Annotated in this window: 48 protein-coding genes (1 of these 48 running past the window's edge); 45 read left to right on the top strand and 3 right to left on the bottom strand. The window is 67.7% G+C overall.

Going from position 1 to position 57,671, the window contains the following annotated elements; genetic code table 11:
- From rplU to fdhD, 24 genes are all read left to right on the top strand, one after another.
- Positions 1-151 carry the 3' end of a 50S ribosomal protein L21 gene (gene rplU / locus Q5064_RS06875; RefSeq protein ID WP_016309052.1) on the top strand. The gene continues 170 nt to the left of window position 1, outside the view, so the window shows 151 of its 321 coding nt (coding positions 171-321); the start codon falls outside the window, past its left edge; its stop codon occupies positions 149-151.
- A gap of 21 nt (positions 152-172) precedes the next feature.
- Positions 173-433: a 50S ribosomal protein L27 gene (gene rpmA, locus Q5064_RS06870; RefSeq protein ID WP_016309051.1), complete on the top strand. Its 261-nt coding sequence runs from the start codon at positions 173-175 to the stop codon at positions 431-433.
- Positions 434-544: 111 nt separating this feature from the next.
- Entirely contained in the window at positions 545-1,942 is a 1,398-nt protein-coding gene (gene obgE / locus Q5064_RS06865) for a GTPase ObgE (protein ID WP_302963275.1), read from the top strand.
- Complete coding sequence (gene proB / locus Q5064_RS06860) at positions 1,942-3,075, top strand: glutamate 5-kinase (RefSeq protein WP_302963283.1); 1,134 nt, start codon at positions 1,942-1,944, stop codon at positions 3,073-3,075. Before obgE ends, proB begins: the two co-directional genes overlap by 1 nt.
- 126 nt (positions 3,076-3,201) lie before the next feature.
- Positions 3,202-4,551: a glutamate-5-semialdehyde dehydrogenase gene (locus Q5064_RS06855; RefSeq protein WP_368389100.1), complete on the top strand. Its 1,350-nt coding sequence runs from the start codon at positions 3,202-3,204 to the stop codon at positions 4,549-4,551.
- A gap of 5 nt (positions 4,552-4,556) precedes the next feature.
- Complete coding sequence (gene nadD / locus Q5064_RS06850; protein ID WP_302963271.1) at positions 4,557-5,888, top strand: nicotinate-nucleotide adenylyltransferase; 1,332 nt, start codon at positions 4,557-4,559, stop codon at positions 5,886-5,888.
- Between the two features lie 81 nt (positions 5,889-5,969).
- The gene (gene rsfS / locus Q5064_RS06845) at positions 5,970-6,410 is read left to right on the top strand and encodes a ribosome silencing factor (protein WP_302963269.1); all 441 of its coding nucleotides are present in this window, start codon (positions 5,970-5,972) and stop codon (positions 6,408-6,410) included.
- A gap of 531 nt (positions 6,411-6,941) precedes the next feature.
- Positions 6,942-9,560, top strand: coding sequence for a bacterial transcriptional activator domain-containing protein (locus tag Q5064_RS06840; protein WP_302963267.1), 2,619 nt, complete (start codon positions 6,942-6,944; stop codon positions 9,558-9,560).
- Positions 9,561-9,837: 277 nt separating this feature from the next.
- On the top strand, positions 9,838-11,367 hold the full coding sequence (locus Q5064_RS06835; RefSeq protein ID WP_302963265.1) for a cytochrome ubiquinol oxidase subunit I: 1,530 nt from the start codon (positions 9,838-9,840) through the stop codon (positions 11,365-11,367).
- A gap of 2 nt (positions 11,368-11,369) precedes the next feature.
- A complete protein-coding gene (gene cydB / locus Q5064_RS06830; protein WP_302963263.1) occupies positions 11,370-12,404 on the top strand; it encodes a cytochrome d ubiquinol oxidase subunit II in 1,035 nt (344 codons plus the stop codon).
- A gap of 445 nt (positions 12,405-12,849) precedes the next feature.
- Positions 12,850-15,681: a preprotein translocase subunit SecA gene (gene secA / locus Q5064_RS06825; RefSeq protein ID WP_302963262.1), complete on the top strand. Its 2,832-nt coding sequence runs from the start codon at positions 12,850-12,852 to the stop codon at positions 15,679-15,681.
- The gene (gene prfB / locus Q5064_RS06820; protein ID WP_302963260.1) at positions 15,682-16,782 is read left to right on the top strand and encodes a peptide chain release factor 2; all 1,101 of its coding nucleotides are present in this window, start codon (positions 15,682-15,684) and stop codon (positions 16,780-16,782) included.
- Between the two features lie 17 nt (positions 16,783-16,799).
- Positions 16,800-17,633, top strand: coding sequence for a transketolase (locus Q5064_RS06815; protein WP_302963258.1), 834 nt, complete (start codon positions 16,800-16,802; stop codon positions 17,631-17,633).
- Between the two features lie 13 nt (positions 17,634-17,646).
- Positions 17,647-18,624 (top strand): transketolase family protein, encoded by a 978-nt coding sequence (locus tag Q5064_RS06810; RefSeq protein WP_302963257.1) that lies wholly within the window; start codon positions 17,647-17,649, stop codon positions 18,622-18,624.
- A gap of 226 nt (positions 18,625-18,850) precedes the next feature.
- Positions 18,851-19,555 (top strand): cell division ATP-binding protein FtsE, encoded by a 705-nt coding sequence (gene ftsE / locus Q5064_RS06805; RefSeq protein WP_368389099.1) that lies wholly within the window; start codon positions 18,851-18,853, stop codon positions 19,553-19,555.
- Positions 19,548-20,462, top strand: a complete 915-nt coding sequence (ftsX, locus tag Q5064_RS06800) for a permease-like cell division protein FtsX (RefSeq protein ID WP_302963256.1) — start codon at positions 19,548-19,550, stop codon at positions 20,460-20,462. Before ftsE ends, ftsX begins: the two co-directional genes overlap by 8 nt.
- A 102-nt stretch (positions 20,463-20,564) precedes the next feature.
- Entirely contained in the window at positions 20,565-21,875 is a 1,311-nt protein-coding gene (locus Q5064_RS06795) for a S41 family peptidase (protein ID WP_302963254.1), read from the top strand.
- Positions 21,876-21,878: 3 nt separating this feature from the next.
- Complete coding sequence (locus tag Q5064_RS06790; protein ID WP_302963252.1) at positions 21,879-23,888, top strand: ribonuclease R family protein; 2,010 nt, start codon at positions 21,879-21,881, stop codon at positions 23,886-23,888.
- 25 nt (positions 23,889-23,913) lie between these two features.
- Positions 23,914-24,864, top strand: a complete 951-nt coding sequence (gene nrfD / locus Q5064_RS06785; protein ID WP_302963250.1) for an NrfD/PsrC family molybdoenzyme membrane anchor subunit — start codon at positions 23,914-23,916, stop codon at positions 24,862-24,864.
- 100 nt (positions 24,865-24,964) lie between these two features.
- On the top strand, positions 24,965-25,414 hold the full coding sequence (locus Q5064_RS06780; RefSeq protein ID WP_302963248.1) for a GntR family transcriptional regulator: 450 nt from the start codon (positions 24,965-24,967) through the stop codon (positions 25,412-25,414).
- 25 nt (positions 25,415-25,439) lie between these two features.
- Positions 25,440-26,372, top strand: a complete 933-nt coding sequence (locus Q5064_RS06775) for a slipin family protein (RefSeq protein ID WP_302963246.1) — start codon at positions 25,440-25,442, stop codon at positions 26,370-26,372.
- Positions 26,373-26,520: 148 nt separating this feature from the next.
- Positions 26,521-29,253, top strand: coding sequence for a molybdopterin-dependent oxidoreductase (locus Q5064_RS06770; protein WP_302963244.1), 2,733 nt, complete (start codon positions 26,521-26,523; stop codon positions 29,251-29,253).
- A 13-nt stretch (positions 29,254-29,266) separates the two neighbouring features.
- Positions 29,267-29,875: a 4Fe-4S dicluster domain-containing protein gene (locus Q5064_RS06765; RefSeq protein WP_302963243.1), complete on the top strand. Its 609-nt coding sequence runs from the start codon at positions 29,267-29,269 to the stop codon at positions 29,873-29,875.
- A gap of 149 nt (positions 29,876-30,024) precedes the next feature.
- On the top strand, positions 30,025-30,801 hold the full coding sequence (gene fdhD / locus Q5064_RS06760; RefSeq protein ID WP_302963241.1) for a formate dehydrogenase accessory sulfurtransferase FdhD: 777 nt from the start codon (positions 30,025-30,027) through the stop codon (positions 30,799-30,801).
- 95 nt (positions 30,802-30,896) lie between these two features.
- Here the strand turns inward: fdhD and Q5064_RS06755 are convergent, their stop codons facing one another.
- Positions 30,897-32,279: a sodium-dependent transporter gene (locus Q5064_RS06755; RefSeq protein ID WP_302963239.1), complete on the bottom strand. Its 1,383-nt coding sequence runs from the start codon at positions 32,277-32,279 to the stop codon at positions 30,897-30,899.
- A gap of 220 nt (positions 32,280-32,499) precedes the next feature.
- Positions 32,500-32,778 (bottom strand): hypothetical protein, encoded by a 279-nt coding sequence (locus tag Q5064_RS06750; protein ID WP_302963238.1) that lies wholly within the window; start codon positions 32,776-32,778, stop codon positions 32,500-32,502.
- A 497-nt stretch (positions 32,779-33,275) separates the two neighbouring features.
- On the opposite strand from Q5064_RS06750, the gene ftsY reads away from it, so the two are divergent.
- The 3 genes from ftsY (at position 33,276) to ffh (ending at position 36,944) form a co-directional block, all read left to right on the top strand.
- On the top strand, positions 33,276-34,784 hold the full coding sequence (ftsY, locus tag Q5064_RS06745) for a signal recognition particle-docking protein FtsY (RefSeq protein ID WP_302963236.1): 1,509 nt from the start codon (positions 33,276-33,278) through the stop codon (positions 34,782-34,784).
- A 67-nt stretch (positions 34,785-34,851) separates the two neighbouring features.
- The gene (locus Q5064_RS06740) at positions 34,852-35,502 is read left to right on the top strand and encodes a hypothetical protein (RefSeq protein WP_302963235.1); all 651 of its coding nucleotides are present in this window, start codon (positions 34,852-34,854) and stop codon (positions 35,500-35,502) included.
- A 23-nt stretch (positions 35,503-35,525) separates the two neighbouring features.
- Positions 35,526-36,944: a signal recognition particle protein gene (gene ffh, locus Q5064_RS06735; RefSeq protein WP_302963233.1), complete on the top strand. Its 1,419-nt coding sequence runs from the start codon at positions 35,526-35,528 to the stop codon at positions 36,942-36,944.
- A gap of 183 nt (positions 36,945-37,127) precedes the next feature.
- Here the strand turns inward: ffh and Q5064_RS06730 are convergent, their stop codons facing one another.
- Positions 37,128-37,253: a hypothetical protein gene (locus Q5064_RS06730; RefSeq protein ID WP_302963232.1), complete on the bottom strand. Its 126-nt coding sequence runs from the start codon at positions 37,251-37,253 to the stop codon at positions 37,128-37,130.
- Positions 37,254-37,506: 253 nt separating this feature from the next.
- On the opposite strand from Q5064_RS06730, the gene Q5064_RS06725 reads away from it, so the two are divergent.
- The 18 genes from Q5064_RS06725 (at position 37,507) to Q5064_RS06640 (ending at position 57,217) form a co-directional block, all read left to right on the top strand.
- Positions 37,507-39,186, top strand: coding sequence for an ABC transporter substrate-binding protein (locus Q5064_RS06725; RefSeq protein ID WP_302963231.1), 1,680 nt, complete (start codon positions 37,507-37,509; stop codon positions 39,184-39,186).
- An 11-nt stretch (positions 39,187-39,197) separates the two neighbouring features.
- Positions 39,198-40,235 (top strand): ABC transporter permease, encoded by a 1,038-nt coding sequence (locus Q5064_RS06720; RefSeq protein ID WP_302963229.1) that lies wholly within the window; start codon positions 39,198-39,200, stop codon positions 40,233-40,235.
- Complete coding sequence (locus Q5064_RS06715) at positions 40,232-41,122, top strand: ABC transporter permease (RefSeq protein ID WP_302963227.1); 891 nt, start codon at positions 40,232-40,234, stop codon at positions 41,120-41,122. Before Q5064_RS06720 ends, Q5064_RS06715 begins: the two co-directional genes overlap by 4 nt.
- Positions 41,123-41,131: 9 nt before the next feature.
- Positions 41,132-42,268, top strand: a complete 1,137-nt coding sequence (locus tag Q5064_RS06710; protein ID WP_302963224.1) for an ATP-binding cassette domain-containing protein — start codon at positions 41,132-41,134, stop codon at positions 42,266-42,268.
- The gene (locus Q5064_RS06705; protein ID WP_302963223.1) at positions 42,262-42,918 is read left to right on the top strand and encodes an ABC transporter ATP-binding protein; all 657 of its coding nucleotides are present in this window, start codon (positions 42,262-42,264) and stop codon (positions 42,916-42,918) included. Before Q5064_RS06710 ends, Q5064_RS06705 begins: the two co-directional genes overlap by 7 nt.
- Before the next feature lie 90 nt (positions 42,919-43,008).
- The gene (gene rpsP, locus Q5064_RS06700; protein ID WP_028027253.1) at positions 43,009-43,254 is read left to right on the top strand and encodes a 30S ribosomal protein S16; all 246 of its coding nucleotides are present in this window, start codon (positions 43,009-43,011) and stop codon (positions 43,252-43,254) included.
- 4 nt (positions 43,255-43,258) lie between these two features.
- Positions 43,259-43,513, top strand: coding sequence for a KH domain-containing protein (locus Q5064_RS06695; RefSeq protein ID WP_302963220.1), 255 nt, complete (start codon positions 43,259-43,261; stop codon positions 43,511-43,513).
- Complete coding sequence (locus Q5064_RS06690; protein WP_302963218.1) at positions 43,514-44,038, top strand: ribosome maturation factor RimM; 525 nt, start codon at positions 43,514-43,516, stop codon at positions 44,036-44,038. It abuts the gene before it with no gap.
- Between the two features lie 77 nt (positions 44,039-44,115).
- On the top strand, positions 44,116-44,877 hold the full coding sequence (gene trmD, locus Q5064_RS06685; protein ID WP_302963217.1) for a tRNA (guanosine(37)-N1)-methyltransferase TrmD: 762 nt from the start codon (positions 44,116-44,118) through the stop codon (positions 44,875-44,877).
- Between the two features lie 44 nt (positions 44,878-44,921).
- On the top strand, positions 44,922-45,512 hold the full coding sequence (gene lepB, locus Q5064_RS06680) for a signal peptidase I (RefSeq protein ID WP_302963215.1): 591 nt from the start codon (positions 44,922-44,924) through the stop codon (positions 45,510-45,512).
- Positions 45,513-45,575: 63 nt separating this feature from the next.
- Positions 45,576-46,520, top strand: a complete 945-nt coding sequence (locus tag Q5064_RS06675; RefSeq protein ID WP_302963213.1) for a glycine--tRNA ligase subunit alpha — start codon at positions 45,576-45,578, stop codon at positions 46,518-46,520.
- A 1-nt stretch (position 46,521) separates the two neighbouring features.
- Positions 46,522-48,609 carry a glycine--tRNA ligase subunit beta gene (gene glyS / locus Q5064_RS06670; protein ID WP_302963212.1) on the top strand — a complete coding sequence of 696 codons (2,088 nt, stop codon included), beginning with the start codon at positions 46,522-46,524 and terminating at the stop codon, positions 48,607-48,609.
- A 1-nt stretch (position 48,610) separates the two neighbouring features.
- Positions 48,611-49,522 (top strand): pyruvate, water dikinase regulatory protein, encoded by a 912-nt coding sequence (locus tag Q5064_RS06665; RefSeq protein ID WP_302963210.1) that lies wholly within the window; start codon positions 48,611-48,613, stop codon positions 49,520-49,522.
- Between the two features lie 473 nt (positions 49,523-49,995).
- Positions 49,996-52,713 carry a pyruvate, phosphate dikinase gene (gene ppdK / locus Q5064_RS06660; RefSeq protein WP_302963208.1) on the top strand — a complete coding sequence of 906 codons (2,718 nt, stop codon included), beginning with the start codon at positions 49,996-49,998 and terminating at the stop codon, positions 52,711-52,713.
- Between the two features lie 229 nt (positions 52,714-52,942).
- On the top strand, positions 52,943-54,490 hold the full coding sequence (gene mtnA, locus Q5064_RS06655; RefSeq protein ID WP_302963207.1) for an S-methyl-5-thioribose-1-phosphate isomerase: 1,548 nt from the start codon (positions 52,943-52,945) through the stop codon (positions 54,488-54,490).
- A 151-nt stretch (positions 54,491-54,641) separates the two neighbouring features.
- A complete protein-coding gene (locus Q5064_RS06650) occupies positions 54,642-55,403 on the top strand; it encodes a ParA family protein (RefSeq protein ID WP_302963206.1) in 762 nt (253 codons plus the stop codon).
- A complete protein-coding gene (locus Q5064_RS06645; RefSeq protein ID WP_302963205.1) occupies positions 55,396-56,127 on the top strand; it encodes a hypothetical protein in 732 nt (243 codons plus the stop codon). Before Q5064_RS06650 ends, Q5064_RS06645 begins: the two co-directional genes overlap by 8 nt.
- Positions 56,128-56,329: 202 nt before the next feature.
- Positions 56,330-57,217, top strand: coding sequence for an Rpn family recombination-promoting nuclease/putative transposase (locus Q5064_RS06640; RefSeq protein ID WP_302963203.1), 888 nt, complete (start codon positions 56,330-56,332; stop codon positions 57,215-57,217).
- Positions 57,218-57,671: the final 454 nt, after the last annotated feature.

The raw sequence follows: 57,671 nt of genomic DNA, 5'->3' as shown, positions 1-57,671 counted from the left end.
GGTCGTGGCTACCGTCCTGGAGCAGTTCAAGGGCGACAAGCAGTTGGTCTTCAAGTTCAAGAAGCGCAAGAACTACAAGAAGCTGCGCGGTCATCGTCAGAACCTGACTCGCGTGAAGATCGAATCCGTCGGTACGGCCAAGGCCGAGTAAACGGGTTAGGAGGAACATCTCATGGCACACAAGAAAGGCTTGGGCTCTACCCGTAACGGTCGTGATTCCCACGCACAGCGACTCGGCGTGAAGAAGTTCGCCGGCGAGCGCGTCCGCACTGGCAACATCATCGTGCGTCAGCGCGGCACGAAGTTCCATCCCGGCGAGAACGTGGGCCGCGGCAAGGACGACACCCTGTTCGCCCTGTGCGACGGCACCCTGAAGTTCACGCGCGGCGTCAAGCGCAAGATCCACGTGATCCCCGCGGAGCAGACCGCCTAAACGCTCTAGTTTCAACGACTGCGTAACATCAAGCGCTCACCCGATGCCCCCTGAGATTTCAGGGGGCATTGTTGTATAGTTTGCACAGCTTATCTCTAACGGAAGGTTCCTATGTTTGTCGATAAGGTTCGTATCAACGTGAAGGGCGGCAACGGCGGTGCCGGCTGCATGTCCTTCCGCCGCGAGGCCCATGTGCCCAAGGGCGGCCCCGACGGCGGCGACGGCGGCCATGGCGGCAATGTGGTCGTGCAGGCCGATGCCGGCGTGTCGTCGCTCATCGAGTACCGCTTCAAGCACCACTTCAAAGCCGAGCGCGGCACCCACGGCAAGGGCAGCCGCATGCACGGCGCCACCGGCGAGGACCTCGTGCTGAAGGTGCCTGTGGGCACCGTGGTCCACGAGTACTTCGAGGACGAGCGCGAAGTAGGGGAGATGATCGCCGATCTGACCCACGACGGCGAGAGCGTGGTGGTGGCCCGTGGGGGTATGGGCGGTCGCGGCAATATCCACTTCGTCACGAGCACCCGGCGCGCCCCGGCCTTCGCCGAGCTCGGCGAGCCGGCCGAGGAGCGCTGGATCGAGCTGGAGATGAAGCTCATGGCCGACGCCGCGCTCGTGGGCATGCCGAGCGCGGGGAAGAGCTCGCTCATCGCGAAGATGAGCGCCGCCCGCCCGAAGATCGCCGACTATCCCTTCACCACCTTGGTGCCGAATCTGGGCGTGGCCACCTCGGGCGATCTGTCCTTCGTCGTGGCCGACATCCCCGGGCTCATCGAGGGGGCCTCGGAGGGCCGCGGGCTCGGGCACGAGTTTCTGCGCCACATCGAGCGCACGGCCCTCATCGTGCAGATCGTGGACCTCACCGGCGACTGGGAGGGGCGCGATCCTCTGGAGGACTACGAGATCATCAAGCGCGAGCTGGCCGAGTACGCGAGCGACTTGGCGGCCCGGCCGCGCATCGTGGTGGCCAACAAGATAGACGTGCCGGGCACCGAGGAGGTCTGCGAGAAGCTGGCCGAGCGGGTGCGCGCCGATTCCATCGCGGCGGCCGGGGGCAACGAGTTCGTGGAAAGCCCCATCGACCCGAAGCTCTACCGCATCAGCGCGCTGACGGGCGCGGGCGTGGACTCGCTGAAGGCGGCCATCGCCACGAAGGTGCACGATTTGCGCGAGGCGGCCCGCGAGGCCGCGGCGGCCGACGTGCAGTACGACCACGTGTGGGAGCTGCGCCGCGAGGCCCGCGAGAAGCGCTTCGACATCACGCCCGAGGGCGAGGGTGCCTGGCGCGTGCGCGGCGTGCAGGTGGAGCGCATGGTGGTGCAGACCGACTGGGAGAACGAGGAGGCCATCGCGTTCTTCCAGCACCGCTTCAAGCGCATGGGCGTGGACACGGCCCTCGAGAAGGCCGGCGCCCGCGACGGCGACGAGGTGCGCATCCTCGGATTCTCCTTCGCCTTCGAATCGCCCACGGCCGCCTCGGTGGACGTCTACCAGGAACTGGATCTGTGATGGGCGGCGGCTGCGGGGCGCGCCGGCGCCTGGTGGTGAAGATCGGCTCGGCCACGCTGACCACCTCGGAGAGCTCCATCGACTACGGGTTTCTGACCGACCTGGCCGACCAGATCGCGCGAGTGCGCGCGGCCGGCTGGGATGTGGTCATCGTCACCTCGGCGGCCATCGCCTGCGGCCTGGAGGCGCTCGGCATCGCCAAGCGGCCGACTGACATGCCGAGCTTGCAGGCGGCGGCCTCGGTGGGGCAGAGCGCCCTTTCCACGGCCTACGCCGAGGCCTTCGGCGCGCGGGACATGCTGACGAGCGTGGTGCTGCTCACCCGGCGCGACACGGCCGACCGCTCGGCCTACCTGCACGCCCGCGACACCCTGAACCGCCTGCTGGAGCTTGCGGTGGTGCCCATCGTGAACGAGAACGACACGGTGAGCGTGGAGCAGATCCGCTTCGGCGACAACGACACTCTGGCCGCGCTCGTGGCCTGCCTCATCGACGCCGACCTCATGGTCATCCTGTCCGACATCGACGGGCTGTACACGGCCAACCCCCTCATCGATCCCACCGCGCAGCTCATCCCCGTGGTGGACCGCGTGACCCGCGACATTCTGGCGGCGGCCGGAGGGGCGGTGTCGGGCGTGGGCTCGGGCGGCATGATCACGAAGATCCGCGCTGCCCGCGTGCTCATGGCTGCGGGCATCCCCTTGGTTATCTGCCAGGGGCGCCAGGCGGACTGCATCGTGGACGCGGCGGCCGGCGCGGGCGTGGGCACGCTGTTCAAGGCCCCGGCGCGCCCCCACGAGATCACGCCGAAGAAGCTGTGGATCGCTCTCGGGGATGCCGTGCACGGCACGCTCGTGGTGGACGAGGGCGCCCGCGCGGCGCTGGTGGAGCGCGGCAAATCGCTGCTCTCGGTGGGCATCGCCGAGGTTGAGGGTCGCTTCGACGCCGATGGCATCGTGGACGTGGCCGATGGCACCGGGCACGTGTTCGCGCGTGGCCGGGTGACCGCCGGCAGCGATCTGTTGGCGCTCGCCTGCGGCAAGAGCCGCGACGAGTTGGCCGCCAACGCCATTCTGTCGCCGCTCGTGGACCGGTCGGTCATCCACCGCGACGATCTGGTGCTGTTCGAGTAGATCGGCAACGTTAGCCGCGCGAGGTACCCCGCCGGAGGCCCCTCGCGCGCAGATTCCGCAGTCTCGTATCTGAAGGTGTAGAATTTCCATACCTTCAGATACGAAAGCGAGGACTTGCTTGAGCACGTGGGGCCTCCGGCGGGGCACCCCGGCGAAGTCAGAAAGAAGGCACGAATGACGCTGCGCGACGAGATAACGCTGCTGGCGACGGAGGCGAAGGCGGCCAGCGCGAAGCTGGCGGTGACGACGGCCGAGGAGCGCAACGGAGCGCTCGCGGCCATGGCCGACGCGCTGCGGGCCCATGCGGCCGACATCGTGGCGGCCAACGAGGGCGACATGGAGGCGGCCCGCGCGGCCGGCACCACCGAGGCGCTGCTCGACCGGCTCATGCTGGACGAGGGGCGCGTGAGCGCCATGGCCGACGCCCTGGACGACTTGCGCGCGCTGCCCGACCCGCTCGGGCAGGTGAGCCTGGAATCCGAGCTTTACAACGGCATTGAGCTGCGGCGCGTGAGCGTGCCTCTGGGCGTGGTGGCCATGGTGTACGAGGCGCGCCCGAACGTGACGGCCGATGCGGCCGGCGTGTGCGTGAAGTCGGGCAACGCCTGCATCCTGCGCGGCGGCTCCCTCGCCGCCCGCTCCAACGAGGCCATTGCCGACATCCTGGCGGCCGCCGCGGTGGGCGCGGGGCTTCCCGAGGGTTCCATCTGCGCCATCACCACCACTGACCGGGCGGCCACCGACGTGCTCATGGAGCTGCACGGGCTTGTGGACGTGCTCATCCCGCGCGGGGGCGCGGGGCTCATCCGCCACTGCGTGGAGCACGCGAAGGTGCCGGTGATCGAGACGGGCACGGGCAACTGCCATGTGTACGTGCACGCCTCGGCCGACCCGACGTGGGCCCACGACATTGTCATGAACGCGAAATGCCGCCGCCTGGGCGTGTGCAACGCCGCCGAGACGCTGCTGGTGGACGAGGCGGCCGCTGCGGAAGTGCTGCCGCCCATTCTGCGTGATTTGCTGGCGGCGGGCATCACGGTGCACGGGGATGCGGCCGTGCTCGCGTTGGCGCGCCGCGAGGGACTGCCCGTGGTCGAGATCGCCGACGAGGCGGCCCCTGCGGTGGTGCCCGCCACCGAGGAGGACTGGGCCACCGAGTATCTGGGGCCGCATCTGGCCGTGCACGTGGTGGGCGGCGTTCAGGAGGCCATCGATCACGTGAACCGCTACGGCACGAAGCACTCCGAGGCCATCGTGGCCGCCGACGAGGACGCCATCGACGCCTTCCTCGCTCAGGTGGATGCCGCCGCCGTGTACGCGAACGCCTCGACGGCCTTCACCGACGGCGGGCAGTTCGGGCTGGGCGCCGAGATCGGCATCTCCACCCAGAAGATCCACGCGCGCGGGCCCTTCGCCGCCGATGCGCTCACGTCCTACAAGTACGTGCTGCGCGGCGCGGGCCAGGTAAGGGCCTAGGCGCCATGGGACACGTCCGCTCCAACGAATGGGTGCCCGAGAAGGAGGAGGGCCGCCGCGTCGGCATCCTCGGGGGCACCTTTGACCCCGTGCATGTGGGGCACCTCGTCTGCGCCGAGGCGGTCGGCGCCGCGCTCGGGCTTTCCCGGGTGGTGCTCATGCCCGCGGGCGATCCCTCCTTCAAGCGGGGTGCTACGGGGGCGAGCGGGGAGGATCGCCTGTCCATGGTCGATTTGGCCGTGGCGGGCAACCCGCGCCTGGCCTACAGCGGCCTGGAGGTGGAGCGTCCCGGGGTGACCTACACCGCCGACACCCTGCGCGAGCTGCGTCGGAGGCTGCCCGCGGGCTGCGAGGTCGTCTTCATCCTGGGCGCCGACAGCTTCCTCACGCTTGACCGGTGGCACGAGGCGGCCGAGCTGGGCGCGCTTGCCACCTTCGCCGTGGCCACCCGGCCCGGCGCGACGGTGGACGAGGCGGCGCTGGCCCGCGTCCGGGCGGCGTGCGGCATTGAGCCGGTCCTCGTGCCGATTCCGCCGCTGGATGTCGCCTCGCGCGTGCTGCGGGCGCGCATGGCGGCCGGCGAGCCGATTCGCTACCTGGTGCCCGACGAGGTGGTGCGCTTTATCGACAAGCGCGGGCTCTACGGAGCGCGCGGGGAAGGGGCCGATGCCATGGGCGCCAAGCACGGGGGCGGTTTCGAGGCCGCCTGCAACGACGATCCGTTCTTCGCCGCGCGGCGCGAGGAGCTGCAGGGCCGGGTGGGCCCGCGTCGCTTCCGCCACAGCCTGGGGGTGTCCGACACCGCCGGCGAGCTCGCGCGCGCCTACGGGGTCGATGAGGACGAGGCGCGCCTGGCCGGTCTTCTGCACGACTGGGACAAGGGCCTCGACGACCCGGGCATCCTCGCCCGCGCCGACGAGCTGGGCCTGGACTTGCCCGACGAGCTGCGCTCCATGCCGCGGGTGCTCCACGGGATCACCGCCGCGCGCGCCCTGGGCCGCGACTTTCCCGAGCTCTCCCCAGCGCTGCTGCAGGCCATCGAGCGCCACACCCTGGGCGCGCCGGACATGGGCGATTTGGATATGGTGCTTTACATCGCCGACGCGCTGGAGCCGGGGCGCGAGGGCAAGCGGGTGGAGAAGCTGCGCCGCCAAATCGGCGAGGTGGACCTGCGCGAGCTGTTCGTGGAGGTGTACGCCTACTGGGTGGAGCTCATGATGGAGCGCAAAAGCCACATCTACTCGAAAACGGTGGACATCTGGAACGCGTACATGCCCGCCCGCCGTCCGTTCATCGCCACCGGCCCCGACGATCCGATGCCCTACGGCCGCGCCTGAGCCGGCGCAGCGGGTCTTCACAACCTTGTGCTAAGCTGTGCAATTCGAAACGAGACGTTCCTTGGGAATGGGAGGATAGCTATGACCGATGCCGTTGCCGAGCAGGCGGCTTTCTCGCGGAAGTGCGCCATCATTGCCGCGCAGGCCGCCGACGAGAAGAAGGCCACCGATATCATGGTGCAGGAGGTGCGCGAGCTCATCGGGGTGACCGACTACTTCGTCATCGTCACGGCCGCCAACTCGCGCCAGGTAGACGCCATCATCGACGAGATCGAGGATGCGCTGCGCGAGAAGGCCGGCATCAAGCCGAGCCACCGCGAGGTGTCGCCGGACGGCAGCTGGTCGCTGCTCGACTACGGCAACATCGTGGTGCACGTGTTCATGCCCGAGACCCGCGAGTACTACCGCCTGGAGGCGCTGTGGAACGACGCGCCCACGGTGGATCTGGCCGCCGAGGCGGGCCTGACCGACCTGGCGTACTCCGAGCGCATCGCGAAGATGCTCGGGAAGACGCCGGCCTAGCCCGTCGCGCCCGCATCGTCCGCACCGCTCTCTGCAGCGGCGCCCGCCCGCGGCATCCGCGCCGCAACCCCCACAGGGACCCTTCGGGGTCCTTTTTTTCGTCTTGGGAGGGGCGCGGCGTGGAGAACCTGTGACGGCATCTTCGCATCGACCGCCCCGCCGCGGGACATTTCGCCGCTGGCTCCTGCTCGCGTCCTGCTGTGCGTCCTGATGTCGGGCGGGGTGCGGGAGTGTTTTCAGGAGGCGCCTTCCAGGCAAGTGCCGCGGGGATCCTGTTGCTTTTCGCCTGTCGGGCGGAGGAAGGCGCAGGCGGGTGGGAGAGAGGCCTGGGCGAGGTTGGAGGCGGGCTGTCCTCGAAGCGGAGAGGGGGCGTTTCGTCTGCGGGGAAGCCCGCCGACTTCCTGCAGGCGACCTGGAGGCGCCCTCGCGCCGTTCCGGATTGGCGCAAACGGGGCGGGTGTCAGTTGCGCGGCTGCCGCGGCTGGTCTAGGGTGGCGCCCCGTCAGTTTCCCGTCCCGAAAGGAACATCCCATGACCCGATTCATTCAGCAGTCCGCCTGCCGCGGAAGCCGCCCGTCCGGCATCGCCCCCGCTCGGCAGGCGAGCCGCCCACGCCTCGTCTCCCGGCTTCTGCGCGATCGCCGCGTCGCCCGCTGCCTCGTCGCGCCGGCCGGCTACGGCAAGGCGGCGGTGGCCTGCGAGTACGCCGAGGTGGTTTTCGGCTTCCAGCACGTGTTCTGGATAAACGGGGCATCCCCCTGCTTCCTGAGGGACTTGGATGCGGGGGTGCTGGCGGCAGGGGTGCTCGAGGCCGACGATGAGGCGGCCCTCGCGGTGCTCGCCGGTCTTCCCGTTCTCGACGACGGGCGCGCCGAGGCCCTCTCGGCCGCTCTCGACGAGCTGCTGGCGGCGGGCTGCGAGGTGGTGCTCACCTCCGTCCCCGCAGCCGACTGCCTGGGATCGCTCCAGCGCGACCGCATGGTGGTCGACGCGGCCGATCTGCTGGTGGACGAGGACGAGGCCTGCGACGACGGCCTGGCGCCCTCCCTCCCCGGCGCCGCGCTGTCCCTCGATGCGCGGGTTCCCTGCCTGCGATGGGGCGATGAGGGGCAGGCGGAGCTGGCGCGCGGCATCGTGCGGGAGGAGCTCGTCGCCGATATGCGCCTGGCCCTCTGGACCGTGCTGGTCATGGGCCGCGGCGATCTCGACGACGTGGCGGCGGTTATCGGCGATAGCCGGGCGCGGGAGGCGTGGCAGTTTCTGGCGGCCCACTACCCGCATACTGGCATCGATCGGGGCGCCGGCTCCTTCCGCGCCGTGGGGATGGACCCCTCCGTGCTGCGGGCCGCGACTGCGTCCTCGCTGGACGAGGCGGCCCGCGTCCGGGGGCTCGAGGGGCTCGACGCGCTGGCGGTCCTCGTGGCGGACCGCATGATGGCCCGCGGCCTCGCCCGGCGCGCCGCGCAGGTGATGGGGGCGTTCTCGGGACGCCCGACGGTCTCGGGGTGGCTCGGGCGCGCGGGCTGGGAGCTGGTGTGGGGCGGCGCCGGCGCCGAGATGGGCGAGCTGTACCGGAGCGTGTGCCATATCCGCGTGGAGGACAGGGCGGAAGTGAACGCCATGATGGCCTGGGCGAGCGCGTTCGACGGCGACGGCCGTGCGGCCATCGAGTTCGCCCGGAAGGTGATCGGATCGCCCCGCGCGTCGGGCGCCCTCCGGGCCGCGGCCGCTTTGGCGGCCTACGGGCGCGGCAACGCCGCGACGCGCCGCGCCATGGCCGAGCCGGTGGAGCGCTGGCTCGGCCAGGACGGCGAGGCGCAGGGCTCCCGCGCCGTCCTGCGTCTGCTGGCCTCGGTGGCCCTGGCCCACGAGCGCGCGGAGGACCCCCTCGTTCAGTGGCGCCTCGCCATGGAGCGCGTCGCCCTCGCCGGCCCGGTGGCGAACGTCGACGAGCGGGGCTGCCTTCTGGGCGCGGCCTGGGCCCTGGATGCTGCCGCCGCCCGGGGCGTCTTCGAGCCGGGGCGGGAGGACATGGCGGCGGTGGAGGGCGCGGCCATGGCCGCCCTCACCTCGTTCGCCGCGGAGCGCATCGACCGCGCCGCGGAGTCCGGCAGCCTCGGCGCCGGCGCCCGCGAGGCCGCCGCGGCCCTGGAGCGCGTCGACGGGGCGCTGTCGCTGGCCGGGCTTCCGGGTCTGACCGAGCGAGGCCGGCGCGCCCTGGACGCCGATCGCATCCGGAGGAGCCGCGCGAGCCTCGGGCCCGGCCGATTCCCCTCGTCCCGCCCGGGCCGCGCCGCCGTCCCGTCGCCGGCCTCTCCGGCGCGGGTTGCGGCGGGCTCTCGCGGCGACGCTCCCGTGCTGGACCTTGCGCCGTCCCCCTCGGTTCCCGTGCTGCGGGTGCGCCTTTTCGGGGCCATGACGGTGCGGGTGGGCGACGCCGATGTGACCGGTGCCCTCAAGTCCCGTCGGAAGGCCCGTCTTCTGCTGGCCCTCCTCGTTCTGCACCGGGGGCGCGAGCTGACGCGGGAGCGCATCGCGGCCATGCTGTGGCCGGCGGCCGACAGCCGGCTGGGGGCCAAGAGCTTCTACCGGGTGTGGGGCGAGCTGGCGCAGATACTCTCGGTGGGGGGACGCTGTCCCTACCTGGTCCGCGACCGGTACGGGTGCCGCGTCGATGCGGCGCTGTGCACGAGCGACATCGCGGAGTTCGACTCGCTGAGCCGCCAGCTGCTCTTCGGCCCCGCCTCGGGGGCGCTCGCCTGGGAGCACGTGCTCTTCCAGATCCAGGAGGCCTTCGGCTCCCCGCTCCTTCCCGCCGAGGGGGACTGCGAGGCGGTGGACGCCTTCCGCGAGCGCTTCGCCACCGAGATGGTGGACGGCCTCGTGGCGGCCTCGAGCCGGCTGCGCCGCAGCGGCGAGCCCCAAGGCGCGCTCTGGTTCGCGCGGGAGGCCCTGCGCCGCGACAGGACGCGGGAGGACGTGTACGCGGCCCTCATGCGCGCCCAGATGGCCTCCGACCAGCGATCGGCGGCCGTGGACACCTTCTTCACCTGCCGTGACTTCCTCTCCGACAGCCTCGGGCTCGACCCGTCGCCGTCCCTGCAGGGTCTCTACCAGTCCCTCCTCGAGGGCGACCCGGCTCTGGCCTAGACGGGACGCGGAGGGGCGCCGCGCGCGACGGGAGCGGGGGGCGGCGGGCGCGACGGGAGCGGGCGGTGCCGGCTCCCGGCGCGGGAGAGCGGGGAAGGCGGCGGGGCGCGACGGGCGACGCAGGCATCCGGCGCGGGCCCTAAGTGTCACGAGGTTGATATATGCGGCGCACCCAAAGAAGTGTAGTATGTTCCCTGACCGTTTCCGTCAGGGAGCGGCAGATACTGGAGGGTGCCCGCCGCAGCCCGCGCCGGGCCGACATGAAAGGGGGTGTGCTATGGAGGCTTTCGCTGATGTGGCCCTGCTGTCGCGCATTCAGTTCGCGCTGACGGTGGCCTACCACTTCCTGTTCGTGCCCCTCTCCATCGGGCTCGGACTCATACTGGCCATCAACGAGACCCGCTATTACCGCACACGCAAACCCGAGGACGCTGCGGCGACGAAGTTCTGGGTGAAGGTGTTCACCGCGACCTTCGCCATCGGAGTGGCCACGGGTATCACCATGGAGTTCTCCTTCGGCACGAACTGGGCGAACTACTCGCGGTTCGTGGGCGACATCTTCGGGGCGCCCCTGGCGGCCGAGGCGCTGTTCGCCTTCTTCCTGGAGTCGGTCTTTTTGGGAGTGCTCCTGTTCGGGCGCAAGCGCGTCTCGCCGAAGTTCTACATGGTGTCGGCCTGGCTCGTATGGGCCGGATCGTGCCTGTCGGCCCTGTGGATCCTCATCGCCAACTCGTGGATGCAGACCCCGGCTGGCGGCGAGCTGAACGCCGAGGGCACTGAGGCGGTCATCACCGACTTCTTCGCGGCGGCCTTCAACCCGTCCATCTTCGCGCGCTACACCCATACCGTGGACGCCCTGCTCATCATGGGCGCGTTCGTGGCCATGGCCGTGGCCGGCTGGTACATGCTGAAGGGGCGCCATAAGGACTTCGCCATGAAGACCATGCGCATCGCCGCGGTGGTGGGCATCGTGACGTCCTGCGCCATGATCGTGTTCGCCCACGCCTCGGCCGTGGTGGTGTGGGAGGAGCAGCCCACCAAGCTCGCCATGATGGAGGGCATGTACGACTCCGAAGTGCCCCCGCTCTACGCCGTGGGCATCGTGGACGAGGAGGCCCAGGAGGTCATCGCGCCCTTCGCCATTCCCGGCGGTACGAGCTTTCTGGCCACGGGCAACTTCGAGACCGAGTACCCGGGCTTAAACGAGCTCGCTCAGACCGAGGAGTACGGCGACATGGTGGTGGAGGACATGCCCGTGGGGCTCGTCTTCCAGAGCTACCACCTCATGGTGGCCATGTACGGGCTCATCATGCTCACGAGCATCCTCGTGCTCGTGTTCACCTTCAAGGGCGGCCGCATCGCGAAGATGCGCTGGCTGCAGTGGGCCGCGGTGCTGTCGCCGATCTGGCCGTTCATCGCCATCCAGACTGGCTGGATCACCGCCGAGGTGGGCCGCCAGCCCTGGGTGGTGTACCCGTCGGTGACCGGGCCCGACGGCGTGTCGCTGCTCACCGCCGACGGCATCTCCATGTCGGTGTCGGCGCCCGAGCTGTGGCTGACGCTCGCGCTGTTCGTGCTCGTGTACGCGGTGCTGCTCGTGGGCTGGGCCCGCGTGATCGGCCGCTTCATCAAGGAAGGCCCGGTGGCTGACGGCGACGCTGCGCTCGACCGCCAGCTGGGCGACGCGGCCCCGGCGCCTGCGGCTGTTGTCGCCGTGGCGGCCGACGGCGAGGGCGATGTGGCGGCTGTGGTGGTCGAGGCGGACGATGCGTCTGCCGATGCCGCGACCGCGAAGGGAGGCGAGTAGCCATGTTCGAGTTCCTGAGCGTTCTGTGGTTCTTCCTCATCTTCGTGCTCATCGCCGGCTACTTCGTGCTGGACGGCTTCGATCTGGGCATCGGGGTGCTCTCGCCCTTCATCGCGAAAAACGATGAGGAGCGCGGCGTTCTGCGCCGGGCCATCGGGCCGGTGTGGGACGGCAACGAGGTGTGGCTCCTCACGGCCGGCGGCGCCCTGTTCGCGGCCTTCCCAGATGCCTACGCCACGACCTTCTCGGGCTTCTACCTGGCCGTGATGCTCGTGCTGTTCGGACTTATCGTGCGCGCGGTGTCCTTCGAGTTCCGCGCGGGCGATCCGGGCTGGGGCAAGCTGTGGGACGGCTGCTTCTTCGTGGGCTCGCTTCTGCCGGCGCTGCTCCTCGGCGTGGCCGTGGGCAACATCTTCGCGGGCATTCCGATGGATGCGATCGGCGACTACGCCGGCGTGCCGCTTTTGGGTCTCGTGACGCCCTTCACGCTGCTGACGGGCCTTCTGGGCCTGGCGATGTTCCTGGCCGCCGGCGCCTCGTGGGCCGCGCTCAAGGCCCCCTTGCCGAGCGAGCTGCGCGAGCGGGCCGTGCGCCTGCGCGCGCCCTTGCAGGTGGTGTCGCTCGCCCTGTTCGCCGTAGTGTCGGTGGCCGCGCTCGCGCTCGTGGGAACCGAGATGGATCCCGTGCTCGCGGTGCCGCGCGTGCTGTTCGCCGTGCTCGTGGTGGCGGGCCTCGTCTACGCCATCGTGGCGGGCCGCTCGGAGTCGGGCGACATGCGGGCGTTCCTCGCCCAGTCGGCGGCGATGATCGCGCTGGTGGCGCTGCTCGCCTGCTCGATGTTCCCCGTGCTCGTGAACGCCACGCCCGACTCGGTGGGCCCGGCCATCACCATCTTCAACGCCGCGTCCTCGGAGCTGTCGCTGACGTGGATGACCATTATCCTGTGCATCGGGTTGCCGCTCGTGCTGGCCTACCACGTCATCATCTACCGCACCTTCCGCGGCCGCGTGAAGCCGGATGATCTGACGCATTACTAGTCGATTCTCGATTCGACGATGTCGAGGGGCGTTTTCCGCAGACAGCCCCTCACGTGCTGAAATCGCCCCGCTGTCCGGGATCTCCCGGGCGGCGGGGCGATGTTCGTTTCATCCGGACAGGTCGCCTCTCTATCCGGGCAAAAGGGACAGGAGGGCTGTTCTGGCGGTTTGGCGTGGGTGCGGCTCATGGTAAGGTGGTGGCTCCCGGCAACGCGGGACGCCAAAGCGCCGGAGCGCAGCGGGATGCCAAAGCGCCGGTCCCTGGGTTGGACGACGGGGGCCGCGCGGCCTCGGTTACCTGCAAACCCTGTGGAATTCCCCAGCCCACCGGCCCTCTGTGATAGAGTGGAGCGGATTTACGCGAAGAAGCGCCGCCGGCGTGCCGGAGGGGAGAGGACTTCTTCGGAAACCGAACACGACACTGCAGAGAAAGAAGACGCCGACCATGGGATTTCTCTCTAAACTGCTCACGATGGGCGAGGGCAAGCAGCTGAAGCGCTACCAGGCCACCGTGGAGAAGATCAACGCGCTCGAGCCCGCGTTCCAGGCGCTCACCGACGAGGAGCTCGCCGCCAAGACCCAGGAGTTCCGCGACCGCTACGCCGCGGGCGAGACGCTGGACGATCTTTTGCCCGAGGCCTTCGCGGCCGTGCGCGAGGCGAGTGTGCGCACCATCGGGCTGCGCCACTTCGACGTGCAGCTCATCGGCGGCATGGCCTTGAACGAGGGCCAGATCGCCGAGATGAAGACCGGCGAGGGCAAGACGCTCGTGTCCACGCTCGCCGGCTACCTGAACGCCATCCCCGGCCACAACGTGCACATCGTCACGGTGAACGACTACCTGGCCCGGCGCGACTGCGAGTGGATGGGCCGCATCTACCGGTTCCTCGGCATGAAGACCGGCCTCATCCAGAACGGCATGGCCCCGGCGGCGAAGATCCCCGCCTACCAGGCCGACGTCACCTACGGCACCAACTCCGAGTTCGGCTTCGACTACCTGCGCGACAACATGGTCACCCGCGGCAGCTCGCGCGTGCAGCGCGGGCACCACTTCGCCGTGGTGGACGAGGTCGACTCCATCCTCATCGACGAGGCGCGCACCCCGCTCATCATCTCGGGCGCGGGCACCCAGGCCGCCGATACCTACAAGAAGTTCGCGCGGGTCATGCCCGGCCTGAAAGAGGGCGTCGACTTCGACATGGACGAGGCCAAGCGCACCATCAACGCCACGGAGAGCGGCCTGGAGAAGATCGAGGCCATGCTCGGCATCGAGAACATCTACGCCGACCCGTCCGGCCAGCTGGCCAACCACCTCCAGCAGGCCTTGAAGGCGCAGTTCCTCTTCCACCGCGACGTGGACTACGTGGTGATGGACGGCGAGGTGAAGATCGTCGACGAGTTCACCGGCCGCATCATGGAGGGGCGCCGCTACTCGGAGGGCCTGCACCAGGCGCTCGAGGCCAAGGAGCACGTCATCGTGCGCGAGGAGAACCAGACGCTCGCCACCATCACGCTGCAGAACTACTTCCGCCTCTACGACAAGCTCTCGGGCATGACCGGCACCGCCATGACCGAGGACGCCGAGTTCCGCCAGATCTACAACCTGCCGGTCATGGCCATCCCGCCGAACAAGCCGGTCATCCGCAAGGACGAGAACGACCTGGTCTACCGCACGGTGGACGGCAAGTTCAACGCCGTGGCCGACGACATCGCCGCCCGCCACGCCGCCGGCCAGCCTTGCCTCATCGGCACCGTGTCCATCGAGAACTCCGAGAAGCTCTCGCGCCTGCTCGACAAGCGCGGCATCCCGCACGAGACCCTGAACGCCAAGCACCACGAGCGCGAGGCCCATATCGTGGCCCAGGCCGGACGCGCCGGAGCGGTGACCATCGCCACCAACATGGCCGGCCGCGGCACCGACATCCGGCTGGGGGGCGATCCCGATGTGCTCGCCGAGGACATGCTGCGCCAGCGCGGCCTCGATCCCGACGCCGCGCCGCTGACCGACGAGGGCGCGAAGAACCCCCTGTGGCCCACCCCCGAGCAGCGCGCCGCCGCCCTGGACGCGGCCCGGGCCATCTGCGACGAGGAGCAGAAGCAGGTGAAGGCGGCCGGCGGCCTGTGCGTCATCGGCACCGAGCGCCATGAGAGCCGCCGCATCGACAACCAGCTGCGCGGCCGTTCGGGCCGCCAGGGGGACCCGGGCGTGACCCAGTTCTACCTGTCGCTGGAAGACGACCTCATGCGCCTGTTCGGCGGCTCGAAGATGGATTCCATCGCGCACATGATGGAGAAGACCAACCAGGAGGACGACATGCCCATCCAAGCGGGCATGGTGTCCAAGTCCATCGAGAGCGCCCAGCGCCAGGTGGAGTCCATGCACTTTGCCGCCCGCAAGAACGTGCTGGAGTACGACGACGTGATGAACCTCCAGCGCAAGGCCATCTACGAGGAGCGCAACGCCATCCTGGACGGCAAGTCCATGACCGACCGCATCCCCGGCATCATCCGCGACGCGGTGGACGCCATCGTGGGGGAGTGCTGCCCGGAGCGCGCGGCCTCCGACGACTGGGACCTGAAGGCCATCGACCTGTGGGCCGCCAACATGTCCGGCTGCGGCGACTTCTCGGTTGAGAAGGTGGACCACGAGGACGATCCGCAGGTGCTCGCCGAGGCCCTCTACGAGTTCCTCGACTGGATCTACGAGCAGAAGACCGAGCAGCTCGGCGCCGACCTCATGGAGAACCTCTCGAGCCAGGTGATGCTGCGCATCATCGACACGCGCTGGATGGCGCACCTCCAGGAGATGGACTACCTGAAGACGGGCATCGGCCTGCGCGCCTTCGGCCAGCGCGACCCGCTCGTGGAGTACAAGAACGAGGCCTACAACGCCTTCCAGAACCTCACGAGCTCGATGTACGACGACTATCTGCGCACCCTGCTGCGCCTCGAGATCGCCGCGAAGAAGCCCGCCCCCGGCACCCCGGCACCGGTGGGCGCGGCGGTGGGGGGCTCCGCCTCGCCCCTCGGGGAGGCCGACGACCCGCTCGCCCGCAAGATGAGCTACTCCGCGCCGGAGGAGGCGCTGTCCACCTCGGCCGTGCGCGGCCGCCACGCCGCCGCCAACATGCCCGGCGCCGCCCCGCGCCCCGCACCGGCAAAGCCCCAGACCTTCGTGAAGGACAAGGAGGACCCCTACGCGAACGTGGGCCGCAACGACCCGTGCCCCTGCGGCTCGGGCAAGAAGTTCAAGAAGTGCCACGGAGCCAATTTGTAAATGGAACTGAAGGATATTCAAAAGGAACTCGAGACGGCGTCCTCCCGTGTGGAGGATGCCTTCTCGTTCCTGCGCGTCGAGGAGAAGCGCGCCGAGCTGGAGGCGCTCGATGCGCAGGCCGCCGCCCCCGACTTCTGGAACGACGCGGAGGCGGCCCAGGCGGTGAGCAAGAAGGCGGCCAACCTGCGTGCCACCATCGAGGACTACGAGCGGGCGGCCGCGCTGCTGGAGGACGCGCAGGCGGCGATGGAGCTGGCCGGCGACGATGCGGCCTTCGCCGAGGAGGCGGTCGCGGCGGCCGGGGAGCTCGCGGCCCTGCTCGACGCGCTCGAGGTGGAGTCGTGGTTCTCGGGCGAGTTCGACGCGGGCGATGCCATCCTCACGGTGAACCCGGGCCAGGGCGGTCTTGAGGCCCAGGACTGGACCGAGATGCTCTACCAGATGTATACGCACTACGCCGAGGACAAGGGCTGGAAGGTGACGGTGCTCGATCTGGTGCCCGGCGAGGGCATCGGCCTCGACAAGGCCACCATCCAGATCGAGGGCCGCTACGCCTACGGCATGCTGCGCAGCGAGATCGGCATCCACCGCCTCGTGCGCATCTCCCCGACCGACGCGAAGAAGCGCCGTCAGACCACCTTCGCCAGCGTGGAGGTGCTGCCCGTGCTCACCGACGACATCGAGGTGGACCTGAACCCGGCCGACGTGCGCGTGGACGTGTACCGATCGAGCGGCCCGGGCGGCCAGTGCGTGAACACCACCGACTCGGCCGTGCGGCTCACCCACGAGCCCACCGGCATCGTGGTCACCTGCCAGAACGAGAAGAGCCAGCTGCAGAACAAGGAGGCCGCCTTCCGCGTGCTGCGCGCGAAGCTCTACGAGCTGGAGGAGCGCCGCCGCCAGGAGGAGCTCGACGAGCTGCGCGGGGTCCGCATGGACAACTCCTTCGGCAGCCAGATCCGCAACTACGTGCTGTTCCCCTACCAGCTGGTGAAGGACTTGCGCAGTGGCGTTGAGACGGGAAATGTGGACGCTGTGCTCGGCGGCGCACTCGAGCCCTTCGTCATCGGGTATCATACGTGGAGAGTATCGAACCAGTAGCTCAGAAAGGGTGCCTCATGGATACGGCGCAGCTGGTGGGGAAGGCCACCGACATCCGCAGGGATATTCTGACCATGATCACGGAGGCGGGCAGCGGGCACCCGGGCGGGTCGCTCTCGTGTACCGACATCCTCACGGCGCTGTACTTCGGCGGCGTGATGGACTACGACGCCGCCGACCCCAAGAAGGCCGGCCGCGACCGCTTCATCCTGGCCAAGGGCCATGCGGCCCCGGCGCTCTACGCCACGCTCGCCCACGCGGGCTATTTCCCCGTGGACGAGATCCACACCCTGCGCAAGCTGGGCACGCGCCTGCAGGGCCATCCCGACTCCAACCTGCTGCCGGGCGTGGAGGTGTCCACCGGCTCGCTCGGCCAGGGGCTCTCCGTGGCGGCGGGCCTCGCGGCGGGCCTGCGCCTTTCCGGCGAGGGCGGCTGCGTGTTCACCGTGCTCGGCGACGGCGAGTGCGAGGAGGGCCAGGTGTGGGAGGCGGCCATGTTCGCCGCCCACCAGAAGCTGGGACGCCTCATCGCCATCATCGACAACAACGAGCTGCAGATCGACGGCTGCATCCACGACGTGTGCGACCCGGGGGATTTGGGCGAGAAGTTCGCCGCCTTCGGCTGGAACGTGGTGCGCGTGGACGGCCACGACCTGCCTGCGCTCGTGAGCACGCTCTCCGCGCTGAAGGCCGAGGCGACTGACGAGGCCGCGCCGGTGGCCGTCATCGCCAAGACGGTGAAGGGCAAGGGGGTCTCCTTCATGGAGAACCAGGCCGGCTGGCACGGCAAGGCCCCCAAGCCCGAGGAATTGGAAACCGCCCTGGCGGAGCTGTCCGCCCGCGTCGCCTAGGAGGTCGCATATCATGGTGAAACTCGCAACTGCTGAGGCCGCTGCCCAGAAGAAGGCCACCCGCGCCGCCTTCGGCGCCACCTTGGCCGAGCTCGCCGGCGCCGGTGTGCCCGTGGTGGCCGTCGATGCCGACCTGACCGGCTCGACCACCACCAAGAAGCTCGCCGACGCCGGGTACGCCGACCGCCTGTTCAACTGCGGTATCGCCGAGCAGAACATGGTGGACGTGGCCGCCGGGCTCTCGCTGGCCGGCAACATCGCCTTCACCGGCTCCTTCGCCGTGTTCGGCACGGGGCGCGCCTACGACCAGATCCGCAACACGGTGTGCTACTCCAACCTGAACGTGAAGATCGCCCCCACCCATGCGGGCATCTCGGTGGGGCCCGACGGCGGCTCCCACCAGATGCTCGAGGACGTGGCCCTCATGCGGGGGCTGCCCGGCATGCGCGTGCTCGTGCCCGCCGACTTCGCCGCGGCCCGCGCCGCCCTGAAGCTGGCGGCCGCCACCGAGGGCCCGGTGTACGTGCGCATGGGCCGCGCGGCGGTACCCTGCGTCTACGACGACGACGTGGAGCTTCAGATCGGCGCCGCCTACGTGCTGCGCGAGGGAACCGACGTGACCATCGTGGCCAACGGCGTGGAGATCCGCGAGGCGCTCCTCGCGGCCGACATGCTCGCCGAGCGCGGCGTGTCGGCCGAGGTCATCGACGCCTTCTCGGTGAAGCCGCTCGATGCGGCCACCATCGGCGCCTCCCTGGCCAAGACCGGCTGCGCGGTGGTGGCCGAGGAGCACTCGGTGCACGGCGGCCTCGGCTCGGCGGTCTGCGAGCTAGCCTGCGCGACGTGTCCGGTGCCCGTCCAGCTCGTGGGCGTGCGCGACCGCTTCGGCAAGTCCGGCGAGTTCGACGAGCTGCTTTCCTACTTCGGCCTGGACGCGGCCTCCATTGTTGAAGCTGTGGAGGTGGCACGGTCGCGGGCGGGGCTCTGCTAAAATTATTCAGTCTCAGTACCTATCAACCTGAACGGAGCAAGCTGTGGCGAACGAACGGAACCAGGCGAGTCCTGGCCGCACGGGCCGTCATGCCGGAGTCTCCGGCCAGGGCAATCCCCGCGTGCGCGCGGGCGCCATTCGCCCGACCGGCAATCCCAAGGCGTCGATGACCTCGCAGTTGTCTCAATCCCTTCCCATGCTGGAAGTGGACGAGATGTCCGGCCCCATGGGGGCCCCGGTCATCACCTTCGACCATGTGACGAAAACCTATCCGGCCCAGCCCAACAAGCCGGCGCTGCACGACATCACCCTGCAGATCTTCGCCGGGGAGTTCATCTTCCTCGTGGGCCATTCCGGAAGCGGCAAGTCCACCTTCATCCGCCTCCTCACCCGCGAGATCAAGCCCACCTCGGGCAAGATCTACGTGGCTGACGAGGATCTGACCACCATGCGCAACTGGCGCGTGCCCTACCTGCGCCGCAACATCGGCTGCGTGTTCCAGGACTTCAAGCTCCTGCCGAACAAGACCGTGTTCGAGAACGTGGCCTTCGCGCTCGAGGTAATCGGGAAGAGCCGCCACGTCATCAAGACCCAGGTCCCCGAGGTGCTGCGCCTGGTGGGCCTGTCGGACAAGCTGAACAGCTATCCCGACCAGCTCTCCGGCGGCCAGCAGCAGCGCGTGTCCATCGCGCGCGCCATCGTGAACCGGCCGCCGCTGCTCATCTGCGACGAGCCCACGGGAAACCTGGATCCCCAGACCTCCCGCGGCATCATGGACCTGCTCGAGCGCATCAACCGCACGGGCACCACGGTGCTCGTGGCCACCCACGACCGCGAGATGGTGGACAACATGCGGCGCCGCGTGATCGCGCTCGACCGCGGCCACCTCACGCGCGACCAGGACCGGGGGGTGTACGGCTTCGATGTCTAGTCTGTTCTACTTCTTCAAGGAATCGCTCCAGGGCTTCGCGCGGAACCTCTCCACCACCCTGGGCTCCATCATCACCATCTTCCTGTCGCTGCTCATCATCGGCGTGTTTTTGGTGGGCGGCACCATCGTGGAGCACCTCGTGTCCTCCATCGAGGACGAGGTGTCCATCACCGCCTACATCGCCGACGACGCCCCGCAGGAGTCCATCGACGAGGTCATGGCCACCATCAAGGGCATGGGCGGCGTGGAGAGCGTCGGGTTCACCACCAAGGACCAGGCGCTGGAGAACTTCAAGAACTCCATGACCACCAACCCCGAGATCATCGAGCAGCTCGACGGCACGAACCCGCTGCCGGCCTCCATCGACGTGAGCCTGTCCGACCCGCAGAAGGTGGACGAGATCGCCGGCGCCATCGAGGCCAACGAGACCTTCCGCTCCATCTGCGACAACCCGGACGACCCGGCCGACTCGCTGAAGTACGGCCAGAAGACCGTCGACCGCCTGTTCTCGGTGACCAAGTACGTGCGCTACCTGGGCGTGGCCTTGGTGCTGCTGCTCGTGTTCATCGCGCTCGTGTTCATCAACAACACCATCCGCCTGGCCATCATGGCGCGGCGCAAGGAGATCGCCATCATGCGCCTGGTGGGCGCGTCGAACGGCTTCATCCGCGGGCCCTTCCTCATGGAAGGCGCCCTGCACGCGCTCATCGGCTCGCTTCTGGCCGTGGGCGTGCTCCAGCTTCTGCGCGTCTACGCCGTGCCGAAGCTGCAGAGCGCGCTGTCGTTCCTCTCGCTGGACGTGAGCGGCCAGACCTACGCGATGATCTACATCGTGCTGGTGGCGGCGGGCCTGGTGATCGGCCTGATCGGCTCCGCCCTCGCCATGAGGCGCTACCTGAAGGTGTAGCCGCGCGGCGGCCGGGAAGGCCCCGCGTCCGACAACGGTGAACTCGCGCGACCCTGCCGGTGTGCCCGCAGGGTCGCGCTTCGGTTTGAGGAGGTATCCCCGATGGCCCGAGAAGACAACGGCCGCCCCATCGCCCACAGCGCCCGCTTCCGCGGCGAGCAGCGCATGGAGCGCGCGACGAACCACCTGATGTTCCGCTTGTTCGTTACCGTCATCCTCGTGGCGGTGGCCTTCTGCGCCGGCTTCGTGCTGCGCAGCCAGACGGCGCTCATGGACCAGTGGGGCATCCCCGTGTCCGAGGAGGAGGCCGCCTCCCTCGCCCAGATGTCCACGCCCGACACCTACGACTCGGTGAGCGCGCGCGTGGCCGACGTGGAGGACATCCTGGCCACCTACAGCCTGGACAAGGCCGACGTGACCGAGGCCACCTACTCCATACTGGCCGATCTCATGAAGGCCACCGGGGACGCCTACGCCGCCTACTACAACCCCGACCTGTACAACAACTACATCAAGGAATCGACGAGCCGCAGCTACGCCGGCATCGGCGTCACCTTCGCCGACTACAACGGCCGCGCCTACGTGTCCGGCGTCTTCGAGGGCTCCGAGGCCGAGGCCAAGGGCGTGCAGCAGGGCGACTTCATCGAGGCCATCGCAGGCGAGGACACTTCGGCGTGGTCGATGACCGAGGTGGTGAACGCGCTGTCGCAGCACGAGGGGGAGAGCGTCTCGGTCACCTGGATGCGCCCCTCCTCCATCGACGCCCAGACCGGCGACGAGTTCTCCACCACCCTCGAGTGCAAGGTGTACGAGGAGGCGAACCTGTCCACGGAGCTTATGGGAAGCGTGGGCGTGGTGAAGATGCGCCAGGTGACCCAGAACGCCTCCGACCTGGTGTGCCAGGCGGTGGAGGGGCTCACGGCCCAGGGAGCCACCTCCTTCGTGCTCGATCTGCGGGACAACGCCGGGGGGTATCTCACCCAGGCGGTGGACGTGGCGGCGCTGTTCGTGCCCTCGGGCGTGCTCGTGCAGATCCAGACCAACGACGGCATCACGCCGAAGAGCGTGCCCTCGGGCAGCAAGGTGGCCACCGAGGCGCCCGTGGTGGTGCTCGTGAACCGGTACACCGCCGCCGCCGCCGAGGTGCTGGCCGCTTCCCTGCAGGACAACCAGCGCGCCCAGGTGGTGGGGGAGACCTCCCTCGGGAAGGGCTCGGTGCAGGTGGTGCGCGAGCTCGACTTCGGCGGGGCGGTGCGCTACACGGCGGCCTACTATCTCTCGCCCCAGGGCCAGCCCATCGACGGGGTGGGCGTCGTGCCCCAGGTGGAGGTGGCCAACGGCAGCACCGAGGGCGAGGACACCCAGATGCTCGTGGCCGTGGACACCGCCCGCAGCCTCGCCCCGGCGGTGTAGGCCGTGGGGCGCAACCAGCGGCATACGCGCCGGCGCGCGAAGGCGAACCCCACCGGCGTGCTCGTCTCACGGGCCGAGGGCTACGGGTTCGTGGCCACGGCCGAGGGCGAGTACTTCGTTCCGCCAAGCGCCATGGCCGGTGCCTTCGACGGCGACTTGGTGGAAGTGGCGCCGACCGCGCGCAAGGGCGCGGGCAAGGGCGGCCGGGCGGCCGACGGCGCGGCGGCGGGTGATGCCTCCGGGCTTCCGGCGGCCCGCGTGCTGCGGGTGATCGACCGGGCCCACGACACGGTGGTGGGCCGCTACGAGGTGGCTGAGCCCTTCGGCGTGGTGGTGCCCGCCGACCCGCGCATTCCCTACGACGTGTTCACCCTGCGCGCCGACTACCCGGATGTGCCCGACGGGGCGCTCGTGCGCGTGCGCATCGCCCAGTTCCCCACCCGCAAGAGCGCGGCCACGGGGCATATCGAAGAGGTCATCGCCGAGGAGGCTGACGACGTGCGCGTGGGGGTGGACCTCATCGTGGCGCGTCATAAGCTGGAGACGGTCTTCTCGGAAGGCGCGCTCGCCGAGGCCGCCGCGGCCGTGCTGGACGCGGAGGGCGCCCTTTCCGCGGGATACCGCGACCTGACGGGGCGCTTCGTGTTCACCATCGACCCGGCCGACGCCAAGGACTTCGACGACGCGCTGTCGCTGGACTACTTGGAAGAGGAGCGCCTGTGGCGGCTCGGGGTGCACATCGCGGACGTGTCCCACTACGTGCCGTGGAACTCGTCGGTGGACTTGGACGCGCGCCGGCGCGCCACGAGCGTCTATCTGGCCGATCGGGTGATTCCCATGCTGCCGCCCGCGCTCTCCGACGAGCTGTGCTCGCTGAAGCCGGGCGAGGTGCGCCGCTCCATGACGGCCGATTTGTACCTGAACGACGACGGCGAGTTCGTGCGGGCCGACTTCTACCCGGCGCTCATCCGCTCGGACGCGCGGCTTTCCTACGGCGAGGCCGACGCCATCCTCGTGGACTACAAGGAGGCCATCGCCGTCGGAGGGGACCTCGCCTGGCGCCTCGTGCAGTGCTCGCGGCTCGCCGGCCTGCGCGAGGCGGCCCGCGCCCGCGCCGGCGGCATCGACTTTTCCACTACCGAGGCCAAGGTGGCCCTCGACGGGGAAGGGCGGCCGGTGGACATCGTGCTGCGCCGCAAGACCGACGCCACGCGCCTCGTGGAGGAGGCCATGATCTTGGCCAACGAGGCCGTGGCGGGCTTTTTGGAGGCCCGCGGCTTCCCCTGCCTGTTCCGCGTGCACGAGCCGCCCGCCGCCGACGCGCTCGGCTCGCTCATCCCCGTGTTCCAGGAGTTCCCGTGGTTCACGCGCCCCATGGAGGCGCGCCTGGTGGCGGGCGACGCCCGCACTATCCAGGAGATCCTCGCCGCTTCCGCCGACCGCAGCGAGGGGGAGCTGGTGAGCTCGCTGCTTCTGCGGGCCATGAAGCGGGCCGTCTACCGGCCCGAGAACCTCGGGCACTACGGGCTGGCGAGCGAGGTGTACTGCCATTTCACGAGCCCCATCCGGCGCTACCCCGACCTCGTGGTGCATCGCATGCTGCGCGCGGCGCTCACCCGCCGCCCCGAGAAGTTCGACCAGGAGGTGGCGGCCCTGCCCTGGATCGCCGAGCACGCAAGCGACATGGAGCGCGTGGCCGACACGGCGGCGCGCCAGTCCCAGGAGCTGAAGATGGTGGAGTACCTGAGCGCCTTTGTGGGCCAGGCCTTCTCCGCCGTGGTGAGCGGGGTGGCAGTCTACGGGCTCTACGTGCGCCTCGACTGCACCGCCGAGGGCATTCTGCCCGTGCGGGCCTTGGGCGAGGAGTACTTCGCCTTCGACCCGGTGCGCTACACGCTCACGGGCGAGGAAACCGGCCGCGTCTTCCGCCTGGGCCAGCGCGTGGCCGTGGTGCTGAAGAGCGCCGATGTGCCCACCGCGGCCCTCGAGTTCGCCCTGGCCGGCAGCCGGTAGGGAAGAGGGGATAAGGGGGAGGGGAATGGTAAGCGCCTACATCGCACTGTACCTGTTTTTCGCCGGAGCGGGAGCCGGCGCGTTCCTCATCGGGTCGGCAGTCGATATGGCGCTGCGCGTCGGGCCCGCCGTGGGCCGCGGCTGGTTCGCCCGCGTGAGCGTCGTGACCGACGCGGGGCTCGTGCTGGGACCGGTGCTCGTGGCCGCAAGCGCGCTGTTCCTCGTCCTCGATCTGGGAGTGCCGGACCGCGCCTACTACCTTTTCCTCGTGTCCACGCCGAGCCTGCTCTCGCTCGGGGCCTGGAGCATCGTGGGCTTCTGCCTGTGCGCCGTGCTCGCGCTTGCCGCCGGAGCGCTGGCCGGCGACGACGAGGACGATCTGGGGCGCGAGGGAGCCTCGGGCCGGGTGCTGCTGAGGGTGCTCGAGTTCGCGGCGAGCGTCATCGCCACCGGCTTGGCCCTGTTCGTGATCGGTTACTCGGGTGTGTTTCTGGCCATGTACCCGTCGCTGCCGTTCCTGCACACGCCGTGGGTGCCCGTGCTGTTCGTCGCCTCGGCGCTCGCGTGTGGCTTGGCGGCGCTTCTGGCCTGCGCGTTCTTCCGCCAGGCAGTGCCGGGGATGCCCGAGGCGGTGGAGTCGCTTCTGGCGGTGGACGCGGTGCTCGTGGGTATCGAGGCTGCGGTGCTGGCGGCCTTTCTGGCAAGCTCGCTGGCGGCCGGCGGAGCGGTGGCCCAGGCGGCGCAGGCGCTTGTGGCCGGGCCGCTGCTCTTCCCGTTCTGGGCCGGCACGGTGGTGCTCGGGCTGGTCGTTCCCCTGTCGGTGGATGCCGTGTGCCGGCGCAGGCCGGCCCTCGTGGCCGTGGGCTTGGGCGCGGCCTGCACGCTGGCGGGCGGCCTGTGCCTGCGCGTGGTTTTGCTCATGGCCACGGAACGCTTCAACCTGGCCTTCATGAGCGCCCTGGGTTTCTGGAGCTAGACGGCGCCTCCGTGGGTTTTCCCGATGTGGCGGGATATGTGCCCTGCCGTCCTCGTTCTCTGTGATACTATGACAATATTACTGAGAGAAGGGACGCGGAATGGACGTGCGGGAGCAAATCGAAGATGTGGCGGTTGCGGAGGAAGCGGCCGAGGCAGAGCCTCTGAGCGCCTTCCGGATCAACGAGAAGAGCGTCGTTCCCATTTGGATTCAGATTCGCAAGCGCCTGGTGTACCTCATTTCCGTCGGCAAGTTCGAGCGGGGGGAGCGCCTTCCCTCGGTGCGCGAGCTGTCGGTGCGGCTGGGCGTGAACTACAACACGGTCAACAAGGTCTACCAGGATCTGGAGCGCGACGGCTACATTTACACGCAACGCGGCCGGGGCACCTACGTGTCCGACCTCAAGGGCGTGAAGCTCTCGGCGGTGGACGGCGATGTGGAGGCGCTCGCCATCGATTTCGTGCAGCAGGCGCTCACGCGGGGCATGTCTGCCGAGGATATCCACGATTTAGTGTCCGAGCAGCTGATTCTGCTGGGCGGCGCGGCGTAAGGCGCGCTCGAGCGAGGGGGTAAGGGTGAGAAGCAAGGCCAAGCAGATGAAGGAGACGACCCAGGCTCCTGCCCGCGCCACGGCTCTGGCCGGGTCGATGGCGGCGCCAACGGCGAAGAAGACCTCGCGCAACAGCGTGTATGTGTTCGCCACGGCGCTCTTTCTTACGGCGGGCGGCCTGTTCGCCCTGCTGATGTGGCAGGTGTCGCTGCCGATGGCGCTTATCGGCGGCATGGTCGTGGGGCTGGCGGCATCCAGCACCGTGCGGATCGCGCCCCAATGGGAGCGCGTCGTGGTGCTGCGCTTGGGACGGTTCAGCCGCATCAGCGGCCCGGGGCTGTACACGGTTATTCCCATTGCGGAGTCGGTGGCCGCCCGGGTCGACCAGCGCATGATCACGACGCCGTTTTCCGCCGAGGAGGCGCTCACGGCCGACTTGGTCCCCCTCGGGATAGACGCGGTGCTGTTCTGGATGGTGTGGGATCCCAAAGACGCCTGCGTGGAAGTGGAGGACTACTCGTCGGCGGTGTGGTGGGCGGCTCAGACGGCCCTGCGCGATGCCGTGGGGCGCATCAACCTGGCCGAGGTGGCCACGCGCCGCGAGCAGCTGGACAACGAGGTGAAGGAAATTCTCGAGGAGAAGACGCGTACCTGGGGCATTACCGTGATATCGGTGGAGATACGCGATATCGCGGTGCCGTCGGATTTGCAGGACGCGCTGTCCAAAGAGGCCCAGGCCGAGCGCGAGCGCAACTCGCGCCTCCTGTTGGCGGAAATCGAGAAGGACATCTCCGAGATGTTCGTGGAGGCTGCCGCCGTCTACGAGCAGAACGACAAGGCGCTTCAGCTGCGCACGATGAACCTCATCTACGAATCGGTGAAGGAGAAAGGCGGCCTCGTCATTGCGCCCTCGGCCTTCGGCGAGGCCTTCAACAACATCGACAGCTTCCTGAAGTAAAGGGCAGAACTATCCTTGAAATAGGATAGTTCTAGTGATTGATTGTCATAGTAGAGTAGTGTACCCTGACAATAGGCATTTCGAGATGCCAGGGGAATGTCCTCTGCAGAGGGCAGGGGAGTCTCCTTATTCGAGAAGGGGGTACACCATGAGCGAGAGCGGTCTGAATATCAGCCGTCGAGGGTTCGTGGCAGGAGCCGGCGCGGCGGCAGTGAGCCTGGGGCTTACGGGCTGCGCGGCGGGAACGGCGGAGAAGGGGGAGGTCGAGCTGGCGAGCACCTCGCCGGAGAAGACGGCCTACGATCCGAATGCGGGGGAGTGGATTCCCACCTGCTGCAACATGTGCTTCTGCAACTGCTCCATCAAGGCCCATGTGATCGACGGCGTGGTCGTCGAGCTGACGGGCAACCCGGACAGCCCTATCGGCAACGGGCATATCTGCGGCAAGGGCGCGGCGGGCATCATGCAGCTCTACGATCCCAACCGCATCACGAAGCCCATGAAGCGCACGAATCCCGAGAAGGGCATCGGCATCGATCCGGGCTGGCAGGAGATCAGCTGGGACGAGGCGCTCCAGATCATGGACGAGAAGCTGACGGCCGCGGCGGCCGAGTATCCCGGAGCTATCGGCAGTGCCTCTATGGTGGCGAGCCAGGCGGGCAGTCTGGTGAAGGGCATGGCCCTGGGCGCCCTGTACGGCGCCTACGAGCCGGGTAACGCCATCGCCGACTTGTGCGGCACCGGCGTGCACCAGGTCAGCTACATCTACACGGGCGCCGGCAACGCCATGCCCGACTACAAGTACTGCAACTACATCGTCCAGTTCGGCACCAATGCCGGCACGGCCACGCGCCACGGCTTCAATATGACGGCCGGTCTGTTCGCCCAGCGTCGCGCCGAGGGGCTGCGCCTGGTCAGCTTCGACCCCCACATGAGCGCCTCCGGCGAGCAGGCCGACAAGTGGGTGCCCATCGCGCCGAGCACCGATGCGGCCGCGGCGCTGTCCATGGCCTATGTGCTCGTGCACGAGCTCGATCTCATCGACCGCGAGTTCCTGACCCAGCGCACCAACGGCCCGGCGCTCGTGAGCGACAAGACCCAGCGCATCCTGCGCGACAAGGGCTCGAACAAGGCCCTCTACATGGATGCCGACGGCAAGGCGAAGCCCTATGACGAGTGCGCCGACCCGCAGCTGGAAGGCACCTTCACCGTGGACGGCGAGTCGTGCACGACGGGCTTCTCGCTGTACAAGGAGCACCTGAAGAAGTACACCCCCGAGTTCCAGGAGCCCATCACCTCGGTGCCCGCCGACACCATTCGCCAGGTGGCCAAGGAGCTCGGCGAGGCGGCTTGCATCGGCGAGACCATCGAGATCGACGGCGTGACGCTGCCGTACCGCCCCGCCTGCGTCGACCTGTTCTCGGGGCTCACGCGCCACAAGCACGCCTTCCACGCATGCTGGTCGGTCATCTCGCTGAATACGCTTATCGGGGCGACGAACTCCGTCGGCGGCCTTGTCGGCTTCGATCCGGCCTGCAACGGCTGGACGGACGCGCCCGAGCCCTCGGTGCAGTGGCGCCCGAGCATTTGGGAGGAGGACGGCTTCATCAACGACGTCTCGCTGATGCTGGCCTACCCGCACTCCTACTACGAGAAGGTGCGCAACGGCGACTACGCGCCCAAGGACATGTCCATGCTCGCCCTGCAGCCCATCGGCGAGGACGCGCACTTCTACAACATCGCTCAGGCGAATCCCGATCTGTACCACACCCAGCCGGTGAAGGTGATGTTCGCCTACGGGTGCAACCCGATCAAGTGGTGGGGCAACCACGACGAGCAGATCAAGGTGTTCAAGGACTTCGACTACGTTATCGGCGTGGATTTGTTCTTGAACGACTCCTCCTACTTCTACGACCTGTTCCTGCCTGAGGCCAGCTACCTGGAGCGCATCGATCCGATGCCGCACTTCTTCCTCAACCACCGCGTCATCGGCGGCATCGATATCCCGTGGGCCTATCCGGTGTGGCAGAAGGTGGTGGAGCCCAAGGACGGCATCATGTCCATCTTCGAGATCTTCGCCGAGCTGGCCGACCGCAAGGGCATGAACGAGGCGTACGTCGGCCTTCTGAACACGGTGTACCGCGTGAAGCCCGAGTTCGCCATTCCCGCCGATCAGAAGCTCGATATCGAGGCCTTCGCCGATTCCGTCACCCGCAGCGTGCTCGACGACCAATGCGACTACGCGTGGCTGAAGGAGCATGGCGTCTACACCCATCCGCGCGATGTGGACGAGATGTACATCTGGGCCAACGACGCTCCCGGCAAAGTACCGCTGTACTGGGATTTCATGTTCGAGGCCAAGGAGAAGATCGAGGCATCGGTGAAGGAGCTCGGCATTTACTGGGAAACCGACGACTACCAGCCCTTCCCCGACTGGAAGCCCGCGGTGGAATGGGAGGCGGAGGATCCGGCCTACGACCTGTTCCCCATCTACTACACCGATGCCATCAACACCGACTCGTGGGCGCTCGAGAATCCCTATATCGACGAGATCAACGGCGCGAATCCCTACGCCTACGCCATCGAGATGAACGCGGAGACCGCCCGGGCCAAGGGACTGGCCGATGGGGACGCCGTGCGCCTGACGAGCCAGCACGACTCCTTCGTCGAGGGCATTGTCGCCACGTCGGAGAAGATCCATCCTTCCTGCCTGTCGGTTATCGCCGGCACGTGGGGATCCGCCTCCGAGTTCCAGCCCGCCATCAAGGGCAAGGGCACGGCCATCTCGCACTTGGTTCCCGGGCAGGATCCCAAGCGCCTGGACCACATCTGTTCGGCCCTCGACCAGACCGTTCGCGTTAAGATCGAGAAGATTTCCTAGGAGGGGATGAGCTATGACCTACGGAATGCTCATTGACTTGAAGAAGTGCATCGGCTGCCATGCCTGCGCCACCGCCTGCAAAGAGGCCCACGGCACCCCGCCCGGCGTGACCCGCTCCCATGTGGAGCGCGAGGTGGAGGGCACGTATCCGGACACGCGCCTGACCGCGGTGCCGATGCTGTGCATGCACTGCGAGACCGCGCCCTGCGTGGAGGTATGCCCCACCGGCGCGTCGTTCAAGCGCGAGGACGGCATCGTGTCCGTGAACAAGGACGACTGCATCGGGTGCAAGACGTGCATGAACGCCTGCCCCTACGGCGCCCGCTACTACCGCGAGGACGAGCGGGGGTATTTCGGCGATACGCTGAACGAGTACGAGGAGGTCATGTACCCGACCATGCCCAAGGGCACGGTGGACAAGTGCACCTTCTGCGCCGACCGCGTCGACGAGGGCGCCGGCCGCAGCCAGGCCTGCGTGGCGGCCTGTCCGGCCGAGGCGCGCCTGTTCGGCGAGCTTGAGGATATTCGCTCCCAGGCCGAAGCCGCCGATGGCTACCAGCTTCTGCCCGAAGAGGGCACGGGCCCCTCGGTGTGGTATCTGCCCAACCGCGTGAACGAGTAGCGGCGCACCTCACGGCCCTCTCCTGCGAAACGGCGGCCTTCCTCCCAGGCCGCCGTTTTCTTTTGGAGGGGACGTGGGGCGTGCCGATGCGGTGAGGGGCCGGCGAGGGGGAGGTATAATGCTGCGGAAACGACGACGGAAGGAACGACGTGGCGACGGTGTCGGACAAGGCGCGGGACGGGCGAGGGCAGGCCTCGTTCACCCATGGGCTCATTTGCCGCTTCGACCGGGACGAGAGCTCGCTGAGACTCGATTCCGTGATCGAGGAAGTGGTCTACCTCGTGATCTTGAACGGCCGTCCCCTGCGCGATATGACCTGCTCGCCCTGGAACGTGCGCGAGCTGGTGGTGGGCGGCCTGTTCACGTCGGGGCGCATCGACCGCGCCGATCAGGTGCGGCGCCTCGAGGTGGACGAGGAGGCGGGCACGGTGACGGTGGAAACGACGGCCGATGCCCGGGCGGCCGGCTCGGTGGTCGACCGCGTGCTGTGCCCGGCGGCCTCCGCGTCCCGCGAGGTTGCCCCCATGCTCACGGCGCAGGAGGTGTCCGCGCGCATCGAGTACCTGGAGGGCGGATCGAAGCTGTTCCACCGCACGGGCGGCGTGCACAGCGCCGTGATGGTGGACCGCGACGGCGGCCTTGTGGCCTGGTTCGAGGACATCGGGCGCCATAACGCCCTGGATAAGCTGGCCGGATGGTGCGTGATGAACGAAGCCGACGCATCCGACAAGATTCTTCTGTTCTCGGGGCGCGTGCCCTGCGAGATCATCGCCCGGGCCATCCGCATCGGGTTTCCCGTGGTCATCTCGCCCGGCGCTCCCACCAACCTCTCCATCCAGCTGGCCTGCGAGCACGGGGTCACCCTCATCGGGTTCGCCAAGAACGGCAAGTTCAACGTGTACACCCACTCCGCCCGCATTCGCTAGCGTTCAATTTCCCGCGTATGACGTGAAATGGGCCCGAGGCCGGCTGCGGAAAGCCCCCGGCCCCGCAGGCGCGCGAGGGAAGGGGGAGGTGCCGGCTACGCCAGCCAGGAGGTGACGATGGGCAGCCAGCCCATGATGAGGATGATGACCACGAGCACCGGCACGCCGAAGCGCATCCAGGGGCGCAGCCACGCGGGGAACTTGAGCCCCGTGCCCTCGTTGGCCTCGGCGAGGAAGTTCTTCCATCCCCAGCCGTGGCGGCTCACGCAGAACAGCACGTAGACGAGCGACCCCAAGGGCATGATGTTGCTGGACACGAGGAAGTCCTCGATGGTCTGGATGTCGCCCACGCCGGGCATGACCACGTCCGAGAGCACGTTGAAGCCGAGCGCGCAGGGCAGGGAGAGCAGCGGGATGGCGATGAGGTTCACCACGGTCGCCCGCTTGCGCGACCAACCCCACTGGTCCATGGAGAAGCGCAGGATGCCCTCGAACACGGCGATGACCGTGGAGAGCGCCGCGAAGCTCATGAACACGAAGAACAGCGTGCCCCATACTTGCCCGAGCCACATCTGCTCGAAGACGCTCGGCAGCGTGATGAACACGAGCCCTGGGCCCGCATCGGGCGCCACGCCGAAGGCGAAGCAGGCGGGGAAGATGATGAGCCCGGTGGCCAGCGCCACGCCGGTGTCGAGCGCGCCGATGGTGGCCGCCTCGCCCATGAGCGAGCGGTGCTTGTCGATGTAGCTGCCGAAGATGGTCATCGACCCCATGCCGATGGAAAGCGTGAAGAACGCCTGGCCCATGGCCGCGTAGGCCGCCTCGAAGAAGGTGTCGGGGGTGGCGAAGATCTTCGAGAAGTCGGGCAGCAGGTAGAAGGCCGCGCCGTCCGCGGCACCGGGCAGGGTGAGCGCGCGCACCACGAGCACGCCGAGGATAGCCAGAAGCGCGAGCATCATCACCTTCGTGACGCGCTCGACGCCCTTCTGCACGCCCAGGGAGCAGATGAGGATGGCGATCACGCACACGAGCACCATCCAGAACACCACTTCCACGGGGTTGGCGAGCATGGCGTCGAAGACGGCCTGGGTGCCCGCGGCGTCGGCGCCGGCGAGCTGGCCCGATGCCATCTTCGGCACGTAGGCGAGCATCCAGCCGGCCACGGTGGTGTAGAACATCATGAGCAGATAGCAGCCCGCGCCGCCTACCCACTTGTACTTGTGCCAGTGGGTGCCGGCCGGTTCCAGCACGTTGAAGGCCCGGGCGATGGAGCGCTGCGAGCCGCGGCCCACGGCGAACTCCATGACGAGGATGGGCAGTCCCAGCACCACGAGGAAGATGAGGTAGAGCACGAGGAACGCCGCGCCGCCGTACTCGCCGGTGATGTAGGGGAAGCGCCATACGTTGCCGAGGCCAATGGCGCAGCCGGCCGAGATGAGGATGAAGCCGAGGCGGCTGCCGAATCGCTCGCGTTCCATGGGTCTCCTTCGGGGACGGGCGGCCGCTTCGGGCGGCTGCTGTCGGGGCCGGCGGCGCGGGTGCCGGCGCGGGTTTGGCGGGCCGGGCGCGCCTGTGGGGGGCGCCCGGCAAGAGTTCAACTTCGCCATGCTACCAGAAGAGAAGGCCCCGGGGCTCGGCAATCGCCAAGTCTCGGGGCCTTGTTTGCGGGGTTGGAGGTTCCCTGCGGGTGTGGCGCGTCTACTTCGCGGCGTCCTTCGCCTTGTCGGCGGCATCGGCAGCGGCGTCCTTGGCCTTGTCGGCCGCGTCGCTGGCAGCCTGCTTCAGATCCTCGGCCTTGTCGGCGGCCGCATCCTTGATGTCGCCCGCCTTGTCCACGACGGCGTCCTTGATGTCGCCGGCCTTGTCGGCGGCGGCGTCCTTCAGATCTCCCGCCTTCTCGGCCAGATCGTGGGCTCCCTCGGCGAACGCGTCCTTGATGTCCTCGCCGGCATCTTTCATCTTATCGATAAAGCTCATGGTGCATCTCCCTTCAAGGGTGGTGAACAAACCTGACGGTTATCATAGGCCGCCCCGACCCCGTCTTTACCGCGCGGCTCCGACTGATGACGCGCTATTGATGACCCGTTGCGTGTTCGTTGGCTTTCTGGGCGAGCGCCCGCGGCGAGTGCGGTTGGGGCCGAGGGCCGGCGAGGGCGAAGTGCCGCCTGCGAAGGGGTGCTCGCGGTCGCGTGCGGTTGGGGCTGCCGAATTCGGCAAGTTTTCTGCGATTTCCAACATATAAATCGGAAGATGGGCCGCCGTGGCGCCATCAAGAGGGGGAATGCACCGCTTCGGGGATCTCGGCTGCCCTATTTCAGGCTTCGGGGCGCTTCGGTCGTTGGAAAACGAGGAAAACTTGCCAGATTCGGGCGGGTTGGACGCAAGGGGCTGCGGGATGGCGTACACTATGGGCAAACTGAACGCCGGGCCCAAGGAGCGCTTGGCAGCTGGATTCCGTACCTGAAGGAGGCCCCATGGGCTTGTTCGACCGCATCAACGAGGGGCTTGCCCGCTCGCGCGACAAATTCAAGGAGTCGATGAACGTCCTTTTGGACCGCGGGCCCGATTTGGACGAGGAGTTCTGGGAGGGCCTGGAGGAGACGCTCATCCTGTCGGATGTGGGCGGAGCCGCGGCGGCCGATATCGTGGAGCGGCTGCGCGATCAGGCCACGCGCCGCGCGCTGCCGGATGCCTACGCGGTGCTCGATCTGCTGAACGACGAGATCGCGGCTACCTTTACCGAGGGCGGGGAGGACATCTTCGGCGGCGGGGAGGCCGCGGTGCTGTTCGTGGGCATCAACGGCACGGGCAAGACCACCACGGTGGGCAAGCTTGCGAAGGCCTCCACCGATGCGGGCCGCGCCGTCATCTTGGGCTCGGCCGACACCTTCCGCGCCGCCGCCATCGAGCAGCTGGAGGTGTGGGCGCGCCGTTCCGGCGTGGAGATGGTCACCCGCGAGCGCGGGGCCGACCCGGCGAGCGTGTGCTACGACACCCTGGAGCGCGCCGAGGCGACCGGCGCCGATCTGGTGCTCATCGACACGGCCGGGCGCCTGCACACCTCCGCCGACCTCATGCGCGAGCTGGAGAAGGTGGTGAATGTGGTGCGGAAGCGCTCGAAGCTGCCGGTGTACACCGTGCTCGTCATCGACGCCACCACGGGCCAGAACGGCCTGCAGCAAGCCCGGGAGTTCAACCGCGCGCTCGATTTGGACGCGCTCATCGTCACCAAGCTCGACGGCACCGCCAAGGGCGGCATCGCGCTGGCGGTGAGCCACGACCTTGAGCTGCCCATCGTGAAGATCGGCGTGGGCGAGGGCATCGACGACTTGCGCGATTTCGATGCCCACGAGTTCGCCGCCGCCCTCGTGGGCGCCTTCGACGAGCGTTTCGACGAGGACGAGGACTCCCTGCGCGGCGAGAACGCCAAGGAAGCCGCCGTTACCGCCGGCGAGCGCCGCCGCGACGTGCTGGAAGGTGCGCCGGTCGTGGCTGAGGCGGCGGCCGAGGGGGCCGTGGAAACCGGGGAGGACGCTAGCGATGCCGAGCCGGCGGCTCCCGCGGGCATCGCTGAAGCGGGCGTGGCCGGCGAACCGGTGGTCGACGAGCAGGGCGACGTGGAAGAGGCGCTCGTGGAGGCGGCCGGCGAGATCGAGGCCGAGCCTGCCGACGCCGATCTTCTGGAGGCGGCGCTCGGGCGGCGCACCCACGAGACCATCGTGGCCGAGACGACCGAGGACGAGCCTGCGGGCCTTGAGGCCGCCGAGCTGGCCGAGCTCGACCGCAACGCGGAAGCTGTGGCCGAGGCCGCAGCCGGGGAGGCGCTCGACGATGAGGCCACAGCCGACGAGGAGGCCAACGGCGTCCCCTTCACCGACGATGAGCTGGCCGAGCTGGCCCTGGCCGCCGGCGAGGCCGAAGGCGCCGAGGAGCCCGAGGCTCCCGAGCCCGAGAAGAAGAGCTTCTGGAAGCGTTGGTTTTAATTACGTTTCTTTTGGGGTTAGAAATGTTAACTGGGAAAATGGAGTCCTTCGGAGAAGGAGGGATTGAGTGATACATTTTGGATGTAGCTTCAAAAAGGACGAGGCGGATTTATTGCTATCAAGGGAAAACTATTTATATAAGAAGAGAAATGGGGAATATCCATTAAGGTTTGGCGGCATCTGGACGGCAGATGATATTGCCGAACATGAACAAATTTGCCTTGATAATTTTGATCTCAACATGCTTTTCTACGATCAATTGGATGGGGTGCAATTTGATTATCAGATCGAAAGACTGAAATTCGAGTTCCCTGAGTTTGATGAGATAACTGACCTTACTCAGGAGAAAGAGCGTTACGGTATTTATGCAATGATTCTTGATAAATATAAACAAATATATATTGGAAAGACTCGTAAGAATTTCTTCTATAGGATAAAGAAACACTGGTCCGATAATGTTGAATTCGATAGATTGATTTTTGGTGATTGGAGAAAGTCGAAACTGCCCATTGATTCTTTCAAGGCATTGGACACGACAAGAATTCTCGTTATGCCACTCGAGGGGTATTCTGAAGAAGAGATTTTGGCCGTTGAGCAGGTTCTTGTTGAGTCAATAGATGAAGTTTTTTTGGCCAATAGATTAAGCGGTGGATCGATTCAGTGGTCCAATCGTTTGACGCCATACATGTGCGGTAAAGTGAAATTTAGAAATTTGTAACAGTTGTACAGGAGTCGGTGCTTATGCTTGAGAATCTTTCCGAACGCCTTCAGGGCATCTTCTCGGGGCTGCGCTCGAAGGGGCGCCTCACCGAGGAGGACATCAACGCCGCCATGCGCGAGATCCGTCTGGCGCTTCTGGAGGCCGACGTCAACTTCAAGGTGGTGAAGGCCTTCGTGGCCCGCACCAAGGAGCGCTGCCTCTCCTCCGAGGTGCTCGACTCGCTTACTCCGGCGCAGAACGTCGTGAAGATCGTGCTCGACGAGCTCACCGAGCTTTTGGGCCGCACCGACTCGCGGCTCGTGCTGGGCAGCCGCATTCCCAACGTCATTATGCTCGTGGGCCTGCAGGGTTCCGGTAAGACCACGGCGGCCGCCAAGCTCGCCTACCGCCTGAAGCAGGAGAACCACACGCCGCTGCTCATCGCCGGCGACGTGTACCGCCCCGCCGCTGCCGACCAGCTGCAGACCCTGGGCGACGAGATCGGCGTGCGCGTGTACCGCGGCGACGGGCGCGACCCGGTGGCCATCGCGCGCGAGGGCGTGCAGGACGCCATCGACAATCTGCGCGACGTGGTCATCATCGACACGGCGGGACGTTTGCACGTGGACGAGGACATGATGGCCGAGGCCGCCGCTATCAAAGAGGCCGTGAAGCCCGACCAGATCCTCATGGTGGTGGACGCCATGACCGGCCAGGACGTGGTGAACGTGGTGGAGGCCTTTGCCGATTCCGTGGACTTCGACGGCGTCATCATGTCGAAGATGGACGGCGATGCCCGCGGCGGTGGCGCGCTGTCCATCCGCGAGGTGACGGGCAAGCCCATCAAGTTCATCTCCTCGGGCGAGAAGCCCGACTCGCTGGAGGTGTTCCATCCCGACCGCATGGCCAAGCGCATCCTCGGCATGGGGGACGTGGTCTCGCTCATCGAGAACGCCGTGCGCGTGCAGCAAGCCGAGGAAGAGGAGCTCGAGGCCGAGCGCATGATGCGCGGGAACATCACCCTGGACGACTTCGTGATGATGAACGCCCAGATGCGCAAGATGGGCGGTGTGCAGAAGCTCGTCAGCGCCCTGCCCGGCGGCGACAAGGCGCTCGCGTCCGGCCAGGTGGACGAGGGGGCGCTCGACGCCATGGAGGTGATCATTAACTCCATGACCAAGGAGGAGCGCGCCAAACCCGAGCTCTTGAACGGCAGCCGCCGTGCCCGCATCGCCAAGGGCGCCGGCGTGAGCGTGACGGCCGTGAACCAGATGATGAAGAAGTTCAACGAGACGAAGAAGATGGTGAAGCAGGCCACCGCCGGCATGGACGCGCAGATGGGCCGCGGCAAGAAGGGGAAGAAGGGCAAGGGGCGTCGCCGTCGCGGGCTCGGCATCCCCGGCATGGGCGGCATGTCCATGAAGGACCTGAAGAAGATCCAGGACATGATGGGCCAGTAGGGAAGAGTTTCGCCCGAGGCTGCTGCGGCCGCAGAGGCTGCGGCAGCGGGGTGCCGCCTGTGCGCCAGGTCGCTTGGTCCCGCGCCTTGCGGGGCTCGGGGGCGATTTGCTACAATACGGCCAGCGGATGCCCGTGGTTGGGATGCGGGCAACGCCGTTTGACTTTAGCTGGCCGCAAGTCACCTAGTGCTTGCGGCCAGCCTTCGTTTCTGGGCGCGAGCCCTGCGCTGTGGACATGGCCTTCACCACCGACGCCGCCAACCCCATCGCCGAAGCAGCGAGCTTGAGCAGCTGGATAATCAAGTCCATGGGCAAATCACCTCCTTCCACACGAGAAGGCGCTGCCAGCAAACGGGGCTTACTCCGCTGACCTGCTGCTATTGTATCAGAAATATACAAACATTTGTACGTAAATATGAAATGATTGATCGGTTTGCAAATCTTGCAAGGGCCGTTCGGCATACGAAAATGAAATTCGTAACACTCCGAAGCGATTCTCTGGTATATTACCAATCAAGAATTCGTAACACCGCAGGGAGGCGGTGCGAGGAGAGGAGAAGTTATGGTCTTAAGTCGGCGGAACTTCGTGAAGGGCGCCGCGGCTGCGGCCGGGACGGTTGCGTGGGCCGGCCTGCTTTCCGCTTGCAGCGGGGGAAGCAATGCGACGGACGGTGACGCGGGGACGCGCACCGCCGATGGAGCGGCGGCCGCGGGCGCGGGCCCTGCCGGCGAGAGCCAGGTGGTCATCACCATGACGCCCTCCTCCGAGCCGGCTGCCGGTTTCGACCCGCTCGTGAACTGGGGCGCGGGCGAGCATGTGCACGAGCCGCTCATCCAGTCGACCCTCATCACCACCGACAACAACCTCGCCTTCGTGAACGATCTGGCCACCGACTACGGCTGCTCCGACGACGGCCTCACCTGGACCTTCCATATCCGCGACGACGTGAAGTTCACCGACGGCGTGGCGCTCACGGCCGAGGACGTGGCCTTCACCATCAATGGCATCGTGAACGGGGAAGCGGCCGAGGCCGACCTGTCCATGGTGCGTGAGGCCCGCGCCCTGGACGCCGTCACCTGCGAGATTGCCATGGAACGTCCGAACAACGCGCTGCTGTATACCTTGGCGGTGGTGGGCATCGTGCCGGCCCACGCCTACGGCGAGGACTACGGCGAGCACCCCATCGGGTCCGGCCGCTATATGCTTGAGCAGTGGGACCGCGGCCAACAGGTGATCCTGCGCGCGAATCCCGACTACTACGGCGAGAAGCCGCTCATGGACCGCGTGGTGGTGCTGTTCATGGAAGAGGACGCCTCGCTTGCCGCCGCGAGCGCGGGCACGGTGGATGTGGCCTATACCTCGGCGGCGCTCGCGGGCGCGGTGCCGGCGGGCTATACGCTGCTGAACTGCGCGTCGGTGGACTCCCGCGGCATCTCGCTGCCGTGCAACCCGGCCGGGACCGACGTGGTGGTGGATGGCGATATGGTGTATGTGGGCGGCAACGACGTGACGTGTGACATCGCCGTGCGCCGCGCCCTGAACTTCGGCATCGACCGCGCGGTCATGATCGAGCACGTGCTGGCCGGCTTCGGGCATGAGGCCTACTCGGTGGGCGACGGCATGCCCTGGTCGAGCGATGCTATGAAAGTGGAAACCGATGTGGCGGCCGCCGAGGCGCTGCTCGATGAGGCCGGTTGGATGCGGGGCGCGGACGGCATGCGCGCCCGCGACGGCGTGCCCTGCGCCTTCGACCTGTACTACGCCGCGAACGATTCCACCCGCCAGGCGCTCGCCTACGACTTCGCCGACCAGTGCGCCGCCCTCGGTATCGCCGTGACGCCCAAGGGCGCCAGCTGGGACGACATCTACGCGCGCCAGTACGCCGATCCGGTGCTGTGGGGCTGGGGCTCCAACTCACCGGTGGAGCTGTTCGAGCTGACCTATTCCACGGGCTGGGGCAACTACGCCCAGTACATGAACGAAACCGTGGACGCCAACCTTGAGGCGGCCCAGGCGGTGCGCACGGTGGAGGAGTCCTATCCCTTCTACCAGGCGGCCCAGTGGGACGCGGCCAGCGGCACCGGCGTGGCGCCCGAGGGGGCCGCGACATGGGTGTGGCTCGCCAATGTGGACCACCTGTACTTCGAGCGCGAGGGGCTTGCCGTGGCCGAGCAGAAGCCGCACCCCCATGGTCACGGCTGGTCGCTCGTGAACAACATTGACCGTTGGTCCTGGAATTAGATAAGCATATAATGATTAAATATGTTGCATCGCAGACTGGGAGGTTCGTGCTGCTCATGGCGGCGGTGGCGGTGGTCACCTTCGCGCTCGTGAGCCTCTCGCCGGTCGATCCCTTGCAGGCGAATGTGGGCCAGGCGGCGCTGCTCGGCATGAGCGAGGAGAAGCGAGCGGCGCTCGCGGCCTACTGGGGGGCCGGCACGCCCATGCACGAGCGCTTCATCGCCTGGTTCGCCGGCCTGCTCCGGGGGGACATGGGCACGTCCCTGCGCTACAACATGCCCGTTACCGAGGTCATCGCCTCCCGGGCGCTGAACTCGCTGGCGCTCATGGGGGTGGCCTGGGTGGTCTCGGGCGTGCTCGGGTTTATCCTCGGCGTGGCCGCGGCCCTGAACGAGGGGCGCCTCGTCGACCGCTTCGTGAAGTGCTACTGCTTCGTTCTGGCGGCATCACCGACGTTTTGGGTGGGGCTTCTGCTGCTCATGGTGTTCGCGGTGTGGCTCGGGTGGTTCCCCATCGGCTTCTCGGTGCCGATCGGCTTGTCCGCCGCCGATATCACCTTCGCCGATGCACTGCATCATATGGCGCTGCCGGCCCTTACGCTCTCGCTCGTGGGGGTGGCGAACGTGGCGTTGCACACCCGCGCCAAGGCCATCGACGTCATGGCCTCCGACTACATCCGCTTCGCCCGCGCGCGCGGGCTCTCACGCCGTCGGGCCATGGTCCGCCACGGCCTGCGCAACCTGGTGCTGCCGGCAGTGACCCTGCAGTTCGCCCAGGTGGCGGAGATCTTCGGCGGCTCGGTGCTCGTGGAAGAGGTGTTCAGCTACCCCGGCCTCGGCCAGGCCGCCGTCACGGCCGGCCTCGGCGGGGACGTGGCCCTGCTCGCCGGCATCGCGCTCGTATCCGCCGCCATCGTGTTCGCGGGCAACCTGGCCGCGAACCTCATCTACGGCCTGGTGGACCCCCGCATGCGCCCGGTGGCTCGGCGCCGTTCCGAGCGCGCGCGGCAGGTCGGGGAGCCTTCGGGCGAAAAAGGGAGGCCCCTATGACGCAGATCGCTCCGTGCGTTCCCTCGGACGCTTCCGAGGCGCCGGTGTTCTCCGCGCCGCGCGCGAGCCGTCTTCCCAATCGCAAGCGGTCGGTGGCCCTCGCCGTGGGCGGGGCGCTGCTGCTTGCCGCTGTCATCGTCGCCGGTCTCGTGCTCCAGCCCGCGGCCCAGGCGACCGATTTCGCGGCGAAGAACCTCGCGCCGTCGCTTTCGCACCCCTTCGGCACCGACTGGATGGGCCGCGACATGCTCTGCCGCACCCTCGCCGGCCTCTCCACGAGCGCGCTCGTGGGTCTCGGGGCCGCGGTGGCCTCGGCGCTCATCGCCCTTGCGCTCGCCGCCGCAGCGGCGCTCGGGCCCCGCTGGGCCGATGCGGCGGTCGGCTGGCTGGTGGACCTCATGATGGGCATTCCCCATATCGTGCTGCTCATTCTCATCTCCTACGCGCTGGGCAAGGGCTTCTGGGGCGTCACCATCGGCGTGGCGCTGACGCACTGGCCGAGCCTCACGCGCGTGCTGCGCGCGGAGATTCTGCAGTGCAAGAGCGCCGACTACGTGACCGTGGCCGCGCGCCTGGGCCAGAGCCGCCCGGCCATCGCCGTGCGCCACATGCTGCCCTACGTGCTTCCCCAGTTCGTGGTGGGGCTCGTGCTGCTGTTCCCCCACGCCATCCTGCACGAGGCGGCCGTCACCTTCCTCGGTTTCGGCCTGCCGCCGGAGATGCCCGCCATCGGCATCATCCTCAGCGAGTCCATGGGATACCTCTCCGCGGGGTTCTGGTGGCTCGCGGTGTTCCCCGGCGTGGCCCTCGTGCTGGTCGTCATGCTCTTCGACGCCGTGGGCGAGAGCCTCCGCAAGCTCGTCGATCCCGCGAGCGCCCAGGAATAGGAGGGGGATATGACCGAAGCTGCCAACAGCTCGCGTAACGAAGCTCCCGCCGCCATCTTGGGCGGGCGCGCCGGGTCGAAAGATCCCGAGCGCAGCCACGAGCACCTGGACCGCGAGTGCTTCGACCACGAGCGCCTGGACCATGCCGCCTCTCCGGTGCACCATCACCATTCGCACGCCGCCGACTCCCGCCACGCCCACGGGCACCACCTGCTCACGGTGGAGGACCTCTCCATCTCCTTCCGCATGTACGAGGAAGGGGAGGGGAAAAGCCGCGCCCGGGCCTACGTGGACGCGCAGCGCCGGGAGGTGGAGGTCATCCGCAGCCTGTCCATCTCGGTGCACGAGGGGGAGATCGTGGCCGTGGTGGGCGCGTCCGGCTCGGGCAAGACCCTGCTCGCTGATGCGATTCTCGGCCTGTTCGAGCCCAACGCCCTCGTGCGCGGCCGCATCTGGTTCGACGGCGCGCCCATGGACGCCGCGACGCTCGCCGCCGAGCGCGGCCGCGGCATTGCGTACGTGCCCCAGTCGGTGGCAAGCCTCGACCCGCTCATGCACGTGGGCCGCCAGGTGGAAGGAGCGCCCCGTGGCCGCGGGGCGGGCCGCCGCGCCGATGCTGCCCGTCGCCGCGAGCGCCGCCGGCAGCTCTTCGAGCGCTACGGTCTGGCCGAGTCGGTGGCGCGCCTGTACCCCCACGAGCTTTCCGGCGGCATGGCTCGCCGCGTGCTTTTGTGCTGCGCGCTCATGGAGTCGCCCCGGCTCATCATCGCCGACGAGCCCACGCCGGGGCTGGACGCGGCCCTCGCCGCGAAGGCCCTGGCCGACTTCCGCGCCTTCGCCGATGCGGGCGGCGGCGTGATGCTCATCACCCACGACATCGAGCTCGCCCTCACCGTGGCTGACCGCGTGGCGGTGTTTCGCGACGGCACCGTGCTCGAGGAGACTGCCGTGGCCAACTTCGCCTCGCCCGACCTGCTCGTGCACCCCTTCACCCGCCAGCTCTGGCACGCCCTGCCCGAGCACGGCTTCGCGGTGACGGAAGGGGAGAAGGCGTGCGGCTGGCCTGCGGGAGAGGGCGTCCCGCCCGAGCGGCCGGCGGAAGGCGCCGCCGCCGATCCGTGTGCGGAAGGGGAGGCGTCATGCTAGAAGCCCGAAATCTCGCGGCCGCCTTCGACGGCCGTGTCATCTTCCAGAATCTGAGCCTTACGGTGGAGGCCGGCGAGCGCGTGCAAATCGTCGCCCCCTCCGGCGCCGGCAAGACCACGCTGGCCCGCATCCTCGCGGGTTACGCGCGGCCCCGGGCCGGCGAGGTGCGCGTTGACGGAGCGCCGCTTCCCAAGCGGGGAACGAGCCCCGTGCAGCTCATCGGCCAGCATCCCGAACGCGCCGTCGACCCGCGCCGGCGCATGGCCGCCATGCTCGCCGAGGCCTCGGCCGACGAAGCGGAGCTCGCCCGCCTGCGCGAGGCCTTCGGCGTCCAGGATCGCTGGCTCGCCCGCTACCCCCACGAGCTCTCCGGCGGCGAGTTGCAGCGCTTCTGCATCGTGCGCGCCCTGGCCGCGGGCCCCCGCTACCTCATCGCCGACGAGATCTCCACCATGCTCGACGCCCTCACCCAGGCCCAGATCTGGCACGCCCTCCTCGCGGAAGCCGAGGCTCGCGGGCTGGGCCTCATCTTCACCACCCATTCCGCCGCCCTGGCCGCCCGCATCGCCACCCGGCAGGTGGGGCTGGGGCCGGCGGTCGCGCCGTCCGTGGATAGTTCGTGGACGAACGCTTGTCAAACACGCCGTTAAGCCGTAATATAAGCAACTGCTGTTTTCGCCGCACTGTGCGAGCAGTGCTTGCGTATAGAGAAGTATCAGTTGTAGAAGGAGTTCCATTTCATGGCAGTCAAGATTCGCCTCGCCCGCCACGGCGCCAAGAAGCGCCCGTACTACCGCATCGTCGCCGCCGATTCCCGCGCCCCGCGCGACGGCCGCTTCATCGAGGAGGTGGGCCGCTACAACCCCTGCTGCCATCCGCACCTCATCCAGTTCGACATGGAGAAGATGGAGAAGTGGCTGGCCAACGGCGCCCAGCCCACCGACACGGTGGAGCGCCTGTATAAGGCCGCCCGCGAGAACGCCTAACGCCATGGCCGATCTGACGGAAGATCTGGCCGGCCTGGTCGATTCCATCGTTCGCCCGCTGGTCGACGAGCCCGACGCGCTGGAAGTGTCCTCCGTCGAGGCCGAGGACGGCGGCGTGATTATCGAGATCCGGGTCGCCGAGGGCGATGCCGGCAAGGTCATCGGCCGCCAGGGCCGCGTCATCAAGGCCATCCGCACGCTGGCCCGCGCCGCAGCTTCGCGCTCGGGCAAGCTCGTCGAGGTGGAGCTCATCGATTAAATGCGCGGTTGGTGTGACATCGCCTATCTGGCGAAAACGAAGAACCTGAACGGAGGGCTCGTCGCACGAGGTGCGTCGGGCCTTCCCGTTTTGCTGTACCCTGGGCTGGAAGTGGCCCTCGTGCCCCCGGTGCTCGACGCCCCGCGCCGCGTGCGCGTGGCCTCGGTGGCCGAGATGGGCGAGGCCGAGGCCCTCGTGACCTTCGACGAGGTGCCCGACTTGGACGTGGCCGAGCGCATCGCCGGCTGCCGGTGTCTTGTGCGCGAGGCCGACGTGGACCTCTCCCTCCTCGAGGACGGAGACGACCTTCCCGACTGGGAGGGCTGGCGCGTGGAAGACGCGCGCGCCGGCTTTGTGGGCGAAGTGGCCGCGCTGGACGACCGGGCCATGCAGCCTCTGCTCGTGGTGCGCCGACCCGACGGCCGCGAGACCCTCGTGCCGCTCGTGAACGAGTTCGTGGAAGCGGTGGACGAGGACGCCCGCCTCATCCGCCTGTCCTGCCCCGACGGGCTTCTGGATTTGTAGCGGCCCGCGCGCTTTCGCCCGGCCGCCGCGCTTTCGCCCCTCGCTTTCCCATCGCCCGCAACGAACGGATTCGTGCCATGCTCATCGAAACCCTCTCGACGTTTCCCCATATGTACGACTCGGTCATGGGCGAGTCCATGATGAAGCGCGCCCAGGAGAAGGGTATCCTCGATTTCCGCGCCCACGATCTGCGCGACTGGACCCACGACCGCCACCGCACCACCGACGACGACCCCTACGGGGGAGGGGCCGGCCTCGTCATGAAGTGCGAGCCCATCTTCGAGGCCGTGGAGGCCATTGCGGGGGAAGAGTCCCCCCAGATCGTTTTCCTCGCGCCGCAGGGCCGCACCTTCGACGACGCCTACGCCACCGAGCTGGCGGCCGCCGACCGCCTGCTGTTCATCTGCGGCCACTACGAGGGCATCGACGAGCGCGTGTACTCCCTGGCCGATCACGTTATCTCGCTCGGCGACTACGTGCTCACCTCCGGCGAGCTCGCCTCCATGGTGGTCATCGACGCGGTGGTGCGCAAGCTGCCGGGCGTGCTGGGCGCGGCCGAGGGGCCCATCGACGAGTCGTTCACGAGCGGCCTTCTGGAGTACCCGCAGTACACGCGCCCGGCGAACTTCCGCGGCATGGAGGTGCCGGCGGTGCTTTTGTCGGGCAACCACGCCGCGGTGGCCCGCTGGCGGCGCGAGCAGAGCCTCGCGCGCACGGCCGACGGCCGCCCCGACCTGCTGGCGGCCTTCGAGGCGTCCGGACGCCTCACCCCCGCTGACCAGAAATTTCTGTTGTCTCGCGAACCCGGCGCGGCAAGCGCGGGCGAAGGGGTATCATAGCCTTTCACCGTATGTTCATGCCGCAGGAAGGGGCCGCACAAGCCATGTACGAGAGCGACTACGCCGCCTATCAGCAGCGTCCCAGCCGTCCCGCCGGCTTTCTGCGCACGCTCATCAGCGTGCTCGGGCTCATCGCCATGGTCATCGTCCTGTCGTGGGGCCTGCGCACCTTCGTCTTCCAGGCCTACGAGATCCCCTCGGGGTCCATGGAGGCCACCATCATGCCCGGCGACATGGTCTTCTCCGAGAAGATCACCTACTACACGAGCGAGCCGGCCTACGGCGACATCGTCACCTTCGAGGACCCGGACGTCGATCATGCCGGGCGCATCCTCATCAAGCGCGTCATCGCCACGGGCGGCCAGACCGTCGATTTGCGCGACGGGCGCGTCTACGTCGACGGCGTGCAGCTCGACGAGCCCTACACGCGCGGCGAGCCGTCGCTGCCGCTTTCCACCTACTACGACGAGGAGATCACCTATCCCTACACGGTGCCCGAGGGCGGCCTGTGGGTGATGGGGGACAACCGCACCAATTCCCAGGATTCCCGCTATTTCGGGGCGATCGACGAGTCGACCGTCACCGGGAAGGCGATATTCATCTACTGGCCGCTGAACGACGTGGGGGTGCTCTAGGGGCGAGCCGCCCCGCGCCGCCCGTCGCACCCGTTCCGCGCAACCGACCGAAGAAGGAGAGCCATGAGTTCGCAAGCCAAGGCCCCGGCAGGGCAGGAGAAGCTGCCCCCCACGTTCCAAGACGTCATCATGAACCTGCAGCGGTACTGGGCGTCCGTCGGATGCGTGGTGCTGCAGCCCTACGACAACGAGGTGGGCGCCGGCACCAACGCCCCGGCCACCACGCTGCGCTCGCTGGGCCCGGATACGTGGCGCACCTGCTACGTGCAGGGCTGCCGCCGTCCCACCGATGGCCGTTACGGCGAGAACCCCAACCGCGGGCAGTTCTACTACCAGTTCCAGGTGCTCATCAAGCCCTCGCCGGATAACATCCAGGATCTGTATCTGGGCAGCCTCGAGGCCATCGGCATCGATGTCGCCGCCCACGACGTGCGCTTCGTGGAAGACGACTGGGAAAGCCCGACGCTCGGCGCCTGGGGCCTCGGCTGGGAGGTGTGGATCGACGGCATGGAGGTCACCCAGTTCACCTACTTCCAGCAGGTGGGCGGCTTCGAGTGCAACCCCGTGCCCGTGGAGATCGCCTACGGCCTGGAGCGTTTGACCATGTTCGTCCAGGGCGTGGACAACATGTACGACATCGTGTGGGCCCGCGGCGACGACGGCGTCACCTTCACCTACGGCGACGTGTACCTGGAGAACGAGCGCGAGTACTCCGCCTACAACTTCGAGGTGGCCGACACCGAGTTCCTCTTCCAGGAGTTCGCCGACCGCGAGGCCGAGTGCCTGCGCACCCTGCGCGCCGACCTGCCGCTGCCGGCCTACGACTCGGTGCTGAAGTGCTGCCACGCCTTCAACCTGCTCGATGCGCGCGGGGTCATCTCGGCCACCGAGCGCATGGCCTACATCCTGCGCGTGCGCACGCTCGCCAAGGCCTGCTGCGCCTCGTACATGAAGAACGTCGTGGGCATGGACGTGGAAGTATTCGAGACGACCGACGAGGAGGCCTAAGATGGCGAACACTGCAACCCTCGCCTTCGAGATCGGCACCGAGGAGATTCCCGCCTTCGATCTGAAGCGCGCCACCGAGCAGCTGGCCGAGCTCGTGCCCGCAGCGCTCGACGCCGTGCGCATTCCCCATGGGGATGTGGCCGTCTACACGAGCCCGCGCCGCCTCATCGCCGTGGTGGCCGACGTGGCCGCCTCCACCGAGGCCTTGGAGGAGGTCTTCCGCGGGCCGGCCGTCTCCATCGCCTTCGATGCGGAGGGCAAACCCACCAAGGCCGCCGAGGGCTTCGCCCGCGGCAAGGGGCTTTCCGTGGACGACCTGGAGCGCCGCGACGAGAACGGCACCGAGTACGTCTACGCCGTGCGCCAGGTGCCCGCCCAGGACACCGCCGCGCTTCTGCCCGAGGTGCTGTGCGGCGTGATCGACGATATCAGCTGGCCGAAGTCGTGCCGCTGGGGCACCACGAGCGAGATGTTCTCGCGCCCGGTGCGCTGGATGGTGGCCCTGCTCGGCGATACGGTGGTGCCCGTGGAGTACGCGGGGCTTAAGGCGGGCAACGAGACCCGCGGCCATCGCTTCTTAGCCCCCGGCCCCCACGAGGTGGCCTCGGCCGACGTGCTCGTGGACGTGGTGCGCGGCGCCTTCGTGGTGCCGACCCAGGCCGAGCGCGAGGAGGTCATCCGCGAGGGTGTGGCCGCCATCGAGGCCGCCACGGGCTGCAAGGCCGAGCTGCCGGCCAAGACGCTCGCCGAGGTCATCAACCTCTCCGAGTACCCCACGCCCATGCTCGGCACCTTCGACGCGGAGTTCTTGAAGGTTCCCGAGGAGATCATCGTCGACGCGATGCTCATGCACCAGCGCTACTTCCCGCTCTACGATGCCGAGGGCAAGCTCACCAACCAGTTCATCATCGTGTCCAACGGCGATCCGGCCCACGAGGCCACCATCGTCGACGGCAACGAGCGCGTGGTGGCCGCCCGCCTCTACGACGCGAAGTTCTTCTACGAGGAGGACCTGAAGCGCCCGCTCGAGGACTACGTGGAGCGCCTGGACGAGGTGGTGTTCCAGGAGGCCTTGGGCACCATGCGCGACAAGACCGCCCGCGTGGTGAAGCTGTCGGCCCGCATCACCACGGCCGCCGGCATCGAGCGCGAGGCCATGCGCGACATCGCCCGCGCCGCCTACCTGGCCAAGGCCGACCTGGTCACGGGCGCGGTCGTGGAGTTCACGAGCGTGCAGGGCATCATGGGCAGCTACTACGCTGCCGCGGCCGGCGAGCCCGAGCGGGTGGCCCGCGCCATCGCCGAGCACTACCGCCCGCGCTTCTCCGGCGACGCCATTCCCGCCGATGTGATCGGCCAGGTGGTGGCGCTCTCCGACAAGATCGACACCATCTGCGGCCTGTTCGCCGTGGGCCAGGCCCCCACTGGCTCCTCCGACCCGTTCGCCCTGCGCCGCGCCGCCTTGGGCGTGCTGGCCATCCTGGAGGAGACGGGGCTTCCCATCAGCCTCGTGGAGACCATCGACGCCTCGCTCATCATCTACCGCGAGGCGGGGCTCGAGTTCGACAACGCCGCGGTGCGCCGCGAGATCATCGACTTCTTCATCACCCGCGAGAAGGTGGCTCTGCGCGATGCGGGCGTGAAGGCCGACACCATCGACGCGGTGCTCGCTTGCGGCATCGAGGAGCCCATGGTGCTCGCCGCCCGGGCCCGCGCCCTGGAGGCCGCTCGCACCCACGATCCCGAGGTGTTCGCCGATCTGGCCACCGCCTTCGCCCGCGCCAACAACCTGCGCGAGATCGGACTCGGCACCGGCTACAAGACCGCCGAGCTCACCGAGGTGGAGCGCGAGCTGTCGGGTGCCGTGGAGGCTGCCGAGGAGGCTGTGGCCGCCGCCCTGCGCGAGGACCGCTTCGCCGACGCGCTTACGGCCCTGGCCGCCCTGCGCGCGCCGGTGGACCGCTTCTTCGAGACCACCATGGTCATGGACGAGGACGCCGAGGTGCGCGCGAACCGCCTGAAGCTCCTGAACCGCTTCGCCAACGTGTTCTCGCATGTGGCCGACTTCGGCCAGATGGCGAAGAAGTAGCATGCACAACCACACGCCCGACGAGCGGGCCGCCCGCGTGCCCACCATCCATGTGGTGTCCGATTCCATCGGCGAGACCGCCCAGGTGGTGGCGCGCGCCGCCGCGGCCCAGTTCGGGGTCACCAACCCCCGGCTCGAGGTGTTCTCCAAGATCAAGAGCTACCAGGAGGTGCACGACTACCTGGTGGACCACGTGGCCTACCACCAGCGCACCTACGGCGACGACCGCATCCTCGTGTTCTACACCATCGTGGACGCGGGCATCCGCCGCGAGCTGGCGGCCTTCACCGAGCGGCACCCCAACATCCTGGCCGTGGACGTCATGACGAGCGCGGTGGACGCCATCGCGGACATGAGCGGCATGGAGCCGGTGGGGGAGCCGGGGGCCCTGCGCGTGGTGGACCACAACTACTTCCGCCGCATCAGCGCCATCGAGTTCACCATCGCCCACGACGACGGCCGCGCGCCCGAGGACCTCACCCAGGCCGACATCGTGCTTCTGGGCGTGTCGCGCTCCTCGAAGACGCCGCTGTCCATCTACCTGTCGCAGCAGGGCTACAAGGTGGCCAACGTGCCGCTCGACCCGTCGACCGAGCCTCCCGCGCAGATCTTCGATGTGGACCGCACCCGCCTGTTCGGCCTGATGATCAGCCCCGACGTGCTCATCGGCATCCGCCAGAAGCGCATCAAGAAGGCCGCGGGCAAAAACGGCGGCGGCCAGTTCACCATGCTGGCGAAGAACTACGCCGACCCCGAGTACATCTACCGCGATCTGGAGGCCTCCCGCGCGCTCATGCGGCGGCTCGGGTGCATCGTCATCCACACCGAGGGCCGCGCCGTGGAGGAGACCGCCCAGGAGATCCTGCGCTACTACGAGCGCAGCCACCCCACCACGACCGAGGTGCTCGGGTAGGGGGCGGCTCTCGCCCGCAGCCTGCGGCCGCCGCGCCGCGTCGCGCCAGCGGGGAGGGGCTCTGCTCGGTACCCCAGGCCCGGCGCGGCCCCGAACCGGGCCTTGTGCCGCCACGACCCTCGATTCGCGCCCGGGTTCGTCTCGGGGTCTCTTTCGGGCTGCATGGCGCCGCCGCTCGGGAGATTTTGCGGTACAGCGGCAGGTCGATGGCTGCCGGGAGTGCCATCGGGGACGAAATAGCCTATAATCTGGGGCAGTTCATTTAATGAGCGCGTCGGGGTCGTCGGCATCGCGCCGCAGGCAGCCGACCGCGCCGTCCCCGCTGTCCTGCGCCCGCGTTGTCCGCCGCCTTATGGCTGCCGGCGGCGCCGCGAGGGGAGAGGGGCGTCGCGCGGTCGCATCCGCTTTGCGGACGAAGGCCCGGGCGGAAAGGTAAGCCGCACGCAAACGTGCACAGCTTAAGGAGAAGTAAGGTGACAGAAGCAGTGAAGCGCGTCTACGCCTTCGGCAAGGACGCCAACGGGAACAACGTGACCGAGGGCAACACCGATATGAAGTGGGTGCTCGGCGGCAAGGGCGCGAACCTCGCCGAGATGGCCAACATCGGGCTGCCGGTGCCTCCGGGATTCACCATCACCTGCCAGACCTGCATGGAGTACGCCAACGCCGACAACACCTGGCCCGAGGGCGCGCTCGACACCATCGCCGAGTACCGCGCCGATTTGGAGGAGCGCATGGGCAAGCGCCTCGGCGACGCGGAGGATCCGCTGCTCGTGTCCGTCCGCTCCGGCGCCCCCTTCTCCATGCCGGGCATGATGGACACCGTGCTGAACCTCGGCCTGAACGACGAGTCCATCAACGGCCTCATCAAGCAGACCGAGAACCCGCGCTTCGCCTGGGACTCGTACCGCCGCTTCATCCAGATGTTCTCCAACGTGGTGATGGGTCTTGATGGCGACCTGTTCGAGAACGCCATCGTGGCCATGAAGAACGACCGTGGCGTGGCCTCCGACACCGACCTGACTGCCGAGGACCTGCAGGAGCTCGTCGCCGAGTTCAAGGCCATCTTCTCCGAAAACGTGGACGGCGAGGCCTATCCCTCCCTCGTGGTGGACGGCACGGTGGCCTTCCCGCAGGATCCCATGGTGCAGCTGCAGCTGGCCATCGAGGCCGTGTTCGGCTCCTGGAACAACCCCCGCGCGGTCCTCTACCGCCAGAAGGAGAAGATCGCCGACGACCTGGGCACCGCGGTGAACGTGCAGTCCATGGTGTTCGGCAACAAGGGCAACACGTCCGCCACGGGCGTGGCGTTCACGCGCAACCCCGCCAACGGCGAGAAGGAGTTCTACGGCGACTACCTGGTGAACGCCCAGGGCGAGGACGTGGTGGCCGGCATCCGCAACACGAGCCCCATCGCCGAGCTGAAGGAAGTCGAGGGCCTGGAAGAGGCCGGCGCCCAGCTCGAGGAGATCTTCGAGGTGCTGGAAAACCACTTCCGCGACATGTGCGACATCGAGTTCACCATCGAGCAGGGCAAGCTGTGGATGCTCCAGACCCGCGCCGGCAAGCGCACCGCCGCGGCCGCGCTCGCCATCGCCATCGCCATGGAGAAGGAGGGCCTCATCACGAAGGAGGAGGCCGTCATGCGCGTGGCCCCCGACCAGCTCGACCAGCTGCTGCACCCGCAGTTCGACAAGGACGCCTCCTACGACGTGGTGGCCCGCGGCCTGAATGCCAGCCCGGGCGCTGCGGTGGGCGAGGCCGTGTTCTCCGCCGCCGACGCCGTGGCTGCCGCCGAGGCCGGCCGCAAGTGCGTGCTCGTGCGCTGGGAGACCAACCCCGATGACCTGGCCGGCATGATCGCCGCCGAGGGCATCCTCACCTCGCACGGCGGCAAGACCAGCCACGCGGCCGTTATCGCCCGCGGCATGGGCGCGCCCTGCGTCTGCGGCGTGGAGGCCCTGAAGATCGACGCCGCCAAGAAAGAGGCCGCCGTCGCCGGCACTGACATCGTCATCCGCGAGGGCGACATGATCTCCATCGACGGCACCACGGGCATCGTGGTGCTGGGCGCGGTGGACCTGGTGATGCCCGAGCTCACGGGCGATCTGGACACTATCCTGGAGTGGGCCGACGAGTTCCGCACCCTGGGCGTGCGCGCCAACGCCGACAACCCCGAGGACGCCGAGCTGTCCCGCGACTTCGGGGCCGAGGGCATCGGCCTCTGCCGTACCGAGCACATGTTCCTGGGCGACCGCAAGCAGATCATCCAGACTTTCATCCTGAACGACGACGAGCTCATCCGCGAGAAGGCCGTGGCCGACCTCTACGAGGCCCAGGTGGGCGACTTCTACGGCATGTTCAAGGCCATGGACGGCCTGCCGGTGATCGTGCGCCTGCTCGACCCGCCGCTGCACGAGTTCCTCGAGAGCCCGCGCGAGCTGGACGTGGAGATCGCGAAGCTGGAGGCCACGGGCGCTGCGGCCGACGTCATCGCCGAGAAGCGCGCGCTGCTGGAGAAGATCGACGGCTTCGCCGAGCAGAACCCGATGCTGGGCATGCGCGGCTGCCGTCTGGGCATCGTGTACCCCATCCTGCCCGAGATGCAGGTGCGCGCCATCGCCACCGCGGCGGCGCAGCTGAAGAAGGAGGGGCTGGATCCGAAGCCCGAGATCATGATCCCGCTCGTGTCGGTGCTGCCCGAGCTGGCGAAGCTGCGCGGTGTGGCCGAGGCCGTCATCGCCGAGGTGGCCGCCGCCGAGGGCGTGGAGCTGTCCATCCCCGTGGGCACCATGATCGAGCTGCCGCGCGCGGCCGTGACGGCCAACGAGATCGCCACCGAGGCCGACTTCTTCTCCTTCGGCACTAACGACCTCACCCAGACCACCTTCGGCTTCAGCCGCGACGACGTGGAGGGCGAGTTCGTGCCGCAGTACCTCAACGAGCACCTGCTGCCCTACAACCCGTTCGCCACCATCGATCCCGGTGTGGCGAAGCTCGTGGAGATGGGCGTGGAGCTCGGCCACGAGGGTAATCCCGACATCGTGTGCGGTGTGTGCGGCGAGCACGGCGGCGATCCGGAGTCCATCCACACGTTCAACCGCATTGGGTTGAACTACGTGAGCTGCTCTCCCTACCGCGTGCCGGTGGCCCGTCTGGCCGCCGCCCAGGCTGCCATCAAGCAGCGCTAGGGAAGGGGCGTCCCGCGCGGTGCGGGATGCGCGCTGATGCGACCATCGGGGGCGCGGGGCTTCGGCTCCCGCGCCCCTTTTCCTTTGGGGCGCACCGTGCTTCCCCGTCGCGGCGGCGGGGGCGACCCGCGCCCCGTCGAGGAGCGCGTCCCTGGTCGTTGTCCTGGGCAGTGGGCCTCGGCATGGTATTATGACGGGACGAGCATACGCACTATTTTTGGGAGCAGCTATGAAGCTATCAATCAAGAACCTGCCGAGGACGATCTGCGTCGAACGGGGAAGTGCCGTGCCGTCGCACGGACGGGCGGCCTCGGAGAGCGCGGCCGTGGCCGCTTCGGGGGCGGTGGCCGCGGCGGCCCTGGCCGGGGCCGGCGATGCGGCGCCTGCCGCGCGCCCGCAGGTGGTCATGGTCGATCAGCGGGCCCTTCCCGACGAGCTCGCGTGGATCAGCACGTCCGACTGGCGCGAGGTGGTAGACGCTGTGCGCGAACTCGCCGTGCGCGGCGCGCCGGCCATCGGCGTGGCGGGGGCGGCGTCGGTGATGCTCGCCGCCTTCGAGCTGGCAGGGGAGGGCGCCGAGGGTTCGGGCGATGCGGAGAGCGACAGCTCCTCGCGCGCCGCCGCCCCGTCGCCGGCGCTCTTCTCCGTCCAGCTGAGGAAGGCTGCCCGCGAGATAGCAGAGGCCCGTCCCACGGCGGTGAACCTGTCCTGGGGGGTGAACAGGGCCCTCCAGGCGGCCGCTGAGGCCCTGAGGGACGGTCAGACGCCCCAAGAGGCCGCCGAGGCGCTCTACGGGCTCTCCGAGGCCCTCATCGACGAGGACGAGGCCGCCAACCGCCGTATCGGCGCCGAGGGGGCTCGTCTGCTGCGCGAGCTGGCGCGCGAGAAGGGCCGGCCGCTGTCGCTGCTGACCCACTGCAACGCCGGAAGCCTCGCCACCGCCTTCTTCGGCACGGCGCTCGGCGTGGTGTACGCCGCCGCCGAGCAGGGCCTCGTCGAGCGCGTGTACGCCGACGAGACGCGTCCGATGGGCCAGGGCGCCCGTCTGACGGCGTGGGAGCTGGCGCGGGCGGGCGTGCCTGCGACGCTCATCTGCGACAGCATGGCTGCGAGCCTCATGGCGGCCGGCAAGGTGGACGCCGTCGTGGTGGGCGCCGACCGCATCGCCGCCAACGGGGACGTGGCCAACAAAGTGGGCACGCTGGGCTTGGCGGCGCTGGCATGCCATTTCGACATCCCGTTCTTCGTGGCCGCGCCGACGAGCACCCTGGATGCGGCCTGCGCGACGGGGGCCGATATTCCCATCGAGCAGCGCGCCGCCGAGGAAGTGCTCCCGCGCCCCATCGAGGGCGTGGAGGTGCTCAATCCCGCCTTCGACGTGACGCCGGCCGCCCTCGTGGACGCCGTGATCACCGAGGAGGGCCTCTGGGAACCCGAGGAGGAGGCGCCGAGCGCCGAGGGCGACGCCGACGGGGAGGAGCCGCCGAGCGACGAGCGCGGTGGCGACGGGGAAGAGACGTCCTGCGCCGAGGACGAGGGCGACGAGGAATCGCGCGCCGCCACCGAGGCCGGCGGGGAAGGAGCGCCGTGCGCCGACACCGAGTCTGACGGGGAAGGAGCGCTGCGGGCCGAGGCCGAGGAGACTCCGTGCGCCGAGGGCGAGTCGGCCGCTGGGGGCGGTGCGCGTACCGCATGTCCGGACGAGCGAGATGCCGCGCCGCGGGCGGGTGGCCTTCGGGTGTTCTTCCGCCGCTTGTTCGGGAAGGCGAGCTCCTAAAGTCATTACACCCTATATTCCCAATAACATTATATGTTATAGTTGTCCCGATGAGAATCGGGGGCACCTCGCTCCGCCTCGGTCATGCCGTTTTGCCGGCACCGCCGGGGCGGAGCGCGTGTCTCCACCGGGAAAAGGGAAGGAACGCGGCATGATTACACTGGCGGCTGCCTCGCAGAAGGGCGGAGTCGCGAAGACGACCACCAACTTGGCCATCGGGGCGAAGCTGACCCAGGATGGCGCGCGGGTGCTCTACATCGATCTCGATCCCCAGATGAACCTGTCCACCACCTTGAAGGCCGCGACGGCCGGAGTGCCCTCCTCGCTGGAGGTGCTCACGGGCGAGTCCACCATTGCCGAGGCGGCCCAGGTCATCGACGGCTACGCCGTGGTGCCCGCGAGCCGCCTGAACGGCAAGGCCGACGACCTCATGCCGAGCGTGGGCAAGGACTACCGTTTGCGCAAGGCGCTCGCCGTCGTGGCCGACGACTACGACTACGCCATTCTGGACACGCCGCCGGCGCTCGGCACCCTCACGGTGAACGCGCTCACGGCCGCGTCCTGGGTGGTCATTCCGGCCCAGGCCGACGCCTACTCGCTCGACGGCGTGACCGACCTGGCCGCCACCATCGAGGCTATCCGCGAGTACACCAACCCCGACCTGAAGATCGCCGGCATCCTGCTCACGCGCTACAACCCGCGCACCTCCATCTCGCGCGTTATCCACGAGGACGCCGAGGCCATGGCCTCCGAGCTTGACACCAAGGTGTTCCGTGCCTGGATCCGCGAGGCTACGGTCATCAAGGAGGCCCAGGCGGTGAAGCAGCCCCTGTTCGAGTACGCGCCCTCGGCCAAGGTGTCCTACGACTACCGGTTCTTCATCGACGAGCTGATGGAGGAAGTCAATGGCTAAGAAGGATCTGCGCGCCCAAATGGACGCCGCCCGCGCGGCGGCCGCCTTCATCGGGGCGGCCCAGGAGGCCCATGACGATCTCCCGGCCGCCCGTGCCTCCTCGCAGACCGAGTCGGTGGCCTACGAGGTCGTCTCCACGAACGATGGCGGCCGAGAGGGCGCCCTCGCGGCCGACATGCCGTCCGCCCGTCCGGCCCCTGACGCTCCTGTTTCCGAGCCTGCGATCTTGTCCGATGGCGAGAGGGGCTCGGCACCCGCCGGGGTGCCCGCCGCCTCCGAGGAGGTCGCTCAGGTTGGAAAGACCGTGCATCAGGTGAAAAGCGCCGCCTCGGATGTGACGATGCCGGCGACCACTCCCGATTTCTTCGTCGAGGGCGGCGAGGAAGCCTCCTCCGTCTCGGCAGAGGCCGAGCCCGCTCCGTCGGCGCCCAAGACGGCATCTTCCTCGGCAAAGCCCCGGGCAAGCCGGGCCCGTAAGCCGCGCAAAAAGGCTCCCGAGCCCGTGGAGGAGGTCTCCGAGTCGTCGGCTCGCATGACGGCCCAGGTGCTCGTTCCCATGACCGCCGAGCAGCGGGAGCACGCCGATTTGCTGGCGCAGGTGATGAAGGTGACCCGCGCCGAGGTGATGCGCCAGGCCCTCGACGAGTACTGGAGCAATCACAAGTCCGAACTGCAGGCCGCCGTCATGGCCTACGAGGAGCTCATCAAGAAGCTCATGAAGTAACGGCCCACCGTTGCGCCCTCTCTCCGATAGATAGGCGACCTCGCACACTGCGGGTCGCCTTTCTCTTCCAGTGCGGAACCCACTTTTGCCTCCAGGTGTCAGCATGGGCGACTTTTCGTTATTCGCTAAAAGTCAAGTCTTTTTATATCTCCATCTCTTTCATAATATGAAACAAATGTTTGTTGTAGAGAGAGGAGAAATCATGACGAGCTGGGAGATCCAGGTGAGGGCATTTCGTGAGGAGGACGGCCCTCAGGGTGATGAGACGAGAAAGCCGATTCCGTTTTCCAATCAGTATATGTTCGGCCGGGTAATGTGCCGAGAGGATCTTTGCCGCGGTTTTCTCGGGCGCGTCATGGGGATCGAGGTAACCTCCATCGAGTATCTGAACGCAAAGCAGGTGCTCGAGCCGACGCTTACTGGGAAAGGATCCGAGCTCGATTTGTTCGTTCGAGCCAAGGAGGGCGTTTTCGATATCGAAATGCAGTGCTCACCACGTGGGTCACTCGCACGGCGCTTTCGCTTCTACCAGGGTGCGATGGACTCATCGAGTCTGCGCAAGGGGAGTGCCTACGACGAGCTTCCTGAGAGCGCCATCGTGTTCGTGTGTGACTACGACCCCTTCGGCCTCGGGCTCCCGGTGTATCGCATCGAGCCGGTATGTGAGGGAGCTGCCGAGGCTGACATGGGTTTCGGTCAGACCTGGATTGCCCTCAACTGCCCGGCCTGGGAGGACGAGCGCGATATCCCGATGCGTAATTTGCTAAAATACGTCGCAGAGGGTGAGCCTGTTGCAGGTGATACCCTGATTGAGGAAATGGCAGAGGCCGTCAGCGCTGCCAACGACGATGAGAAGTGGGTGAGCAACGTGTGCGCAGTCAGCTATGTGCTGGAAGATCTTGAGCGCGAGCGAGGCATCGCCATGCGTGCCGCCCGACGCGAGGGACGTGAAGAGGGACGCGCGGAGGGTGAGGAGCGGCTGAGGGCGCTCGTTGCCGCGCTCTTGGCGGACGGCCGCTCCGAAGACGTGGCGATTGCCGTGGAGGACAAGGACCGGTGCCAGAGTCTCTTTGCGGAGTACGGCCTCTAGCGATTGCCGTGAAGGGCGAATAGCGCCTAGGAGGGACGCGCCCGGTCGGCGCGGTGAGAATTGATCGATGGAAGCGCGATCGGGGTTTGACCCCCGGTCCCGCTTTGCTGTTGATGTCTGTTGATGGGGGGCGTCGCGCTGCGTGAGGGGCGGATGCCGTTTGGGGGCTTAATGGAGCCGATTCTTATTTGAGCGAACTTTTTGAGAAAAATTTTCAAATGTTTCCGGGCTGTAATTTTTCTTACACATTGCATCATATAAGGATTATTTAGTTAAATCATATTGTGATAAAGCAATTTTGCTAAGAGTGGATTCTAGAATCATATAGAAATATAGTGACATAAGAAAAATTGTTTTGATACGGAGTCTATCAGGGGATTCTCGCGAAAATATTTATGCAAATCATCAATATAGAATGTAATTATAAAGAGACATAGACATTATATAATTTAGT

Origin of the sequence: uncultured Adlercreutzia sp. (genome assembly GCF_958431955.1) — a bacterium.
Taxonomy (GTDB): domain Bacteria; phylum Actinomycetota; class Coriobacteriia; order Coriobacteriales; family Eggerthellaceae; genus Adlercreutzia.
Note: the sequence above shows the minus strand (reverse complement) of the source record. Positions and strands in the feature narration are given on the sequence as shown.

Bases quoted from the DNA above. Each gene is read 5' to 3' on its own strand.
- Q5064_RS06770 (WP_302963244.1), top strand. From the start codon at position 26,521: ATGAGCGAGAGCGGTCTGAATATCAGCCGTCGAGGGTTCGTGGCAGGA.
- secA (WP_302963262.1), top strand. From the start codon at position 12,850: ATGGGATTTCTCTCTAAACTGCTCACGATGGGCGAGGGCAAGCAGCTG.
- Q5064_RS06715 (WP_302963227.1), top strand. From the start codon at position 40,232: ATGACGCAGATCGCTCCGTGCGTTCCCTCGGACGCTTCCGAGGCGCCG.
- nadD (WP_302963271.1), top strand. From the start codon at position 4,557: ATGGGACACGTCCGCTCCAACGAATGGGTGCCCGAGAAGGAGGAGGGC.
- Q5064_RS06710 (WP_302963224.1), top strand. From the start codon at position 41,132: ATGACCGAAGCTGCCAACAGCTCGCGTAACGAAGCTCCCGCCGCCATC.
- glyS (WP_302963212.1), top strand. From the start codon at position 46,522: ATGGCGAACACTGCAACCCTCGCCTTCGAGATCGGCACCGAGGAGATT.
- Q5064_RS06665 (WP_302963210.1), top strand. From the start codon at position 48,611: ATGCACAACCACACGCCCGACGAGCGGGCCGCCCGCGTGCCCACCATC.
- ftsX (WP_302963256.1), top strand. From the start codon at position 19,548: ATGTCTAGTCTGTTCTACTTCTTCAAGGAATCGCTCCAGGGCTTCGCG.
- Q5064_RS06725 (WP_302963231.1), top strand. From the start codon at position 37,507: ATGGTCTTAAGTCGGCGGAACTTCGTGAAGGGCGCCGCGGCTGCGGCC.
- mtnA (WP_302963207.1), top strand. From the start codon at position 52,943: ATGAAGCTATCAATCAAGAACCTGCCGAGGACGATCTGCGTCGAACGG.
- obgE (WP_302963275.1), top strand. From the start codon at position 545: ATGTTTGTCGATAAGGTTCGTATCAACGTGAAGGGCGGCAACGGCGGT.
- cydB (WP_302963263.1), top strand. From the start codon at position 11,370: ATGTTCGAGTTCCTGAGCGTTCTGTGGTTCTTCCTCATCTTCGTGCTC.
- ffh (WP_302963233.1), top strand. From the start codon at position 35,526: ATGCTTGAGAATCTTTCCGAACGCCTTCAGGGCATCTTCTCGGGGCTG.
- Q5064_RS06645 (WP_302963205.1), top strand. From the start codon at position 55,396: ATGGCTAAGAAGGATCTGCGCGCCCAAATGGACGCCGCCCGCGCGGCG.
- Q5064_RS06720 (WP_302963229.1), top strand. From the start codon at position 39,198: ATGATTAAATATGTTGCATCGCAGACTGGGAGGTTCGTGCTGCTCATG.
- Q5064_RS06640 (WP_302963203.1), top strand. From the start codon at position 56,330: ATGACGAGCTGGGAGATCCAGGTGAGGGCATTTCGTGAGGAGGACGGC.
- Q5064_RS06815 (WP_302963258.1), top strand. From the start codon at position 16,800: ATGGATACGGCGCAGCTGGTGGGGAAGGCCACCGACATCCGCAGGGAT.
- ftsY (WP_302963236.1), top strand. From the start codon at position 33,276: ATGGGCTTGTTCGACCGCATCAACGAGGGGCTTGCCCGCTCGCGCGAC.
- Q5064_RS06780 (WP_302963248.1), top strand. From the start codon at position 24,965: ATGGACGTGCGGGAGCAAATCGAAGATGTGGCGGTTGCGGAGGAAGCG.
- Q5064_RS06650 (WP_302963206.1), top strand. From the start codon at position 54,642: ATGATTACACTGGCGGCTGCCTCGCAGAAGGGCGGAGTCGCGAAGACG.
- Q5064_RS06730 (WP_302963232.1), bottom strand. From the start codon at position 37,253: ATGGACTTGATTATCCAGCTGCTCAAGCTCGCTGCTTCGGCGATGGGG.
- Q5064_RS06750 (WP_302963238.1), bottom strand. From the start codon at position 32,778: ATGAGCTTTATCGATAAGATGAAAGATGCCGGCGAGGACATCAAGGAC.
- Q5064_RS06840 (WP_302963267.1), top strand. From the start codon at position 6,942: ATGACCCGATTCATTCAGCAGTCCGCCTGCCGCGGAAGCCGCCCGTCC.
- prfB (WP_302963260.1), top strand. From the start codon at position 15,682: ATGGAACTGAAGGATATTCAAAAGGAACTCGAGACGGCGTCCTCCCGT.
- rsfS (WP_302963269.1), top strand. From the start codon at position 5,970: ATGACCGATGCCGTTGCCGAGCAGGCGGCTTTCTCGCGGAAGTGCGCC.
- trmD (WP_302963217.1), top strand. From the start codon at position 44,116: ATGCTCATCGAAACCCTCTCGACGTTTCCCCATATGTACGACTCGGTC.
- ftsE (WP_368389099.1), top strand. From the start codon at position 18,851: ATGGGGGCCCCGGTCATCACCTTCGACCATGTGACGAAAACCTATCCG.
- Q5064_RS06835 (WP_302963265.1), top strand. From the start codon at position 9,838: ATGGAGGCTTTCGCTGATGTGGCCCTGCTGTCGCGCATTCAGTTCGCG.
- Q5064_RS06795 (WP_302963254.1), top strand. From the start codon at position 20,565: ATGGCCCGAGAAGACAACGGCCGCCCCATCGCCCACAGCGCCCGCTTC.
- proB (WP_302963283.1), top strand. From the start codon at position 1,942: ATGGGCGGCGGCTGCGGGGCGCGCCGGCGCCTGGTGGTGAAGATCGGC.
- lepB (WP_302963215.1), top strand. From the start codon at position 44,922: ATGTACGAGAGCGACTACGCCGCCTATCAGCAGCGTCCCAGCCGTCCC.
- Q5064_RS06690 (WP_302963218.1), top strand. From the start codon at position 43,514: ATGCGCGGTTGGTGTGACATCGCCTATCTGGCGAAAACGAAGAACCTG.
- Q5064_RS06755 (WP_302963239.1), bottom strand. From the start codon at position 32,279: ATGGAACGCGAGCGATTCGGCAGCCGCCTCGGCTTCATCCTCATCTCG.
- Q5064_RS06695 (WP_302963220.1), top strand. From the start codon at position 43,259: ATGGCCGATCTGACGGAAGATCTGGCCGGCCTGGTCGATTCCATCGTT.
- Q5064_RS06705 (WP_302963223.1), top strand. From the start codon at position 42,262: ATGCTAGAAGCCCGAAATCTCGCGGCCGCCTTCGACGGCCGTGTCATC.
- rpsP (WP_028027253.1), top strand. From the start codon at position 43,009: ATGGCAGTCAAGATTCGCCTCGCCCGCCACGGCGCCAAGAAGCGCCCG.
- Q5064_RS06765 (WP_302963243.1), top strand. From the start codon at position 29,267: ATGACCTACGGAATGCTCATTGACTTGAAGAAGTGCATCGGCTGCCAT.
- rpmA (WP_016309051.1), top strand. From the start codon at position 173: ATGGCACACAAGAAAGGCTTGGGCTCTACCCGTAACGGTCGTGATTCC.
- nrfD (WP_302963250.1), top strand. From the start codon at position 23,914: ATGGTAAGCGCCTACATCGCACTGTACCTGTTTTTCGCCGGAGCGGGA.
- Q5064_RS06675 (WP_302963213.1), top strand. From the start codon at position 45,576: ATGAGTTCGCAAGCCAAGGCCCCGGCAGGGCAGGAGAAGCTGCCCCCC.
- Q5064_RS06810 (WP_302963257.1), top strand. From the start codon at position 17,647: ATGGTGAAACTCGCAACTGCTGAGGCCGCTGCCCAGAAGAAGGCCACC.